Origin of the sequence: Pseudomonas sp. L13 (genome assembly GCF_009935965.1) — a bacterium.
GTDB lineage: Bacteria > Pseudomonadota > Gammaproteobacteria > Pseudomonadales > Pseudomonadaceae > Aquipseudomonas > Aquipseudomonas lactis.
On the sequence record NZ_QODJ01000006.1, the window covers coordinates 113,253 to 160,907 of the forward strand.

The 47,655-nt window shown below is 58.3% G+C and carries 28 protein-coding genes and 3 pseudogenes (1 of these 31 cut by a window edge); 18 read left to right on the top strand and 13 right to left on the bottom strand.

Going from position 1 to position 47,655, the window contains the following annotated elements; translation table 11 throughout:
* The 3 genes and pseudogenes from DK871_RS06100 to DK871_RS06110 form a co-directional block, all read left to right on the top strand.
* A pseudogene (locus DK871_RS06100) lies at nucleotides 1–670 on the top strand (amidase family protein) (it extends 724 nt beyond the left edge of the window).
* A 75-nt stretch (nucleotides 671–745) separates the two neighbouring features.
* A complete protein-coding gene (locus DK871_RS06105) occupies nucleotides 746–1,327 on the top strand; it encodes a HupE/UreJ family protein (RefSeq protein ID WP_161904358.1) in 582 nt (193 codons plus the stop codon).
* A 462-nt stretch (nucleotides 1,328–1,789) separates the two neighbouring features.
* A pseudogene (locus tag DK871_RS06110) lies at nucleotides 1,790–2,423 on the top strand (integrase family protein); the annotation flags it as partial.
* Nucleotides 2,424–2,769: 346 nt separating this feature from the next.
* Here DK871_RS06110 and speB read toward each other — a convergent pair.
* From speB to DK871_RS06130, 4 genes are all read right to left on the bottom strand, one after another.
* Nucleotides 2,770–3,726: an agmatinase gene (gene speB / locus DK871_RS06115; RefSeq protein ID WP_161904359.1), complete on the bottom strand. Its 957-nt coding sequence runs from the start codon at nucleotides 3,724–3,726 to the stop codon at nucleotides 2,770–2,772.
* 143 nt (nucleotides 3,727–3,869) lie between these two features.
* Nucleotides 3,870–5,579, bottom strand: coding sequence for an amidase (locus DK871_RS06120; RefSeq protein ID WP_161904360.1), 1,710 nt, complete (start codon nucleotides 5,577–5,579; stop codon nucleotides 3,870–3,872).
* A 118-nt stretch (nucleotides 5,580–5,697) separates the two neighbouring features.
* Nucleotides 5,698–6,984 carry a polyamine ABC transporter substrate-binding protein gene (locus tag DK871_RS06125; protein WP_256677386.1) on the bottom strand — a complete coding sequence of 429 codons (1,287 nt, stop codon included), beginning with the start codon at nucleotides 6,982–6,984 and terminating at the stop codon, nucleotides 5,698–5,700.
* Nucleotides 6,985–7,306: 322 nt separating this feature from the next.
* Nucleotides 7,307–8,506 carry an agmatine deiminase family protein gene (locus tag DK871_RS06130; protein ID WP_218581329.1) on the bottom strand — a complete coding sequence of 400 codons (1,200 nt, stop codon included), beginning with the start codon at nucleotides 8,504–8,506 and terminating at the stop codon, nucleotides 7,307–7,309.
* Between the two features lie 250 nt (nucleotides 8,507–8,756).
* Between DK871_RS06130 and DK871_RS06135 the strand changes: the two genes are divergently transcribed.
* Nucleotides 8,757–9,659 (top strand): LysR substrate-binding domain-containing protein, encoded by a 903-nt coding sequence (locus tag DK871_RS06135; RefSeq protein WP_161904361.1) that lies wholly within the window; start codon nucleotides 8,757–8,759, stop codon nucleotides 9,657–9,659.
* 359 nt (nucleotides 9,660–10,018) lie between these two features.
* Here DK871_RS06135 and DK871_RS06140 read toward each other — a convergent pair whose 3' ends face one another.
* The 4 genes from DK871_RS06140 to DK871_RS06155 form a co-directional block, all read right to left on the bottom strand.
* Nucleotides 10,019–10,240, bottom strand: a complete 222-nt coding sequence (locus DK871_RS06140) for a helix-turn-helix transcriptional regulator (protein WP_161904362.1) — start codon at nucleotides 10,238–10,240, stop codon at nucleotides 10,019–10,021.
* A gap of 10 nt (nucleotides 10,241–10,250) precedes the next feature.
* Entirely contained in the window at nucleotides 10,251–10,811 is a 561-nt protein-coding gene (locus tag DK871_RS06145; RefSeq protein ID WP_161904363.1) for a DUF2975 domain-containing protein, read from the bottom strand.
* 104 nt (nucleotides 10,812–10,915) lie between these two features.
* On the bottom strand, nucleotides 10,916–12,199 hold the full coding sequence (locus DK871_RS06150; RefSeq protein ID WP_218581330.1) for a tetratricopeptide repeat protein: 1,284 nt from the start codon (nucleotides 12,197–12,199) through the stop codon (nucleotides 10,916–10,918).
* A gap of 47 nt (nucleotides 12,200–12,246) precedes the next feature.
* Nucleotides 12,247–15,498: a transporter substrate-binding domain-containing protein gene (locus DK871_RS06155; RefSeq protein ID WP_161904364.1), complete on the bottom strand. Its 3,252-nt coding sequence runs from the start codon at nucleotides 15,496–15,498 to the stop codon at nucleotides 12,247–12,249.
* 304 nt (nucleotides 15,499–15,802) lie between these two features.
* Here DK871_RS06155 and DK871_RS06160 point away from each other — a divergent pair, with 304 nt between their 5' ends.
* Nucleotides 15,803–16,498: a response regulator transcription factor gene (locus tag DK871_RS06160; protein ID WP_124401028.1), complete on the top strand. Its 696-nt coding sequence runs from the start codon at nucleotides 15,803–15,805 to the stop codon at nucleotides 16,496–16,498.
* Here DK871_RS06160 and DK871_RS06165 read toward each other — a convergent pair.
* Nucleotides 16,495–17,088 (bottom strand): response regulator transcription factor, encoded by a 594-nt coding sequence (locus tag DK871_RS06165; protein WP_161904365.1) that lies wholly within the window; start codon nucleotides 17,086–17,088, stop codon nucleotides 16,495–16,497. The two genes, DK871_RS06160 and DK871_RS06165, sit on opposite strands and share 4 nt — an antisense overlap.
* A gap of 327 nt (nucleotides 17,089–17,415) precedes the next feature.
* On the opposite strand from DK871_RS06165, the gene DK871_RS06170 reads away from it, so the two are divergent.
* Nucleotides 17,416–17,832, top strand: coding sequence for a C40 family peptidase (locus DK871_RS06170; protein WP_218581335.1), 417 nt, complete (start codon nucleotides 17,416–17,418; stop codon nucleotides 17,830–17,832).
* Between the two features lie 14 nt (nucleotides 17,833–17,846).
* On the opposite strand, the gene DK871_RS06175 is transcribed toward DK871_RS06170, so the two are convergent.
* Nucleotides 17,847–18,260 carry a hypothetical protein gene (locus DK871_RS06175; protein WP_161904366.1) on the bottom strand — a complete coding sequence of 138 codons (414 nt, stop codon included), beginning with the start codon at nucleotides 18,258–18,260 and terminating at the stop codon, nucleotides 17,847–17,849.
* A gap of 58 nt (nucleotides 18,261–18,318) precedes the next feature.
* A pseudogene (locus tag DK871_RS06180) lies at nucleotides 18,319–19,776 on the bottom strand (catalase); the annotation flags it as partial.
* Between the two features lie 301 nt (nucleotides 19,777–20,077).
* On the opposite strand from DK871_RS06180, the gene DK871_RS06185 reads away from it, so the two are divergent.
* Complete coding sequence (locus DK871_RS06185) at nucleotides 20,078–20,731, top strand: response regulator transcription factor (protein ID WP_161904368.1); 654 nt, start codon at nucleotides 20,078–20,080, stop codon at nucleotides 20,729–20,731.
* Nucleotides 20,732–20,744: 13 nt separating this feature from the next.
* Here the strand turns inward: DK871_RS06185 and DK871_RS06190 are convergent, their stop codons facing one another.
* Nucleotides 20,745–21,119, bottom strand: coding sequence for a cell wall hydrolase (locus tag DK871_RS06190; protein ID WP_161904369.1), 375 nt, complete (start codon nucleotides 21,117–21,119; stop codon nucleotides 20,745–20,747).
* Nucleotides 21,120–21,626: 507 nt separating this feature from the next.
* Between DK871_RS06190 and DK871_RS06195 the strand changes: the two genes are divergently transcribed.
* The 7 genes from DK871_RS06195 to aqpZ all read left to right on the top strand — a co-directional run bounded on the left by DK871_RS06195 (nucleotide 21,627) and on the right by aqpZ (nucleotide 35,534).
* Nucleotides 21,627–26,900: an Ig-like domain-containing protein gene (locus DK871_RS06195; RefSeq protein WP_161904370.1), complete on the top strand. Its 5,274-nt coding sequence runs from the start codon at nucleotides 21,627–21,629 to the stop codon at nucleotides 26,898–26,900.
* 126 nt (nucleotides 26,901–27,026) lie between these two features.
* The gene (locus tag DK871_RS06200; protein WP_161904371.1) at nucleotides 27,027–27,959 is read left to right on the top strand and encodes an OmpA family protein; all 933 of its coding nucleotides are present in this window, start codon (nucleotides 27,027–27,029) and stop codon (nucleotides 27,957–27,959) included.
* 261 nt (nucleotides 27,960–28,220) lie between these two features.
* Nucleotides 28,221–29,150 carry an OmpA family protein gene (locus tag DK871_RS06205; RefSeq protein WP_161904372.1) on the top strand — a complete coding sequence of 310 codons (930 nt, stop codon included), beginning with the start codon at nucleotides 28,221–28,223 and terminating at the stop codon, nucleotides 29,148–29,150.
* 208 nt (nucleotides 29,151–29,358) lie between these two features.
* The gene (locus tag DK871_RS06210) at nucleotides 29,359–31,722 is read left to right on the top strand and encodes a type I secretion system permease/ATPase (RefSeq protein ID WP_161904373.1); all 2,364 of its coding nucleotides are present in this window, start codon (nucleotides 29,359–29,361) and stop codon (nucleotides 31,720–31,722) included.
* Nucleotides 31,719–32,960, top strand: coding sequence for an HlyD family type I secretion periplasmic adaptor subunit (locus DK871_RS06215; protein ID WP_161904374.1), 1,242 nt, complete (start codon nucleotides 31,719–31,721; stop codon nucleotides 32,958–32,960). The genes DK871_RS06210 and DK871_RS06215 overlap by 4 nt, the downstream gene beginning before the upstream one ends.
* Nucleotides 32,961–33,391: 431 nt before the next feature.
* Nucleotides 33,392–34,690 (top strand): TolC family protein, encoded by a 1,299-nt coding sequence (locus DK871_RS06220; protein ID WP_309137742.1) that lies wholly within the window; start codon nucleotides 33,392–33,394, stop codon nucleotides 34,688–34,690.
* A gap of 145 nt (nucleotides 34,691–34,835) precedes the next feature.
* Nucleotides 34,836–35,534 (top strand): aquaporin Z, encoded by a 699-nt coding sequence (gene aqpZ, locus DK871_RS06225; RefSeq protein WP_161904375.1) that lies wholly within the window; start codon nucleotides 34,836–34,838, stop codon nucleotides 35,532–35,534.
* Nucleotides 35,535–35,781: 247 nt separating this feature from the next.
* Here the strand turns inward: aqpZ and DK871_RS06230 are convergent, their stop codons facing one another.
* The gene (locus DK871_RS06230) at nucleotides 35,782–36,735 is read right to left on the bottom strand and encodes an AraC family transcriptional regulator (RefSeq protein ID WP_161904376.1); all 954 of its coding nucleotides are present in this window, start codon (nucleotides 36,733–36,735) and stop codon (nucleotides 35,782–35,784) included.
* Between the two features lie 102 nt (nucleotides 36,736–36,837).
* Between DK871_RS06230 and DK871_RS06235 the strand changes: the two genes are divergently transcribed.
* The 4 genes from DK871_RS06235 to DK871_RS06250 all read left to right on the top strand — a co-directional run bounded on the left by DK871_RS06235 (nucleotide 36,838) and on the right by DK871_RS06250 (nucleotide 47,411).
* The gene (locus DK871_RS06235; protein ID WP_161904377.1) at nucleotides 36,838–38,088 is read left to right on the top strand and encodes an MFS transporter; all 1,251 of its coding nucleotides are present in this window, start codon (nucleotides 36,838–36,840) and stop codon (nucleotides 38,086–38,088) included.
* A gap of 71 nt (nucleotides 38,089–38,159) precedes the next feature.
* Nucleotides 38,160–40,292, top strand: coding sequence for a M3 family metallopeptidase (locus DK871_RS06240; RefSeq protein WP_161904378.1), 2,133 nt, complete (start codon nucleotides 38,160–38,162; stop codon nucleotides 40,290–40,292).
* Nucleotides 40,293–40,377: 85 nt separating this feature from the next.
* Nucleotides 40,378–45,567 (top strand): dermonecrotic toxin domain-containing protein, encoded by a 5,190-nt coding sequence (locus tag DK871_RS06245; RefSeq protein ID WP_161904379.1) that lies wholly within the window; start codon nucleotides 40,378–40,380, stop codon nucleotides 45,565–45,567.
* A gap of 134 nt (nucleotides 45,568–45,701) precedes the next feature.
* Nucleotides 45,702–47,411 carry a polyurethanase gene (locus DK871_RS06250; RefSeq protein ID WP_161904380.1) on the top strand — a complete coding sequence of 570 codons (1,710 nt, stop codon included), beginning with the start codon at nucleotides 45,702–45,704 and terminating at the stop codon, nucleotides 47,409–47,411.
* Nucleotides 47,412–47,655: the final 244 nt, after the last annotated feature.

Consider the following 47,655-nt stretch of genomic DNA (forward strand, 5'->3'; position numbering starts at 1 on the left):
GGATGTCCGAGCCGCAGGTGGATGCGCTGGTCAAGGCGGCGGTCGCCCAGCTTGAAAGCCTGGGTGCCAGTGTCGGTGAAGCCAGTGCTCCGTGGCACGCGGGCGTGGCGCTGGATCTGTGGAACGTGATTGCCACCGACGGTGCGGCCTACCAGATGCTGCAGGGCAACGGTTATGGCATGAACGTGGACGGTTACTACGATCCGGACATCATGAGTTACTTCGGTGAGAAGCGCCGCGAACACGCCGATGCGTTGTCCAGCAGCGCCCGTGCAGTGGCGTTGACCGGTCACTACAGCCTGAAAAACCTGCACGGTGTTTATTACGCCAAGGCGCGGATGCTGGTACCGGAGCTGACCCGCCAGTACGACGAGGCATTTAAGGATTTGATGTATTGGTGATGCCCACCATGCCGTTCGTAGCCACGCTGTTGACCGCCCCGGATGCACCCATCGAGGAGTACGTGCACAGTGCACTGGACATGCTCGCCAATACCGCGCCGTTTGACCTGACGGGGCACCCCGCGACGTCAATCCCGGCGGGTCTTGCGGACGGCTTGTCGGTAGCCATGATGATCGTCGCCCCGCGTTTCCAGGACGCCCTCGCATTGCGCGTTGCCCAGGCCTACGAACACGCCCCTGGCGCATTCCCTAACCCCCCGGGGCTGTAAGCCTATTGTCTGCCCAGACGTTGACGAATACGTTCGCTGGCGACTGGGCTTCGTGACTGACCCAAGGAGCCTTTCATGCTGATAGCTCGATCTGCGCGGGTGATTTTTTGTATCGTTCTCTGTGGACTGCCGGCTTTGGCATTTGCCCATCCCGGCCATGATGAGTCAGGTCTGATGGCGGGTGTGGCTCATCCATTGACCGGGATCGACCACTTGTTGGCGATGTTTGCAGTGGGTTTGTGGGCTGCGCAACAGAAGGGTAGTGCCAGGTGGATGTTGCCGGTGGACTTTGTGGGCTGCATGTTATTGGGTGGTTTGTTGGGGTTTGACGGGTTTTCGGTGCCGTATCTGGAAAACGGTATTGCGGCCTCGGTACTTGCCTTGGGTTTGCTGGTTGCCGTAGCGGCGAGTCCTCCGATGCCAGTCAGTATCTTAATCACCGGGCTGGCCGGGCTGGTGCACGGCATTGCCCATGGTATTGAATTACCGCAGATGCCCAGCCCTGCGTGGTATGCCGTCGGGTTTGTCGCAGCAACATCTGCGCTGCACGCAACCGGCTATGGCTTGGCGCGATGGATGCCAGTCGGTGGCGCAATGCTCATTCGCACTGTCGGCCTGGTTTCGGCTGGCGCGGGTGTTCTGTTACTGGCGTGTTAAGTTCCTTTCTTAAGCTAGAGTACGCCAGCAGTACAACTCGCTAATGAGACCCGATTGGCTATGGGTAGAACCCGATAGCCTGGCTTGGAGTGTCCTTTTTTGTGCTCTTGATACCCATTAAAAATGAGTCCAGAATTGAGTCTTTTCCTGCTTCGGCAAGAAAAGAAACCCCTTAAATTTCAATGGGTCGGACGCCAGATGAGAGTCTCGTTTCCCGCTCCAAGCATTAAAGAAAAAGCCACTCTAACGAGTGGCTTTTTTTTGCCTGCGATTTAGGGGATAGACGCTTGGGAGTCCTTTTTTTGTTCTGCCGAGATCCATCGATAGCCACGGGTACATGGATTACTCCAGTCCAGAATCCAGTCCATTTACGGATGGCTTCGAAATCGGATTGTCGCGGGAGCCCTACGAGACATTCGCTGAGCATCTAGCCCTGAATTCAACCTTCAGGAGGCTAGGCCAATGGCTCTTTCAGACGCTGCCGTCCGGCATGCCAAGCCACCGGCAAAAAGTACACACTCGGCGATATTGGCGGCCTATCCGTGGCAGTGGGCGTCTCCGGCGGGCGTTCATGGCACTTTCATTATGTGTGGGCCGGCAAGCAAAAACGCATGTCCCTCGGCACCTATCCTGAAATCAGTTTGCGTGAGGCGCGTGCGCGTCGGGATGAAGCGCGCAAGTTATTGGCCCAAGGGGTCAACCCTCAAGCGCATCGACGGCATACCCCGTGAAGCCGATCGCATGGCGGAAGAAAACACCTTCAAAAGCACATTTGATAGCTGGGTGGCGCATCGTGCGTTGACCCTCAAGGAGGGCCGACAAAGCACGCTCTCTCAAATCCGCCGCATCTTTGACAAGGACGTGATGCCCACGCTGTCTACGGCGTTGCACGAGATTGGTTATCCAACGCCTTGGATTGATGCGCAGTTGTCTCACGCAGATCCGGACAAGACCAGTGCCACCTATAACCATGCTGAGTATGTCGAGCTGCTGTCGGCATATGATGCAAGATTGGGCCAATCGGCTGAATATGTTGGAGCAGGGCAATCTGGAGGCTGCCTGCACGCGTTTGACCGTTCGGTTGGAGGGAGTGCCGACGTTGGGTGAGGGGGTGGAGCTTGAGCTGCTGTAGCTCTTTCTGTGCCTGCCAGATAATTCGTTTACTTCGTGGCTGACTTGGCGTCGTCTTCGGCACCGGTAGGGACGGATTCGCACATTTTTCCTGCCGCTTATGTCTAGAGAATAATCAGGGAGAGCTATCGTACGCTGGCGTTTCAATCGATCTATAGCTGGCATCTCAAATGACGGATTTCGGCCAGAAGCGGTCGGTCATGATCGACTGCTATCGACCCTAAGCGGCCGGTGGGGACAGACAGAACCCGGCCAGTTGCTGTGATGAGAGCAACTGGTCGAAAAATGTCTGTAGTGTCCAGGCCACTGGTTTAGAGCTTATGCCGCGCGGCATACAGGCAGATCATCTCCATCGCCAATGCGGCCCCGGCAAGCGCAGTAATCTCGGCGTGGTCATAGGGCGGTGCTACCTCCACCACGTCCATGCCAATCAGGTTGATACCGCGCAGACCTCGCAGAATCGCCAAGGCCTGATGGCTCGATAGTCCACCGCAGACCGGCGTCCCCGTGCCCGGGGCAAATGCCGGGTCGAGGCAGTCGATATCGAAGGTGAGATAGACCGGATGGTCGCCAACGCGCGCCCGGATAATTTCCGCCAGTTCCTTGGTAGAGCGATCATGCACTTCACTGGCATTGAGCACCTGAAAGCCCATGACGTCGTCATTGGTCGTGCGCTGGCCAATCTGGATGGACCGTGCAGGATCAACCAGCCCTTCGCGGACGGCGTGATAGAACATCGAGCCGTGGTCGATGCGCTTGTCCTCGCCGTCGGACTCCAGGTCATGGTGCGCATCGAAATGGATCAAGGACAGCGGACCATACTTGGCCGCGTGAGCTTGCAGCAGCGGATAGCTGATGAAGTGATCGCCGCCCAGGGTCAGCATAGCGGTACCCGCCGCCAGGATACGCTCGGCATGGGTCCTGATCGCCGCAGGGGTCTGCTCCGGGGTGCCGTAATCGAAATAGCAATCGCCATAGTCGACACAAGCCAGCAGATCGAACGGGTCAAACTCCCAAGGCCAGTGACGCGCCCAGGCGGACTGTACCGATGCCTCGCGGATGGCCCGCGGTCCGAAGCGGCTGCCCGGCCGATTGCTGGTCGCGGTATCGAATGGTATGCCGCTGATGGCGATATCCACGCCACGCAAATCGCGGGTGTAGCGACGCCGCATAAAACTGGTGATACCCCCGTAGGTCGGTTCACCCTCGGTGCCATACAGGCTGTCACGCGTCATCGCCTGATCGATTATTGAATTGTCATTTAGCATAGGATTCTCAATGCGGGTTACTGAAGCTGACCCAGGCATGCATACGCTCACGCAGTGCTCGCTGGGGAAAGGTTGGTTTCTGTTACTCGGGCTTGCCGTGACTGGCAGAATTGGCGCTTTATCGCGCCAATCTCATTGCGGCTTCAGCCACCTGGCAAGGGTGGGGTTCGCACCGGGATCAAGCGTTTCGAACCGGTGGCTTCAAACGCCGACGCCAGGCGCAGCAGCGCTGAGTCGTCGTAGGCGCGACCGGCAAACGTCAGGCCGACGGGCATGCCGATGTCCGGCATCACGCCCATCGGCACGGTGACCGTTGGCACGCCGAGGTGACGGATGGCGAGATTGCCGTTGGCGACCCAGACGCCGTTGCTCCAGGCGATATCCGCTGATTGCGGATCGACATCGGCATTCGCCGGGCCCACGTCGGCGACCGCCGGGAAGATCACCGCGTCGAGCCCCAGCCGATCCATCCACTCTTCAAGATCGATACGCCGAGTCTGCTCCAGCCCGCGCAAGCCATCGGGCAGTGTGGTGATCTGATCCCATGGGGTGATGCCACGCTCGGCCATGCGCACGTATTCGTCCATGCCGATGGCCGGGCCATCTTCGCGGTCAGGCAGAGTGCCTGGGTCGTGCGGGAAAATTTGCGGGCCGTCGACGTCAGCCAGACGGTTCAGTCTGGGATTGTCGTTGGCCTGCAGGAAGTCATCGAATGCCCAGGCTGACAGGTCCCACAGTTCGTGATGGAGGAACTCTCTGGACACCAGGCCGCGGGTTAACACCGTCGGCGCCCCAGGTCGATCGCCCTCGCAATTGGAGATCAGTGGGAAGTCCGTCTCGACCACTTCGGCGCCGGCCGCTTCCAGAGTCTTTCGCGCGTTTTCCCAGAGGGCGATCACCGAGGCACGGGTATTGATCCGCTGGCCTGTCGCCCACCCGATACCCGGCGCTTCGCTGGTGCCCGCGTCGGGGTCGGCATTGATGTACATGCGCGGTACGCCCAAGCGCTTGCCAGCGAGTGCGGCGGGCCTTGCAATCAGTTCCAGGTAGGAGGCGGGACGCACCGAAGCGACGCTGGGGATCGGTACCCAAGGCTGCAAGCGCCACAAGTCGCCACGTTTGTCGGCGTCTTCGGCCACCACCACGTCGAGTACTTCGAGCAGGTCGGCCATGGTTCTGGCATAGGGCACGACCACATCCATGGTTGGCGTCAGTGGCCAGTTGCCGCGCACCGAGATCACTCCGCGCGACGGTGTATAGGCGCACAGACCGTTGTTTGAGGCCGGCCCGCGACCGCTCGACCAGGTTTCCTCAGCGAGGCCGAAGGCGGCGAAACTGGCAGCGGTGGCCGTGCCTGCGCCATTGGAGGAACCCGACGCGAAGGGTGCAGTGAGGTAGTCAGCGTTGTACGGGCTCTCGGCACGGCCATACACGCCGCGCTGCATGCCGCCATTGGCCATGGGCGGCATATTGGTCTTGCCCAGGCAGACCGCACCGGCGCCGCGCAAGCGCTCGATGGTGAACGCATCGCGATGGGCAACCAAGTTCTTGAAGGCCGGGCTGCCGGACGCCGCGGTCAGCCCTTTGATCAAGTAGCTGTCCTTGGCTGTGTAGGGAATACCATCGAGCGGGCCGAGGGTCTCACCACGGGCACGACGGGCGTCGGAGGCCTGCGCTTCTTCAAGCGCATTCGGGTTGCGCACAACCACTGCGTTGAGGGCGGTGGGTGTGTTGGGGCCGTCGTAGGCATCGATCCGTGAGAGATAGGCCTGGACCAGCTCAACTGCCGTGGTTCGGCCAGCTTCGAGGGCTGCGCGCAGCTCGGCAATGGAAACTTCGGTTACTTCAATCATGCTTTTACCAATGGCTACTGGGTCTGCAAGGTGACCAGATTGGCGCTGCGTGCCAGCGAAACCGCATCGGCCTTGTGCCTGGTTCCGTTGAGTTTCACTGGCGCAGCGCAATTTACTGTCAGGTTCCCGACTTGAGCTTGGTCCATGCACGGGTGCGAGCGCGTTCTGCACTGGACGGCAGAGGCACCAGCGCGAATAGCGAAGTCTGGATGTCGGCGGCGGGGTAGAGATTGGGGTTGTTGCGGATTTCCGGGCTGACCAGGGCAGTGGCGTCCTTGTTCGGGTTGGGATAACCGACGAAGTCGCTGATCGGAGCAATCACCTGGGGTTGCAGCAGGTAGTTGATCAAGGCATGGGCATCATCCGGGTTCTTCGCATCCTTGGGGATGGCCAGCACGTCGAACCAGACCGGTGCGCCTTCCTTGGGCAAGCGCATGTCCACCACCACGCCGTTACCGGCCTCCTTGGCGCGATTGGCCGCCTGGGAGAAACTGCCGGAGTAACCCACGGCCACGCAGATGTCACCATTGGCGATATCGGTCATGTATTTTGAGGAGTGGAAGTAGGCGACGTTGGGGCGGATCTTTTTCAGCAGTTCTTCCGCCTTCGTGTAGTCCTTGGCCTGAGTGCTATTGGGCGGCAGGCCCAGGTAGTGGAGGGCGATGGGGATCATATCCGTCGGCGAATCGAGAAGGGCCACGCCGCACTGCTTGAGCTTGGCAATGTTCTCTTCCTTGAAGATCAGATCCCAGCTGTCCACCGGCGCGTTTTCGCCGAGCGCAGCCTTGACCTTGGCCGGGTTGAAACCGATCAGTACGGTTCCGTACAAATAAGGCACGGCGAAACGGTTACCCGGATCGTTGGCTTCTATCAGCTTCATCAGTTGCGGGTCCAGATGCTTCCAGTTGGGTAGCTTGCTGCGGTCAAGTGGCTGGAAAGCGTCGGCCTGAATCTGCTTGGCCAGGAAACTGTCGGACGGCACCACCACGTCATAGCCGGAGTTTCCGGTGAGCAGTTTGGCCTCCAGGGTTTCGTTGCTGTCGAAGATGTCGTAGACCAGTTTTGCGCCATTCTCCTTCTTGAAGTTGTCCAAGGTCTGCGGCGCGACGTAGTCGAACCAGTTGTAGACACGCAGGGTGCGCTCTTCCGCATTAGCGTTAGCGCTTAGCAGGCCTAGGCTGCAGATCGTAGCGAGGAGCGTACGGGGGAGTTGATGCTTGATCAATTTCTCACGGCCTTGGGTGATGGTGCCCACTCGTTTGGCTGCCAGCGCCGGGCCAGCAAGCATTGTCAGCGCTTTCAGCAGGGCACGCAGGCTGCCGACTCGAACGCGGGCGGTGCGCCAGGACACCGAGTCCGCTTCCTTTTCGATTGTTTGCCACGGCTGTTGCTGCTTGTACTTCATAGGACCACCTTTTGAATTATTGTTTTTGGCCTAGCTCCGGATGAATTGTCGCGGCTGCTCTAACCACAATCAATCTATATAAATTGCGATAAATTAAAGCAATAAAACTAAATGATAGGATCTCACACGCATGTCTCCTACGCTTTGTGCAAGCGCTGACGGGGATGCGCCATGCAGCGGCATGCACAAACGCGGGCACGTCATCTTTTGGAGTTGGGCGGTGATTCCCCGCGCAGGGCTGGATCAGCCGAACTGGCCCAACCCTGCGAGGGAAAGCAGTCTGGCTATTGCTTGCGTCTCATAGGCGGCAATACTTTCAGCGCTAACCGACACTAGGAATGTGTTGGGTGATGCAATGCACACCACCGCCATTGTTGGCAAGGATGGTGCCATCGACACCCACGACTGGCCGTCCCGGAAAAATCTCCCGGAAGAGATTCAAGGCAATCTCATCTGAAGGAGTGCTCGAAGTAGGAACCACAATGCCGACGTTGGATTTGTAGAAGTTGATGTAGCTGAAGTTCTCCACCGTCAGGCCTGATACCTTGAATGTTGGCTGAACGGGCATCTTGGTAATCTTGAAGGGGCGGCCCCTTGCATCGGTGCTTTGTTGCAGCACTGCCAGGTTTGCCGCCATCCTGGGCACGTTGGGGTTGCTTGGGTCCGACGGGTAATTCAATAACAAATGGGCTGGCTCGATGTAGGCAGTAACCAGGTCGACATGCCCATCGGTAGCGGCAGCGCCGTCGTCGCCGTACACCCCATACGGCAGCCAGATCATCTTGGTCGCGTTATAGGCACGCAGCAGCGCGGTCTCGATCTGTGCCTTGGTCATGCTCGGGTTACGATTGGGATTGAGCAGGCACTGTTCGGTGGTAATGAGCGTGCCCTGCCCATCGGTAATCACCGCGCCACCTTCAAACACCATATTGACTGGTGATTTAGGCACATTAAGGGTGGCGCACACGCCGACGGGCAATTGATCATCCAGAGTGGCCGACCATCTGTTACCCCAGCCATTGAAAATGAAATCGCGTCCCAGCATGTCGTGCCCTGATGGGCTTAGCGCGAATACTGGCGCGGTATCACGGGTCCAACAATCGTTGTATGGATACTTGATGACAGTAACGTTAGGGCCGCAGCGCTTGCGTACAACCTCGGTATTGCCGGTCATCGCCATCATCAAGACCGGCTCAAACTGCGCAATGGCGTTCGCTACGTTGATGACAGAATCCTGCATGGGTTTCAGCTGGTCCTTGTAGCTCTTGTCATAGGGGTACGCCATCAACACGCTCTGGTGTGGCTCCCACTCTGCGGGCACCCGATAGCCATCGGAGGTAGGCTTGGACTCCGTTGCCTGGGCCAGGCGTCCAAGCCCTGATGTGCCGATGGCAGTTGCAGCAACCGCCACCAAAGCGCCCATATTGAACCGGCGCCTTCCCGGATTCGAGGGCCCCTCCATCGCGGCTTGATCTGCCATCAACTGCTCTGTTGCCAACTGCATATCTTGTTCTTTATCCATGTAACGAGTCCCCAGGTTATCCAGCCAGCTATCTCATTTACCAAGGCACACGAGCGAAATAGGTAGAGGTGCACCGAGCCCATCCCTCATCGCTTATTTGCCACGCCTGTTGTTGCCTGCGCTTCGTAGGGCCACCTATTGAATGGTTGTCTTTAGCCTCCCTCCGCTGAATCTTTGCGGTTGCTGAAGGCGCAATCAACCTATATAAATTGCCAACGAAATAGGCAGAAAAACTAAATGGTAGACCCGTATGCCCTTGCCTCCGCTCCATGCGTTTCGCGTATTTGAATGTGTTGCAAGGCTGGGGCATGTCGGCGCTGCCGCCGCTGAACTGCATGTAACTGCGGGTGCCGTCAGCCAGCAAATCAGAGCCTTGCAAGGTTCACTTGGCATCAAACTGTTCTATAAGCAGGGGCGCCACCTGGTGCTGACGGAGCGTGGTTTGGCACTCCAACGTTCGGTAGCGCGAGGCATCGGCGAAATCACTGAAGGGGTGAGACAGATCTGCGAGGCGGATTTCCAAGAGCCGACGGCGAAAGTCTTGACCATTTCGACAGAGCCGGTTTTTGGCGCGGCCTGGCTGATGCCGAAGTTGTTCACCTTTCGTGCAGAACATCCGCATATTCATCTGCGTGTCATTACTGCCGACGACATCAGCGAGGTGGACTGGCGCAGGGCTGATGTTGCCGTGCTCTATGACGCCCCGATCTGGGAAGGTTTCTGGTGGCGACCATTGCAGAACCTGCACATGTTTCCGGTTTGCTGTCCGCAATTGCTGCGCGGCCCCCACGCGCTCAAGCTACCCTCTGACCTGATTCACCATCGTCTTTTGCATGAAGATGACGGCACTCAATGGCGGCGCTGGTTGCTTGAGGCTCGCCTGCCCTATCCGGGCGATGCCGATGTCCATCTGGAAGACCTCGGCATCGCCTTGCAGGCCGCTCGCGATGGCTATGGTGTTGCACTCAGCGATGAGATCAACTCGTCACGCGACCTAGATGAGGGACGCCTGGTGCAACCCTTTGCACTGAAGGTGCCGACAGGGATGGATTATTTCTGCATCTGCAACGAGGAGAGTCGCGATATCCCTGAGATAGCTTTGCTCATCGATTGGCTGATCGAGCAGGCAAAGATAGTCCCGGCCTACCCGTAAGCGTTGTTGGGGGGATTTAACGCTCACGTGACTCAGCGACGGATGTAGATACCAGCACTCCATTACAAACTGCCCGCGATTGCGGTGGAGCAATCAATGCATTAGCTGACTGGTCCACCGTAATCGCGGGCAAGCCCGCTTCCACATTGGAAGTGATGTCTGGAGAGGCGGTGGTTACTGCAGGTTCACGAACAACCCGCCATCCACCAGCAACGAAGCGCCGGTTCCAACCCATTCATTACTCTATTGGTAATCTGAGTTCGTAGGGAAACTCTTATATGGACGCCTTCCGGAGCTAAATAGGCTTGGAATGCCGAGATTTAATAAATGCGGGATATCGGCATTTAACTCAATGATTATTAGATAGGTACATCTGGTTCCGGTTGATACACCAATAAATCACCAGGCTGGCAGCTCAGGTATTTGCAAATCGCCTCAAGCGTACCTAAGCGCACCCCCTTCACCTTTCCCTGTTTCAACAAAGATAGATTTTGTTCGGTGATGCCAATCGCCGCCGCGAGGTCTTTCGACTTCACCTTGCGCTTGGCCAGCATCACATCCAATTCAATAATGATCGGCATGGTCGTGGCCTTACACAAACGTTTTGATTTCAGAGTCGATCTCACTCGCGCGGGCCAGGATCCGAGCGATCACCGCGATGCAGCCGGCAAGAAAGAGCGCGACGAAGTCTGCCGAGGTGAAGCTGATGGTGAAAAGGCGCTGACCGGGTGGAGCGTGCAATGTTGCCAAGACACTCAGTATCGGCATGCATATGAAACTTGAAATCACCCAAAGGACAACGCTACGTCCGACTTTCCCCAAGTGAGCCGCAGCAAGGCTGGAGAAATACTCCTCTCGCGCATACGCCTGGAAAAGCCGGCGTAAGTGATTCAGCCCGCAGGCCAAGGCGATCAAAGGCACGCTTGAAACCACAATGGCGCCCAGCGTTTGCCACCAGGCGAGCATTTCGATTTTGATCGACAGCTGGGTAATCATCACGCCACTCAGGGAAAACCCGGCGCCTAGCCCATCGCTGGACCCCAGCACAGGAAAAATCCACAAGGCGGCGTTGAAGACGAGCATTCCTGCGATGAGCATCAGTGTTACGACAGCCATCCGTTGGCTGAATCGTACAAGGTGGGTGAGGGGCATGGTTTGAGCCTCTGTGTGGGTGAGGCTCGAAAATTACAGGATAAATTATCGTAAAACAATAATTATTTGCTGTAATTTATTTATAGGCTGCCTGAAGGGGGCGCTCAGCTCACCAACTCAACCCGCCATTGCCCGTTGGCAATCGGCTCCACAATAAAAAACGGCAGGTCAGCCACCCATGTTCCGTCCTTCACCAGGGCACTGTAAGCGCATCTCTGCACGCCATGCTGGTCCACCACACGCCAACCCTGACGCTCGTCGTCGCCTTTTGCACTGCTGCCCCGTATACCCTGAAAGCTGGCATTGCTGCCGACATGAAAACTCTGCGTGCGCCAGCGGATCGCTTCATGCGCGGGGAAGGGGACCGCGCCGTGGAAGTCAAACCAATCGTCATGGCTCATTACGCTGCGATGCAGCGTCGGCCACACGATCTCACGCAGGAAAATCTGGTCGGCGAAACGCGTCACGTCGGTCTGCCGGGCCAGCCAGGTTTGCATGAGCGGCTTCAATGTCATCAAACCGCCCCGGCAGCCTCCCCACAAACCCGCCAGGACGAGCTCGGTGTGGGTGAAGTAATCGCGCATATGATGAAACCAATACTCGCTGGCGACCCACTGCGCGACAGCCGCTTGCTCGCGCTCTGACAGCAGCGAGTCGGCATCTCGAATCAGATAACGATCAACGTCCGGATCGTCCACCACCAGGAAACGCCACATCAGCGGATGTACGCCGTCTTGGGCTGCGCCGCTCATGTCGATGATCTGTGCGCCAGCTTCATGCAGGCGCTGATGGATGGGGCGGGGGACGGAATCGTCGAGGTAAATGCGGCAGCGCCAGTGGGGGAACAGCTCCTTGGCGACATGGACGTTGGCAACCGCTGATTCACAATACCGTGGGCTGTCACCGAACAAGGTGAACGCGATGATATTGCGCTGCGGCTGATCAGGCTGGAACGCGGGTGGGTTGCCCGTCAATGGGTGACTGGGGCCATGGCTGTGACGCACGGCGGAGCGCTCCAGGGACTGCTTGCCATAACGTTGCGTGTCCTCGCGCAGGCCCAGCCACCCGCAGACTTCGGCAAGGCCGTCGAGCCAGGTCTGGCCGGCCTGCGCCTGGAGCGCCGCCGGGGCATCGTAAATGCGCATATACAGCGCATGGGCCTGGGTGTATTGCTGCTGGCGCATCAGGCACAAGGCGTAGTCGGATATCACGCCCATATGCTGCGGCATAATCTTCAGCGCACCTTGCGCTGCGACACAGGCGGCGCCGAAGTCGTGATGGGCCATGGCGGTCTTGAAGGTGTGTGCCAGTTGTTCGAACTGCTTGGCCTGTGAGGGCTGCTGCTTGATGGGGCGGGTTCGTGCGCCGCCGGATTTTCGATTGCTCATGACTTACCTGAGGATTGGCCTGTCCGCAGGCGGATGGGCATGGATGTTCAAGGGGTTGCCAGCAGGTGTTGCTCCAGCGACTGCATGATCTGGATAACCGTTTTGACCTGCTCTTCGCAGGCCCCGGTATCGTTCATATGCACCAGCGACTCCAACTGCGCACAGGCCTCGATCAGTTCGCGCGCGTCGGCCAGTTGAGCACCGCCCTTGATCTTATGGGCGAGGCCGCTGATTTTTTTCAGCTCCTTATCGAGCATCAATTGTTCCAGGCGACTAGCGTCCTGGCGGTTGGTATTGATCAACTCTTCTACCAGTGGCCCATAAGCCTCTGGGCACAGGATGCGCAGTTTTTCCAGTTCGCCACCGGTGGTACGGGCGGCTTTGACCTGGCGTTCAATCTGGGCGGTGACCGCGTGAATCTGCTCGGTGAGGATTTCAATGCCGATGGGTTTGAACAGGCATTGAGTCATACCGGCATCCAGGCAATCCTGGACAATGTGCGACTGGGCATTGGCGGTGAGACCAAAGATCGGGTGCATGCCCAGGCCGCGCGATTGCTCGAGGGTGCGGATACGGCGGGTCAGTTCATAGCCGTCCATGCGCGGCATATTGCAGTCGGTGATGGTCAAGTCGAATGGCGGGTCTGCCGCTTCCCATTGCGCGAATGCGGTTTCGCCGTCGTCGCAAGGCACCGCACGATGGCCCAGGTATTCAAGCTGTTGACACAGCAGCAAGCGGTTGGCGGCATGATCTTCGGCCACCAGGATATTGAGGCTAAGACCTTCTGGGGCCACGGGGTGAACAGAGGCTGGTTCGTCCACCATGAGCGTGCGCTCGGCCTCGAACGCCAGCCGGAAGCATGAGCCGTTGCCGGGTTCGCTGGTCACGCTCAACTGCGCGCCGAGCAATGTCGTAAGGCGCGTGCAGATGCTCAGGCCCAGGCCGGTTCCGCGCACAGTCGTCGGGGCAGACGCGACCTGGACAAACGGTTCGAAGATGGCTTTTTTCTGCTGCTCATCCAAGCCCGTGCCGGAGTCCCGTACCTCGATGACGTAGCGGGCCAGGTTCGATTCGGGGTTGTCGGGCAATTGCTGGAGCGACAGTTGGACGAAGCCTTGGTCGGTAAACTTGATGGCGTTGCTGATCAGGTTGGCAATGATCTGGTTGAGCATCAGTGCATCGATGATCACGTGTGGGTCTTGGATGTCGATCATCACGCTAAACGTGAGCTGCTTGTTCTTGGCATTGATTTCGAACAGCTTGTGAACCGAGTGGAGCAATTCGCCGAGCCGGGTAGGGCGGGGTGACAACACCATGGCTCCAGCCTCGATTTTCGACAGGTCAAGAATGTCGCCGATCAAGGACAACAACGACTGCGCCGACTCATGGGCCACTGCCAGATTGTCATTGATCTGCTGCGGCGTGCCGCCCCGCACACGCAGCATTTCGATCAGCCCGATCAAGGCGCTGATCGGTGTGCGGATTTCATGGCTCATGCTCGCCAGGAAAGTCGATTTGGATTCGTTGGCTTCATCGGCAGCTTGCTTGGCCACCCGCAGTTGTTCCACCAACTGCTCGCGTTCACTTTCGGCTTTCTTGCGCTGCTTGATTTGCGCCTGCAAATAGTAGTTCCAGACCAGGAACGCCAACACGAACAACAACGCCACGCCGATGACTTTATACACACTGCTCTTGTAAGTGCTCCAGGAACTGGCCACGGCCGGGGCGGCATGGTTGCGCCAGCGGTCACTCAGGGTCTTGAACTCTTCGGGAGGAATCTCCAACAGCACCTTGTTGATGATGCTTTTGAGCGGCATGTCTTCATGGGCAACGACCATACCGATGCGTGCAGGATTGGGCCCCACCATGCCGGAGATAACCAGATCGTTTCGAAAATGGTGCTTGATGAAATAATTGGCGCCCAGCTGGGTATGAACGCTGGCGCTGACATCACCATTGGAAACCAGCTCGACGCCGCGCGCCGCGGTTTCAACCGGCACTAGCGTAACCGCCGGGTATTGCTGCTGGAGCCATTTGGAGAGAGGGTTGCCAATGGGGATAGCCAGGCGTTTACCCTTGAGTTCGTTGATGTCTCGAACGGGGGACTGACGTTTGGTGACCACCACGAAAGGGCTGATCGTATACGGGCGTGTGTACTGCAAGGGGTCAAGCCGCAGATCACCGATACTCAAGGCGGCGATCAGGTCGGCTTGATTGTTCTGCAGCTGCTTGATCATGTCCGAAACGCTGTCGCTGCGCAGGATCTCGATTTCCAGCCCGGTGCGTTGCGCAAGGATGGTCAGCAAATCCGCAGTCAGCCCTTGCAGTTTGTTGTTTTGATCATAAAACGAGAGCGGCGCGTAAGAGGCGGCCAGCACCACTTTGATTTTTTTGTGCTGCTCAATCCAGGTCAGCTCCTCCTGGCTCAGTTCAAGCGGTGTTCTATCCGCGACGAAATGGTCAGCCAACCCCCAGCGACTGGTCATTCGCTTCATATCGTTCTGAGGCAGCGCATCGAGGGTGTCGTTGATGGCCGCCAGAAGCTGGGGTTTTCGATCGCTCACGGCAAAATTGATGTCAGCCGAGGTCTCTGTCGCCTCGCTGGCGATATAAATATCGTTGTTGTAGAGCATTCGAATCAGGTATTCGGCAACGATGGCGTCGGTCCAGAACGCATCGGACTGGTCATAAATCAACGACGTCAGGCCGTTCAAATGGTTGGGGTACTGGATGAGTGTGGCGTGCGGGTATTGCTGTTTCAGCAGTGCGCCAGTGGCATCGTCACCGACATAGGCCAGGCGTTGGCCGGCGAGGTCGGCAGAGGGCTGACGCGTTTCGCCGATACGCCTTGCAATCACCTTATTGTTGAGCAAGTAGGGCCTGGATTGGGTGATCGCACCTTCTTGGCCCTCGCTCACATCGTGCAGCGCCAGCATATCGACGCGACCTTGCAGCAACGCCTGCCGGGCTTCGGCACGGGTGGCAAAACGCAGCACTTTAAGGCGGATACCGGTGGCCGCCTGGATAACACCCAGGTAATCCGCCGCCACGCCTTCGAACTGGCTCTGCTCAAAGCCCATGTGCAAGGGCGGCCATGCGCCCCTCCAGATTGCTGCGGTTACCTCGGGGCGAGTGCTCAGCCATGCGCGGGTCTGGGGACTGAATATGACCTTAGGCGTGGTAACCGGTGCATGAATCTGCAGCTCTGTCAGCTCCGGTTCCTGCGCATACAGCGTGGTTGCCGTCAGGCAGGTAAGCAAGCCCAGGGACCACAGACACAACAAGCGAAGGGTTTTCAAGGCGTTTCATTTCCATTGAGAGCGCGAATGACCAGGCAGTTCCTGGGGAGGGCGAAAGGGGTATACGTAAACGATTCAGACAAGCCTATACCCTCGCGTCCTACACTGCTCTGTTAGGACAATTCTTACAAACACGGCAGGGTTAGTTAAACGAGATTTGTCTCAAACACAGCGTGCTGTGATGGGGTACGTAAGGCGCATGCGCTGATGTTTATTTCCCACAACGATTGAGCTATGGTGCAGCTGCGACGCCGCCTGTAGGAATAGTTCGCTACCATCGTAAGAGTAATGGAGTTCTGAAAAAATGCAGTGGTCGGTCGTGTCACCTCTTCGGATTATGTTGCTCGATGACCATGCGTTGATTCGTGAGGCGCTCAAAGTTCGACTGAGCAACGAAGCGGACTTCAGGGTGGTCGGCGTCTATTCTGGCAGCCCAGACTTGCTCGCGGCGTTACGCACAGAAAAAGCTGACCTTCTGGTACTCGACTATCAATTGACCGACGGCGAGCTGGACGGCCTGCGCTTGATCCAATTATTGCGCAGCCATCATCCGGATCTACGCATCCTGATTTTTTCCTCTGTGGAGCGGCCGGCCACCGTCAACATGGCGATTCGCGCCGGGGCTAACGGCTTCTTCGGCAAGTCCCAGGCCACTGAAGAGCTGGTTAAAGCGATCCGCATGGTGGCGTTGGACCGGTTATACCTGTCGCCGGCCATGTCGGCAGAATTGGACTCGACACCGGTCACCTCGGCAGCCACGTCAGACGAACAAGCCGGTGCGGATGGCTCTGGAGCGCTGGTCAATTACCCCGCCCTGTCGCCCAAGGAGCGTGAAGTGCTGCGCTGTTGCCTGGAGGGTATGTCGGTGTCGCAGATCGCCGATAAATTCCTGCGTAGCCGTAAAACCATCAGCGGTCAGAAGCAGGCAGCGATGCGTAAATTGAACGTACGAACCGACTCCGAACTGTTCAAACTGCACTTGGATTTGGGCGATATCTAAGTCTGCAGGCTCGCGTTGAGTTTGATCAGTAATCGCGCCTTACATGCCCTGATGGTCCTGCTGCTCAAGCCCATGCGTTCGGCGATCTGTTCGTTGGACAGGCCTTGCGAGAGTTGTTGCAGCACATCGATTTCGCGAATAGACAGCGTTTTGAACAAAGCCTCTTGTTCCTGTTGCAGCAGGTCGATACAGGCCAGGGGCAAGGCGCGCTGAGCGAAGTAGCCGAGCCCGTCGTTGACGGCATGAACGGCGTTGACCAGTTCACACAGATCCTGATGTTTATTCACAAACCCATGAGCCCCGGCACGCATGCAACGGATGGCTATGTGATTGGACTCTTTCGCCGTCAGTACAACGATCTTGACGGGAGCGTGCAGGGCGATCAGTTGATCGATGATGGACAGGCCATCAACGTCCGGCAAACCGATGTCGAGCACTACGGTGTCCGGGTGCAGCGTGTGAGTCAGCCGCAGGGCGTCGGCGCCAGTGCCGGTTTCGCCGACAATAACGCCTCCCTCTTTTTCCAATAAATGCCGGACTGTCATGCGCACTGCCGGATGGTCGTCGACGATTAAAACTTGATTGTTCATGGGCTGAGCCGCTGGGAGAATTTAATCCAACGGATTTTGACCTATATTGAAATGTACGCAATGCTTGTGAGGGTTTTTGAGACAAGTCTTGAAACTTGCAAGTCATTCAGTGTCCGCCCGTCGCTCGCCAACCTGGCCGGTTAATGAACTGAGACAAATCCTATTCGCCGTGCTCCGTGCGCTAAATAGTATGCGTTGATTCTAATGCAAGTTATTTAGTGGATATCTATCGTGTCGAAATTTAAAGTGGTGGTCGCTTTATGCTGCCTATTCTCGAGTGCTGTGTTCGCGTCGAAAAAACATGACGGTTCAATCAATACAGCCTATCTGAAGCTGGATTCACGCAGCACCGTCAGCACTTCCAGGCATGCTGGCAAGGTCGTCGGCCGCGCTCACGAACTGATTGGAACCCCCTACCGCTGGGGAGGTGCGTCCGTCAGTCAGGGCTTTGATTGCAGTGGCTTACTCGTTTATCTGTTCCGCAGCGAGGCGGGTATTCATATCCCGCGTACGACTTCGTTGATGCTCAAGTCAGCCTCTAAAGTGGTCAAGCGCGCGCATTTGAAGTCCGGTGATGTGGTGTTCTTCAAGCACAATGGCGGTCAGCGCATGAAACATGCCGGCATTTATATCGGCGACAATAAGTTTATTCACGCGCCCAGAACCGGTAAGCATGTTCGTATCGACTCCCTGAGTAATAAATACTGGAATAAAAGCTATTTAACGGCCAAGCGATTTCATTGATAAGCCATCAAGGCTCAGGCGCAAAAAATCTTGGAGTTGCAACGATTCCTGGATTCATCCTTGAACTTTATCCACGTCACGTCTTTCAAGCATTCCCATGGCGAAGCGGGGTCAACCCTGGTCATCAGCCTGCGGATGCTGTCCTCACCGAGCGTGGTTTTCTGCTCGTCATATAGCATTACGTAATCAATTTTTCGGCTGGTTTGCCTGAATAAGCTCAGGTTGGTTTCAGTCCTGCACACTAATTCTTCGTTGGCGATCATGACGTCGAACGGTTCGATCAGGTCGTGGTCCAGTGCCCGCAAATCATCGAAGTGCTGGATGGGCAGTATCCTGAAGTAGCCGAGGCTGTTAAGCGACTTTTCGGTCTGGATCAGGCTGGGTAGGCGGCTGTCGACGATCACGATTCTGAGTTTTTTATTGGGCATGGTGCTTGCTCTGGCGATGGGATGAGGCGCTGGTCAGCCAGCGCAACGAGTGGCCGGTTCAGTCAGTCAAAAGCGCAGCCAGTGACTGAACACGCAGCAAATCGCCTTTAGCGGCTTTGGTGACGCCGGCTCCGTATTCAGGGTCTGCCTTGTAAAGAAAAGACAGCACGTGGTGCTTGCTCACGTCATCGGCGCCCATCAGCGAACGGCCGAAGCTTTCGATCAGGTCTTGTCGCTCTTTCCGGCTGAACGAGCGATACAGGTCGCCCGCTTGTTTGAAGTTTTGCTCCCGCTGGACCTGCGCCTGCCGGGTACTGCCCGACAAAACCTGTGGGCTATAGCGAGCGCTGGGTGATTCGTGCTGCATAAACAACCGGCTCGGCTGGTAATTGATACCCGCTGATGTAGTGGCCGAGTTCATCGCGCCATCCTGGTTGCCATTGTTGACCGCCGTTTTGGGCGCGTTGATCGGCAGTTGCATGGCATTGGCGCCCAGGCGATACATCTGGGTGTCGGCGTATGCAAACAGGCGCCCCTGCAATAGCCGGTCTTCCGAAGGCTCGATACCCGCAATCAGGTTGGACGGCGCCATGGCGACCTGCTCGGTTTCCTGGAAGACGTTTGCCGGGTTGCGGTTCAGCACCAGTTGCCCCGCTTTGCGAAACGGTACGTCAGGCCAGACTTTGGTGGCGTCCAGCGGGTCGAAGTCGTAGTGCTTGAAGGCCTGGGGCGGCAGCACCTGCACATACAAATCCCACTTCGGAAACTGACCCTTGTCGATATGCGTCACCAGGTCCTGGGTCATATGGCTGTAATCGGCGCCTTGTTGCTTGGCGGCCTCGCTCGGCGACAGGTTTCGAACACCCTGCAGGCTTTTCCAGTGAAACTTCACGTAGTGAATCTGGTTTTGGGCATTCACGAGTTTGTAGGCATGCACGCTATTGCCATTCATCTCCCGATAGCTGGCCGGAATGCCCGCGTTCGAGTACAGCTCGGTCAGGGTGCGCGTGGCTTCGGGCACATGGGAAAAGAAGTCGAACCTCCGCGCATCGTTGGCCAGGTTGGTTCGTGGGTCGGGTTTGAATGCATGGACCATGTCCGCGAACTTGATGGCATCGCGGATGAAAAACGTCGGGAAGTTATTGCCCACCAGGTCCCAATTGCCCTCAGCGGTATAGAACTTGGTCGCAAAACCACGCGGGTCCCGTAGGGTTTCTGGCGAGTGGCTGCCATGGATCACCGAAGAGAAGCGCACGAATACCGGGGTCACGGTGCCCAATTTGAAGACGCTGGCCTTGGTCAGGTCTTCGAGACTGTGGCTGGCGGTAAACACCCCGTGGGCGCCAGTGCCGCGGGCATGCACCACGCGTTCGGGGATGCGTTCACGGTCAAAACGCTGCAGCTTCTGGAGCAACTGCACGTCTTGAAGCAATACCGGCCCGTCAGTACCGGCGGTCTGAGAATGCTGGTTGTCGCCGACCGCCGCGCCATTGTCACGGGTCAGGCTGATTGCCTGAGCGCAAAAGGTGGGGGCGCTGATACCGATCAGCCACACAAGCCTGAAAGGCATAGATAAACCAGGGCGGGAAAGAGCTGGCATTGAGAGTTCCGCAATAATTAAGAAGACTGTTTTATAAGGTTCTCCCGAAGCGCTAACGGATAAATGTAAGACTTGTCTCATAAACTAACCGGGTAAATTAATTTGCCGAAATTGGGACAATTCTCAAAGCCGGTTGCAGGTGTGCTGCTTACACTCTGGCGAGCTAATGTGCTTGGAAAAAACAGGCGATTATTTCTATGGAGTGGAGAGACACTTAATGTCCAGCCTGATCAGAGTTGGCGTACTCGATGAGCAAGAAGTTGTTCATTTTGGGTTGCGTGCCTGCTTTTCCGAGTTGCCCGATATAGTCGCCACTGGGGTGTACTTTCGGCCCGACAGTGCGTTGCAGGCCATCGAGCGGGGCGGTATTGACCTTTTACTGATGGACCCGCTGATCAACTACCCAGGCAGCCTTGATTTTATTCGCAACATGCATTGCCACTATCCCCAGCTTCGAATCCTGGTGTTCCTGGCCGATCCCTGTGCGATGGCTGTGAGTCAAATGCTGGGCGCCGGGGTACATGGCGTGATCGATAAGCGCCAGCGTTTGGATGACTGTGTACAGGCCATTCGGTTATTGGCTCAGGGGCAGCAGTATTTCGGCCCGGATATGAGCCGCGTTGAATCGCCGTCGCCCGTTACAACGGCTGATCACGATGCCGAAGCCATGCTCCTTTCCCTGCCCACGCTGACCCTGCGAGAGCGGGAAGTGCTACGGCTATGCATTGGCGGGCTGACTGTCACCTGTATTGCCGAGCGTTTCGGGCGCAGCTCGAAGACGGTGAGCACCCAGAAGCAAGCGGCGTACCGCAAGCTGGGATTGAAAAGTGACATGGAGCTGTTTCGAAGGCTGGCGCGCTATGAGGTTTGAGTGACGCGGGGCGTTACCGTTGCACATAAAACACATGGGCGCCAATGGTCTTGACCTTCTTCAGTGAGTGGCGCCAAACGGGCCGTACCGAGCGGGTATGAAAATGCGTGGCGCCATCGGTAATGTCATCGTGATGCCCTTCGATGACTCGCTGTGCCACCCGCCTGGCCACTGCCCAGGCTGCCGGCTCCTGCGGGGTGAAGTCATCGAGGCGATGGGTCCAGGAAAACTGTTTTGCCTCGTAGACCACCTCGCACACGCTGGCTGTGTCCCAACTGGCGCGGTTCATCGTCACCATCGCTATGGCGATCTGGCCCTCAAGGGGCTCGCCGCGTCCTTCGTGATAAATATTCAGTGCCAGGCACATTAACGCATTCTGAATCATCATTCGGTAAGTGCTCGAGTAAACGGGCTGGTGTGAGAGCGGATAGCAGGCATCGTTGTGTAGATGCCTGTGCCCACGCAGGCCAGTTTGTTCACCACACACGCGCGCGAATATGGGATCTGTCTCAAAAGCCGGGTAATTAGTTTTGAGACAAATCCCAAAGACCAGAGGCGGCTAACAGTAGAGAGTGATGTCACCCCACGGATGGGGTACCTACTGAGTTATTGCTACTTACTTGAGCGGGAATGTTGCTGATTTAAAGCAGCATTCCCTTTTTTTATTAATGTGTGTTTTGTCTGCCCGCCTTGTGCGGGTTTTTTTATATCCAATGAAACGGAACCTTCAAACAATAAAAAGTGCTTTGAGACAGTTCTTATATTTCCGCCCATCCGATCCTCCCAGAATGACTCCATCCCAAGGCCTCCTCAACGATGAGCAGCCGGGTTGATTGACCTGCATGCCGGCCTGGCCGGTACGAAGACCACCCTGACTAATTAAAGGCAGAAGAACTTGAACGCTAACGTAGTCAACGTTGCCGTCGTAGACGGCAAGACCATTACCCAGACGGTGGAACTCTCCTCCGTTAAAAACGGCCAGCCTGTACGCATCAAAGCGGTACAGGGCGGCAAGTACATTCTGGCCGAAGGCGCCAACGGCGTTGCCCCGGAAAACATCACCATCAAGCGCGTTGGCAAAGACTTGCACATCGCCCTGGAAGGCAGCGATCCAGACCAGCCGCAACTGATCATCGAAGACTTCGAAGGCAGCGGTGGCCAACTGGTCGGTGTGGCCGAAGACGGCTCGTACCACGAATACATTTCTTCCGATGCCGAACAGGACCGCTCCGCTGCGTTCCTGATCGAAGGCGTTGAAGCTCCGCAGGTGTTGGGCGCGCAACCGCTGCCCGGTTTTGGCGATGGTTTGGCGGCGGCTGCCGGTATTGGTTGGTTCTGGCCTGCTTTGCTGGGCTTGGCGGCCTTGGGTGTGCTGGGTGGCGTGTATGCCGCCAATCGTGATGATGGCGGCAACGACGATGTACCGGGCAGTGGCAATACCGACAAGGGTTCCATCGGCGGCGTTGACGACAACGTGGGCGACAAGCAAGGCCTGATCGAAAACGGCGGCTCCACCGACGACCGTACCCCAACGTTCACTGGCGAAGGTAAGCCAGGCACCAGCGTTGAAATCATCGACAACGGCAAAACCATTGGCACCGCTATCGTCGGCGAAGACGGCAAGTGGGAATACACCCCGCCAGTGCCGGGCCTGGACGATGGCAAGCATGAAATCATCATCGTGCCGGTCGACAAGGACGGCAACAAAGGCGAGCCTTCTCCTGGTTACGAAATCATCGTAGACACCGTGGCGCCTTCTCAGCCACTGATCGACGGCCTCTTTGATGACGTGGCGCCGCAGGAAGGCCAGATTGGCATCGGTGGCCACACCAACGACACAACACCGACTCTGAGCGGTACCGGTGAAGCCGGTTCGACTATTCATATCTACGACAATGGCGTGGAAATCGGCACCGCGTTGGCGGACGCTGACGGTAAGTGGAGCTTCACCCCGGACCCAGCCCTGACGGAAGGCCCGCACGAATTCACCGTTACCGCTGAAGACGCGGCGGGCAACATCAGCACGCCTTCGTTGCCGTTCCCCATCATTGTTGACATCACGGGCCCTGGTAAACCGGGTACGGGTACTGGCGGTATTGATGACATTCTGGACAACGTTGGCACGGACCAAGGCAGCATCGGTGATGGCGACTCTACCGACGACACCACCCCAACCCTGATCGGCAGCGGCGGTGAGCCGGGCGATATCGTGACCATCATCGACAACGGTACCGCAATCGGTACTGCCGTAGTTGGCGAAGACGGCAAGTGGGAGTTCACTCCGGACCCAGAATTGACCGAAGGCTCCCACGAACTCGTGGTGGTGATCACCGACCCGGCCGGTAACGAAAGCGAACCCTCAGACCCACAGACCATCATCGTGGACATCACCCCTCCGGGCAAACCGGGCGTAGGCACCGGTGGTATCGAAGATGTGTTGGACAACGTGGGCACGGAGCAGGGCAGTATCGACGATGGCGAAACCACCGACGACACCACCCCAACCCTGATTGGCAGCGGCGGTGAGCCGGGCGATATCGTCACTATCATCGACAACGGCACCGAAATCGGCACCGCCGTAGTCGGCGAAGACGGCAAGTGGGAATTCACCCCGGACCCCGAATTGAGTGAAGGCTCCCACGAACTCGTGGTGGTGATCACCGACCCGGCCGGCAACGAAAGCGAGCCATCGGACCCGCACACCATCATCGTGGACATCACCCCACCGGGTAAGCCGGGCGTGGGTACCGGTGGCATTGAAGACATTCTCGACGATGTGGGCCCGATCCAGGGCAGCATTGATGACGGCGACTCCACCGACGACACCACCCCGACCTTGGTCGGCAGCGGAGCTGAACCGGGCGACACCGTGACCATCATCGACAACGGCACCGAAATCGGCACCGCAATCGTCGGCTCGGACGGCAAGTGGGAGTTCACCCCGAACCCTGCGCTGACCGAAGGCCCCCATGAGTTCGTGGTGGTGATCTCCGATCCGGCCGGCAACCAAAGCGAGCCATCGGATCCGCATACCATCATCGTTGATATCACCGCCCCGGGTGTACCTACCCTGGACCGGGTTGTCGATGACCAAGGCGCCTGGACCGGCGATCTTGCGTCTACTGACACCACCGATGACGCAAGTCCGGATCTTTCCGGTACGGCAGTGGCCGGTAGCCTGGTCACCATCTATGACAACGGTGTGCCGATTGGCAGCGTGATTGCCACCAATGGCACCTGGACGTTCACACCGACCGTGCCATTGACCAACGGCCCGCACACCTTGACCGTCACCGCGAGCGACGCGGCGGGCAACGAGAGTGCGCCGACACAAGACTTCATTCTTGACATTATGGCCGGTGGCGTGCCGCCTGCACCTGCCATCATCTCTGTCATGGACGATCAGGGTTCATACCAAGGCCCGCTTTCGCAAAACGATTTTACCGATGATGCCCAGCCAACGATCAACGGCACCGGCGCCAATGGCACCGTCGTTACGCTGTTCGCCAACGGCCTTCCAGTCGGTTCGGCCACTGTCGTGAACGGCCAATGGAGCATCACGCCAACCACAGCGCTGGCCCAGGGCCTGAACAACCTGTCGGCTGTGGCCACCGATGCGGCGGGCAACCCGAGCCCATCTACCGGCGACTACCCGATCAACGTTGATACCCTGGCGCCGGGAACCCCCACAGGCCAAACTCTGTATGACGACGTGGGCGTACCGGGCTTCATCCTCAGCGGCGACAGCACCGATGATGCCAACCCGACCTTTTCCGGCATGGCTGAAGCCGGTTCGGTAGTGGTGATCTACGACAACGGCAACCCGATCGGCAGCACCACGGCCGACCCAACCACCGGTGCCTGGAGCTACACCCCTGCCACCGCGCTGGTAGACGGTGCGCATTCGTTCGCTGCCCAGGCAGTGGACAGCGCCGGCAACGCCAGCCCGATGGGCCCGTCGATTCCGTTTACCGTCGATACTTCCGCTGTGGTTATTTCCATCACATCGGTGATGGACGACGTAGGCACTTTCACCGGTGCTCTGAACAGTGGCCAGGCCACCGACGACACCACCCCAACCCTGAACGGCCAAGCGACACCGGGCGGCATCGTCACCATTTATGATGGCATCAACCCGATCGGCACCGCGATAGCCGACGCAATCACGGGGCAGTGGAGTTTCACCACGCCGGTATTGAGCCAAGGCCCGCACAACCTGACGGCCACGGTCACCACCCAGGCCGCCGGCGAAAGTGCACCGACCTCGATATTTGTCGCCAACATCGACACCACCGCTCCGTTGGTTCCAACGATTGACGACGTAACTGACGATGTGGGGGCCATCCAAGGCCCGGTGGATGATGGTGACCCTACTGACGACAGCACGCCGACTCTTAGCGGCAGTGGCCTGCAGGCTGGCGACGTGGTCATGGTGTATGACAACGGTCAGTTGATCGGCAGTGCGCCGGTGGACGCCAACGGTGACTGGAGCTACACACCGACTACGCCGCTGAATGATGGCTCGCATGCGTTCACGGTTGTAGCGGTTGATCCGGCGGGTAACGCCAGTGCTCCATCCGCGCCGTGGACTGTTGAGATTGATACCGCTGTGCCGTTGGCTTCTGCGGTCGTTGATAGCATGGGCAAGGACAGTGGCGCTGACAGCGGGGACTTTGTAACTAATGATGGTAGTGCTGGGCGTTTGATTCAGGGTTCGCTGACTGCGACTTTGGGCGCCGGTGAAAAAGTGCAGATTTCCAACGATGGTGGGTCGACCTGGGTCGATGTCATCGTGAATGGCCGCAACTGGACTTTTATTGATCAGGATAGTCATTCCAGTGATTGGACTATCCAGACCCGTGTAGTTGATGCGGCGGGCAACGCGAACTTGGCAAGTCAATCGATCAGCCTAGACGACTCGGCGCCAGATGCTCCAGACAGTTTTGCGATTAACGGAACTACGGTTACCGTGGCATTTGACGGTAGCAGTCTGGTCGCGGGAGACACCATTCTGCTGGTGGTAGGCAGCGAGCGCTTTGAGCAAACGTTGACCCAGGCGCAGATCGATGCCGGTTCGGTTGATGTAGTGACCACTGCTGGCGTGTCGATGGCAAATACATCTGCCACATTCATTGATCAGTCGGGTAATAGTTCTCAGGTTCTGACATTCCATATTACCTCGGTTGATTTTGAAAACTCCACGCCGGTCGTGGTCGGCAGTTTGGGTTCCATAGATTTTGGTGTATTCACATTCAGATGGAATGATAGCAATGGACACACATCAGTCTTTCCCCAGGGCATTGTTGCCGCCGGGTTCGCTTTAGGGGAGGGATTAGTAACTCCGTCCATAGGTCTGGGAGCGTGGGGGGGGGTGTCAGGGCAGAATGCCCGTCTCACTTTGAACGGTGGAGAAACAGCCACCGAAGTTACATTCCGGATCGGTGATTTGACTAGCGTTATGACGTTGCGGTTCTTCAACGCTCAGGGGGGCGAGATCCATACTGTTAGCGTGCCCAGTGCCCCTGGCAATACTATCCAAGACATCAGCGCAACGTTGCCTGCAGGATTAGAATTCAGTTATATGGAATTTGATACCTCTTGGGGGCAACACTTCTGGTTGGATGACTTTGTACTGCAGGGCTCGTCTCGGGACGGTTTCGAAAAAAACGATCCTACTGCTGCCCAAACGATTGACGGAGCTGGCGCATACTATGGAGGGGATGCCGAGAACGTATTCTCCCTGAGCGACGTCGCGAACTTGGATAATGTCAACACTGTCGTCAATGGCGGTGCAGGTACCGATACCTTGAGCTTGACAGGCACTAATCAGGTCCTCGACTTGGTTGCTATCACCGGAAAGCTTGAGTCGATCGAAATCATCGACATCACCGGCACCGGCAACAACACCCTGAACCTATCCCTGGGCGACGTACTGGAACAAGGCGAAACCTCGCTCTTCACCGCCGACGAAACCACCCAGATGATGGTCAAGGGCAACGCCGGCGACGTCGTCAACCTCGACGACCTGCTCCCCGACGGCACCGACCCGGGCGACTGGGCCGCTTCGGGCACTGCCACCGTAGCCGGCGTGACCTACAACGTGTTCCAACACTCAACCCTCGACGCACAGTTGCTGGTTCAGGACGGAGTCACCACCAACCTGGTGTAAACGCGCGCACCGTGCGCAGGCCTAGGCCTGTGCACGGCCCGCAGCGCCAACAGGTTGGTTCGCTCCGGCCTTAATCTCATTTAATAGCTGCGTGCACCTCGAGGTGTGCGCAGTGGAGTCATCATCATGTTCAAACACCTTACGGTCTTTAACGTCGCCGTCCTGAGTGTGGCCCTGTATGCCGCTCAGTTCGCCACCGCCGAAGAAATGCAACCTGGCACGGTCGCCAACCAAGTCTTCGGGACTACTTACAGCCCTGTAGCTCCGGTCTCCGATGGCCAGGCGCAGGTGGTCTACTACCGCACCAGCGGCATGGGCCAGCAGAAAGGCGCCGCTCACGTTTATGTGGACAGCGAGTTCCACACCGGCCTGTTGCCGGGTGGCTTCAGTACGTTCTGCGTGGTACCGGGTAGTCGCACCCTGGGGGCTTACCTCAATGATGCGCCGGGCTACAAAGGCAAAACCACAGACCTGTACTCGGCCAACCTGGAAGGCGGCAAAACCTACTTCCTGCGCGTTCAGGAAAACGGCAACGGCGCACCACAAGCCGTGACCCGTGAAGTAGCCGAGCGCGAACTGGTCGGCAGCCGCTCCCAGGTGCAGGCACTGTCCCGTGCCTCCAAAGTGCAGGCGTGCAACAACCTGCCACAACCTGCGGCGCAAGCGGTGCAGTTCAAGGACTACGCCTTGTCCGGCGACGTGTTGTTCGCGTTCGGCAAGTCCGGTCAGCAGGACATCAGCCACAAGGGCCGCACCGCGATCCGTGAGTTGATCACCCAGTTGCACCGCGAGCACGCCAAGCTTGACCGTATCGAAGTGGTTGGCCACACCGACCCGATTGGTTCTTACGCGGCCAATGAAGCGTTGGGCCTCAAGCGTGCGCAAACCGTGCGTCGTTTGCTGATCGATGGTGGCCTGTCGGCTTCCGCGATCAGCGCCAGCAGCGCTGGCAGCAGTGAGCCGGTGACCGACGAATGCTACGGCAGCAAGGCTGAGCAAGTGGCGTGCAATGCGCCGAATCGTCGCGTTGTGGTGCGTGTGGATGTCAGCGGCCAGTAAGGCTTCTGTTCAACATTCGCTGAGGGCCTGATACCGGCCACTGTAGGAGCGAGCTTGCTCGCGAAAAACGTCAGCCTGATGCGTACGTTCAGGTGAGACGTGGCGGGCTCAGGTTCTTCGCGAGCAAGCTCGCTCCTACAGACAGGCGGTTTCTTGGGTCTTCGGGGTTGTTTTTTAGCCGCAGTCGTCAAAGCGCTGCGGTTTCTTTCTGAATGAATTTATCGGCATTGCGGTTGTGATGCCCACGGCGGAGTCACGCCCATGTTTTTGCAATGCAGGAAAAAAGCCGCCGTGCTGTTGAGCGCGACCGTATTCGCCAGCCCCGTGGTAGCCGACTCGGTCCCCAGCGTGGCGGGCAAAGTTTTTGATCACACTTATGTCAGCGTCCCGCCGATCGGCGAAGACCAGACGCAAGTGGTGTATTACCGCATGGAAGAGGGCGTGCAGCGCAAAGGCGCCGCCCATGTTTACGTCGACCGTGAGTTTCATACCGGCCTGTTGCCGGGGGGCTATTCGGTGTTCTGCCTGGCACCCGGTGCCCATACCTTGGGTGCCTACCTGGACGACACGCCCGAGTACAAAGGCAAACGCAGCGACTTGTACCAAGCCACCTTGCAGGGCGGCAAAACCTATTACCTGCGTGTGCGCGAGGATGGCAACACCTTCCCGCAACCGGTCGCCCGTGAGGAGGCTGAACGTGAACTGGTGACTTCGCGCAACCAGGTGCATGCGATATCGCGGGCATCCGGCGTGGAGGCCTGTCGGCATTACGAGTACCTGGTGGATGAGTCGCGCTTCAAGCGTTACGAGCTGTCCAGCGATGTGCTGTTTGCCTCGGGCGCATCCGCTCGCCAGGACATTCCCGAAGCAGGGCTCAAGGCCGTGCGCAGTCTGATCGACGAGCTGCGTGAAGATCACGCACAGGTGCGCCATGTCCAGGTGGTGGGGCATACCGACCCGATGGGCGATGAGGGCAAAAACCAACTGCTTGGGCAGGCTCGGGCTGACACGCTAAGGGACTTGCTGATTGCAGGTGGGATTCCCGATTCGCTCATCACCGCGGTCAGCGCCGGCAATCGTGAACCGGTGGTGTTCACCTGTTATGGCAACCGCGCACAGCAAACGGCCTGTTACGCACCCAACCGGCGCGTGGTGATCAAGGTGGAGCTGGGTAAACCGGTGGAACTGTAAGCCGAGCAAGCCAGGCGCTCACCGCCGCGCTTTCGTGCCGGGCCGCCGCGTGCGCGCTTTTTGGGACAGGTCTCATTCAGTCGAGTGCCGCCTCTAGTCAGAATTGTCCTACTGGTTTCCAAGGCCCACTCCGCACTTATCGGGCGGCCTATGAAGCCCCCATTCCATCGTGATCGCCCCTTGGCGTTCCGACTTCAGGATACTTGTGATGACGACTGACGCGCCTGTTGGCTCAAGCGTGGAGGCTGCCGTTTTGCCTGCACCCCAGACGACCATCCAGGACACGCTGCTGCAAAGCGTGTCCTGGATCTGCGATCACTACGCGGTGGGCAAATCCGCCGAAGCGTTGACGGCCGGCTTGCCCAAGGGCGGTTTGCTCGCACCTTCACTGGCTCTCAAGGCACTGGCGGCCGCCAACCTGTCGGCTGGCCTGGTCAAGCGCAGCGCACAGGCCTTGCCCAAGCAACTGGTGCCAATGGTGCTGCTGCGCAAGGAGCAGGGCGGTTGCATCTTGCTCGGGCGGGCGGTGGTCAAGGATGACGAGGGCAAGAAGGCCTTTCGTTATCAGGTGATTCTGCCGGAAATCGGCGATGAGCCGGTAGAGCTGGACCAGGCCAGCATGGACGCGATGTACGCCGGCCACGCGATCCTGGTCAAGCCCCGCGCCAAAGTCGACCTGCGCGCCGCTGACGAATCCCCGCAGCCGGCTGGGCATTGGTTGCTCAGCACACTGTGGCGTTATCGCAGCTACTACCGCAGTGCGGCCATTGCAGCGGTGTTGATCAACGTGCTGGGGCTGGCGAGTATTTTCTTCACCATGAACGTGTATGACCGCGTGGTGCCGAACCAGGCGTTTGTCACCTTGTGGTCGCTGGGCATTGGCGTTGCGTTGGCCATGGTATTCGAAGCGGTGTCGCGCTATGTGCGCGCTCATCTGTTGGACATGGCCGGCAAGAAGGCTGACCTGGTCTTGGGCACGCTGCTGTTTCGCCAGGCGCTGTCGATCCAGATGGAGCACAAACCGGCTTCGTCCGGTTCGTTCGCCAACCAGTTACGCGAGTTCGAATCGGTGCGCGACTTTGCCACCTCGGCCACCCTGGCCACGCTGTCTGATCTGCCGTTCGTGTTGATGTTCGTCGGGGTGATCTTCGTGATCGGCGGCCCGCTGGGTTGGGTGCCGATGCTGTTGATCCCGCTGATTCTGATCATCAGCATCATCATCCAGTGGCCGCTGGCGCGCACCATGCAAGAAAACATGCGCGAAGCGTCGCTCAAGCAAGGTGTGCTGGTGGAATCGGTCGAGGGCCTGGAGACCTTGAAGGCGGTCGGTGGCGAATCCTATATGCAACGCCGTTGGGAAAACTTCAGTGCCTTGTCGGCGGCGACGTCGATGAAGTCGCGTTCACTGTCCAGCGTGGCCACGGGTGTGGTGGCGTTTCTCCAGCAGCTGCAAACCGTGGTGTTGATCATCATCGGCGTGTACTTGATTGATGCCGGTGACCTGACTATGGGCGCCCTGATTGCCACGGTGATGCTGGCCGGCCGCGCCACCGCGCCGCTGGGGCAAGTGATCGGGTTGGCCGTGCGCTTCCAGCAGGCCAAGGCCGCGCTGAATTCCTTGAATGGCTTGATGGCCATGCCAGTGGACCGCGACGCCACCCGCGAGTACCTGCCCAAGCCGTCATTGTCGGGGCAGATCACCGTCAAGAACGTGGGTTTTTCTTACCCCGCGCCGCCGATGCAACCTAACCCTGTGGTGCTGCAAGGCGTCAACCTGACGGTGGCAGCGGGGGAGCGCGTGGCAATCCTGGGCCGCATCGGCAGCGGCAAATCCACCTTGTTGCGCGTGATGGCGCGGCTGTATTCGCCTACCCAAGGGCAGATGTTTACCGATGGGCTGGATGTGAACCAGATCGACCCGGCCGATTGGCGCAAAGCGGTGGGTTATGTGGGCCAAGATGCTCGACTGTTCTACGGCTCGCTGCGTGAGAACGTGATGATCGGTCGCCCGGAGTCCACCGCTGATGAGTTTCTGCGCGTGCTGCGCCTGACCGGGCTGGACCAGGTGGCGGCCAAACATCCCAAGGGCATCAACCTGCCGATTGGTGAGTCTGGCGAAGGCTTGTCGGGTGGGCAGCGCCAGTTGGTGTCCCTGGCTCGCAGCTTGTTGGCGCGACCAAAACTCTTGCTGCTGGATGAACCGACCAGCGCCATGGATACGCAGACCGAAGCGCTGTTTCTGGAGCATCTCAAGCGCGCCACCGAAGGCCAGGCCCTGGTGGTGGTGACTCACCGCCCATCGCTGTTGGCCCTGGTGGACCGCATCGTGGTGGTGGACGACGGCAAGGTCGTGGCCGATGGCCCCAAGGCCGACATTCTCGCGAAGCTGTCCGGTGCAGCCGAAGCGCCCGCCGCCCAACCGGTTCGTCGCCGCGCAGCACCCGCTGCTTCCCAGGGCACGGTTGCACCATCCAAACCAGCGCCAACCTTCGCGGTGGGTAAAAGCCCCCAGGTTGGCGACAAGCCTTTAGCAACGCCTGCACCCGCAGCCGTGCAGGAGATAGCATCGTGATTGGTAAATTTTGGGGCACCCATGCCCAGGCGCGTCTGGAACCCGGCGACGCGGCGTTCATGAATGACGTGCAGGAATCGCTGCTGTCACAAACTACGCCAGGTTCCAAGCTGGTGATCTACCTGATCGCCGTGGTGCTGATCATTGGCGTGGCGTGGGCCAGTTTTGCGCGGGTCGAAGAGATTACCCTGGGCGAAGCCAAGATCATCTCATTGAGCCGCGAACAGGTGATTCAAAGCCTGGAAGGCGGGATTCTCTCCGAGATGAACGTGCGCGAAGGCGCGATTGTGGAGAAGGGCGAAGTGCTGCTGAAGATCGACGCCACTCGCGCTGAATCCAGCTACCGCGAGGCGCTGTCCAAGGTCATCGGCCTCAAAGCCGCCATTACCCGCTTGCGTTCCGAGGCCTACCAGCAACCGCTGGAGTTCGAGGAAATGGTCAAGCAGGACCCGGTGGTCATGGCCCAGGAAGTGCGCGCCTATGAATCACGCAAGCGTTCGCTCAATGACAGCGTCAGCGCGCTGGAACGCAGCTACGCATTGTCCTCGCGCGAGATCCGCCTGGCTGAGCCGTTGGCGGCAAAGGGGCTGATGTCGGAAGTCGAACTGCTGCGCATCAAGCGTTCGGCCAATGACATCAAGTCGCAGATTGTCGAGCGCATCAACAAATTCAAGGCAGATGCCAGCTCTGAACTGGCGAAGTTGGAGTTGGAGCTTTCTCAGGTCAGTGAAAACCTGGTGGGCCGTGCCGACATTCGTGACCGCACGACTATCACTGCCCCGGTGCGCGGCACGGTGAAAAACGTGCGGGTCAGCACCATCGGCGGGGTTATTCAACCGGGGGAGCACATCCTTGAGATCGTGCCTCTGGAGGAACAACTGTTGGTGGAGGGCAAGATTCGCCCCTCGGACGTTGCGTTCCTGCGGCCCGGCCTGCCGGCAACCGTGAAGATCACTGCCTATGACTACGCCATTTACGGTGGCCTCAAAGGCACGGTTGAACACATCAGCCCAGACACTCTGAAGGATGATCAGAAAGCCGCAGCAGGACGTCCCGATGACACCTATTACCGTGTACTGGTACTGACCGATAGCAGCGAGCTGACGGCCGGCGGGAAATCCCTGCCGATCATTCCGGGGATGGTTGCATCGGTTGAAATCCGTACCGGTGAAAAGACCATCCTGGATTACCTACTCAAGCCCGTGCTCAAGGCGCGCGAAGCGTTTCGGGAGCGCTGATCATGACGACCACAAATTACCTGCAGCGTGAGTTGCGGGCTCAGGAACTGTTTGCCCCGCGTAACCGCTTGCCGCTGTTGAGCGCGCTGTTTTTGTGCCTGTCGGTGTGTGCTTCGTCGAATGTGATGGCTGACGAATTAGCAGATTTCGTTGCGCTTTCAAAACCTCAGCCGCAGCAGCCAGTGCGAACTAGCGTGATCAGGCCGGTAGAAAGGCCCCAGCCTTCGGCGCCGGCCAAAACGCAGCCGCTCCCGGTGGTGACCTATGCCAGGGCGCCGAAGCCAGTTAACAACGCGCTGGAATTTACCAAAGTGGCTGAACCGGCCACCGTGAGTTTCGCGCCTGTACGTCCAAGGCCAGCAGCGGCAGTGGCTAGCCCTGTGCCGAGCAGCGCGGTGGTTGAGTCCAGGCCTGTCAAAGCGTCGGTTCCCGTGGCTCGTTCAACAGCGGTGCCTGGTGTCTCGGCGCTGGAATTCAATGGTCGACTGGCCAGCCGCCAAGTCACCGCTGCCGGCCCTTCGGAACGCGAACTCAAGGAGATATTCTACCGTGCCGTCCAGGCGGCAGCCGAGCGCAGCCCCAAGGTACAGCGTGCCCACGCGGAGTTGGCGGCTGCCGATGCTGATATCGACGAAGCCAAGGGCCAGCGCTACCCGCAGGTCGACCTGGGCACCACGGCCGGCTCGAAAAAATTCGGTTCTGGTTCGGAAAACAGCGAAGGCACCAGCGCTGGTATCAACCTCAACGTGGTCACACCCGTGTATGACTGGGGGCGTATCCGCAACACCATCGAGAGCCGCGGTCACCTCTCCAAGGCAGCGACGGCGGCCATCGATGCCGAGCTGGAAAACTCGGCCTTCGAAGTGACCAACACCCTGGTGGAGCTGGGCAAGCAACGCATCATTGTCGACATCAGCCAGCAGTACGTAGACCGCATGGACGAACTGGTGAAAATGCTCGCGGGGATCGTCGCGGTAGACAAAGGGCGTTCCAGTGAATTGACCCAGGCCAAGGCGCGCCTGCTGCAAGCTCAGGCCGCGCGCGATTCGGCGGGCACCCGTGCCAGGGACGCAGAAATCAACCTGCGCAAATTGGTGGGTGAGCGGCCCATCATGATCCCACGCACCAAGGAGTGGAACATCCGCCTGGCCAACCTCGACCATCTGTTATCGATGACCGAAGACCACCCGGTGATCAACCAGGCCAAGGCGCAGACCGAGTCTGCCGAATCCCAGGCCAAAGTGGTGCGCTCATCCTCGTTGCCGCAGTTGAATTGGGTGATCAGCAAGTCCACGGCCGAAGATTCGCTGGGGCGCGAACAGCCCTGGGAAACCCACTTGGCCGTGACCTGGGGCGCCTTCCGCGGGGGCTCTACACGGGCGTCGGAGCGCGCGGCGCTGCAGCGCGCCGAAGCAAGCCGACAGGAAGTGGAACAGCAACGCCTGGACCTGGAATACCGGATCCGCACCGCCAACCACGAAGCTAAAACCTTTCTGGAGCGCGCTGAGCTGTATCGCGACCTTACCGGGGAGTCCGACGGTATTCGCGTGGCGTTTTATGAGCAGTGGTACCACCTGGGCAAGCGCACGTTGCTCGATGTGCTGTCTGCCGAGAGTGACCACTACGGCAACCGGGTGAGTGAAATCACCAATCGCTTTGATGGTTACCAGGCGGTCTTGCGGCAGTACGCCGGGGCGGGGGCTTTGGCAGCGTGGTTGCGGGGAGCCTAAACGCGCGGTGTTAAAGGGTTGGATGTTGTCGCTGACATCCATCACCGATGTATCTGAGTGCGCTTCTCTGGACGGTAAGTGAACAGGCACACCACTTACATAAGTCTCAAAAAAACTGTGCCCACCTTCAAAGGGATACTTACTTATGTCGCTATTTAAACGATCAACGGCTGAACTGATAGGCACATTCTGGTTGGTGTTCGGTGGCTGCGGTAGCGCCGTGCTGGCGGCCTCCTTCCCGGCGTTGGGGATCGGCTTCCTGGGGGTTGCCCTGGCATTTGGCTTGACGGTGCTGACCATGGCTTTTGCCATTGGCCACCTTTCAGGCTGCCATCTCAACCCCGCGGTATCGGTCGGCCTTGTGGTGGGTGGACGATTCCCGGCCAGGGAGTTACCCGCCTACATCCTCGCTCAAGTGTTAGGAGGGGTGATTGCCGCAGCCCTGTTGTATTTCGTGGCCAGTGGCAAACCGGGTTTCGAATTGGCGAACGGCCTCGCAGCCAATGGGTACGGTGAACACTCACCAGGCGGCTACTCAATGGCCTCAGGGTTTGTCACTGAGTTGATGATGACCGCCATGTTCGTTCTGATCATTCTTGGCGCTACCGATAAGCGTGCCCCGGCCAACCTGGCGCCCATCGCCATTGGCCTGACACTGACCCTGATCCACCTGATCTCGATCCCCATCACCAACACCTCGGTCAACCCGGCTCGCAGCACCGGCCCGGCGCTGATCGTGGGCGGTTGGGCGGTTGAACAATTGTGGCTGTTCTGGCTGGCACCCTTGCTAGGGGCCGTGGTCGGTGGCGTAACCTACCGTTGGTTGGGGAAAGCGGATACGTGATGGGAGGGGGAAGTAGGGCGCGTTTCAGCCAGGGCCAGGTCAGCAGCACGGGCTTGTCACCCTGAAAAAACAAGTCCAGAATCTGGTCCGCTGAGGTGCAAAATTTTATTGAAACGCCACCATTTTCAAAGGGCTGGATGGCTGGTAAGTCTCTCGTTTCCCGCTCCAAGCATTTAAGAAAAAGCCACTCAATCGAGTGGTTTTTTTTGCCTGTGATTTACGGCATAGGCGCTTAGGCGTCTTTGGGCTACCTCACCTTGCGACTTAACCCCGGTGTCTTGCCCGTAATGCGTTTGAATGCGCGACTGAAAGCGGCCTGGGATGTATAGCCCAAGCGTTGTGCGACCTCTTCGATCGGCAGCCTTTCGAGGGTCAGCCACTGGCTTGCAAGCCGCATGCGCAGTTCGGTGACATAGCGCAGCGGCGTCATGCCAATCGTCACCTGGAAGCGATCCGCGAAGGCCGAGCGTGAGGTATTGCACTGCTCTGCCAACTGGGCAACGGTCCAGTCGCGGCCCGGGTGTTGATGGAGCGCTAGCAGTGCACCGGCCAAGCGGGGGTCGCGCAAGGCGGCGACCAGGCCAGAGGCATTCCCGCAGGCGCACTCCACCCAGCCGCGAACGATCATGGCGGCCACCACGTCGGCCAACCGTGCGAGGATACCGGCGAAGCCCACACGTGCGGCGCTGACCTCGCGCTCCATGGTGGTCAGGATAGGCACCAGTCCGGGGTAGCGCTGGCCGTCGGCATCAATCAACATCAGGCCCGGCATCAGTTTGCCAAGGCCATGGATGCTGCCCAGTTCAAACTCCATGCAACCACTGAACAAAAGAGTGCTCGGCGTTGGGCTGGCATCGGTTGCGGTGTGCACCGCGCTCACGGTGTCACCGAGGGGGACGCCGTCTAGGCGGTCGATGTCCTGAACGGGTACGTCCGCATGGGAATACAGTTGATGGGCCGCGCCATGGGATATGAACACGGCGTTGCCGGCAGACAGCGCGTAGGTGGTGCCGTCCTCCATTCGCAGGACCGCATTGCCGACAGCCATGAAGTGGAACCAGGCATGCCCAGGTTTTTCAGCGAAGCCCAAACCGAAACTCGGACTGGCTTGTATACGCCGGTATTCGACGCCACGCAGGCGCATGCCGCGCAACAGCTCGTTGATGAGATCCGAGGCAAGAGCAAACGGTTCTGCAGACATTGTTCAGGTGTTTTAGTCAAAAAGTAGAGGTTTTGGATCATAGATCATCCAGAATCCGGCGCCTAGACTGCGACTCGCAATGAAAATTGGGAGATCCCTGTAATGACTGACTGTGTGTGTAATGCCGTATCCAACCGCCATCCCGACGCCTTCTCGGATACAGAGCCTGCGGCCCCCGCGTGGATGGCCGTCTTCTCGCTGGCAATGGGGGTGTTCGGATTACTGACCGCTGAGTACCTTCCGGCCAGTTTGTTAACACTGATGGCGACTGATCTGGGCGTGTCCGAAGCACTGGCTGGCCAGGCGGTAACGGTGACAGCAGTGGTAGCGTTGTTTGCCGGTTTGCTGGTGCCAGGCCTGACCCGCGGCATCGACCGACGTTGGGTGTTGTTGGGGTTTTCCACGTTGATGGTTGCCTCCAATCTGTTGGTCGCCGTTTCTTCCAGCTTCGCGGTGCTGCTGTTGATGCGCATCTTGCTGGGGGTTGCCCTTGGCGGGTTCTGGAGCATGGCTGCGGCGGTGGCGATGCGCTTGGTGCCGAGTGCGCTGTTGCCTCGGGCGCTTTCGATTATTTTCAGCGGCATTGCCGTCGGGACGGTCGTTGCAGTGCCGCTGGGCAGCTATCTGGGCGGGCTGTACGGCTGGCGCAGTGCGTTCTTTGCAGCGGCGGCGGTAGGCATGGTGACCCTGGCGTTTCAGTCATTGACGTTGCCGCGCCTTGCGCCGCGCCGGCCGGCACGTCTGCGCACGGTTTTCGACGTGTTGCAGCGCCCGGGCATCGCCATGGGGATGTTCGGTTGTGTGCTGGTGCATAGCGGCCACTTCGCGATGTTCACTTATGTTCGGCCATTCCTTGAAGGTACTACCGGCATCGGCTCGCAAGGCCTGTCGCTCATGTTGCTGGGCTTCGGTGTGGCGAACTTTGTCGGCACACTGTTGGCCGGCAAGCTGCTGGAGCGTCACCCGCTGGCCACTCTGGTGTTGATGCCTGCGCTGGTCGGCGTTGCAGCACTGGCGTTGGTGCTGTTGCCGCCCTCGTTGCCGGGGCAGGCGGTACTGCTAGCACTCTGGGGCTTGGTCTTTGGCGGTGTGCCGGTGGCGTGGTCGAACTGGGTCGCCAGCGCGGTGCCTGATCAGGCGGAAAGCGCCGGTGGCATGGTGGTGGCCTCTGTGCAGTCGGCCATCGCCACGGGCGCCGCCGCTGGCGGTGCAGTGTTCAGCCTCGGTGGCAGCGCGGGCGTATTTGTAGCGGCAGCCGTGCTGATGCTGCTGGCTGCGTTGCTGATTGCGCTGCGTGTCCGGGTTCCTTCTGTCCATGGCGTTCGCGAGTCCAGGCCCGCGTTGCACCTTTGATTTGTTTTTTATAACCACCTCGGCCTTCTCTAGAGCCCCCGCAAAGGCGGGGGGTCAAGGTCTGATGTTGGTTGAGTTATCCTGCCGACCAGACTATTACCCATACCTATCTATCCCATCCAACGATGATTCACTCCCTAGGGTGGCTGCTTCGACAGCTACCTTTGAAGAGTGACTTCATGTCTGAAAGCAACCCACTGCTGCAGCCCTACGACTTGCCACCGTTCTCAGCCATCCGGGCAGAACACTTGGTGCCCGCCGTTGAACAGATCATCGTTGAAAGTCGCAACGCCACCGCCGCGATCATTGCCAGCCAGGCACCATTCCCCACCTGGGATGACCTGGTGCAAGCAGTGGAGGCGTTGGAGGCTCGCCTGGATGGCGTTCTCAACATTATCGAGCTGCTTGACTCCCGCCCCCAAGGGCCTGCATGGGCGTCGGCATCACACCGCAGTTATGAGCTGGCCATGCAGTACAGGGTTGAGTTGGCCGGGAACAACGACCTGTATCAACTGCACCGACAACTTGCCGACAGCCCGATCGCGACCCTTTTCAATGAACAACGCCACAGCGTGTTGCGTAAAATATTGCGCAAGTACCACTTGGCTGGCCTTGATCTTTCTCCTGAGAAGCAGCGACGGCTGAAAGCGTTGAACCTGCAAATCGATGAATTCAGTCAGGAGTTCCTGCGCCGTGTGAGAGATTCCAGTGATGCATGGCGTAAGCACATTCAAGACAAGGCGCTGCTGAGCGGACTGCCTGACGCGGCCATGGCGCGCATGGAAGTCGCGGCTCGGGACGCAGGCCTGGATGGATGGTTATTAACCCTTTCGAAGCAATCCTTTCAGGATGTGATGAGCCACGCCGACCATAGAGCCTTGCGTCAGGAAATGATGCTGGCTTACTACAACCGTGCCGTGGGCACGGGGCCTGACGCCATTGCCACTGACAATGAACTGGTTTTGACAGTACTGCTCGAAAGTCGTCACCAGAAAGCACAGTTGCTGGGCTATGCCAACTTCGCCGAACTGGCGCTGGTGGAACAAATGGCGGAGACGACCGATGAGGTCACTGCCTGTGTGCATCAACAGATTGATCAGGCACGCACGACATTTGCCCATGATGCACAACAACTGCAACGCTATGCCGCGCAACGGGGAGTCGATGCTCTGGAACCCTGGGATTACGACTTTTTCGCGGAAAGAATTCGCCAGGCCGTGGCGGGTGTCTCCCAGGACGCAGTGCGCCACTACTTCCCGTTGGAGACGGTGCTGCAACGCTTGTGCACGTTCACCCAAACGCTGTTCGGCGTTGAGCTGATTGAACAAGCCACGGTCGATACCTGGCACCCGGATGTGCGGGTATTTGAACTCAGGGAGTACGCGCAGCCGATTGGACATTTTTTTATTGACCCTTATCGCCGCGTGGCGGGCGGCGAGATTGGCGCCGCCATGGGCTTGCGCAATCACCGAATGACTGCCGAGGGGCGCCCACAACGGCCCATCGCCGTACTGCGCAGCCAGTTGCCACGACCTACGGCGGCCCAGCCGTGCTTGCTGGATCACTTGCAATTGCGGGTCTTATTGCATGAGTTCGGCCACTGCTTGCAGCATCTGTTGTCCGCCGCCCCCTACCGGGCGATTTCGGGCATGGGCCAATTAAGCCACGATACGACGGAGTTCTTCGGCCAAGTGCTGGAGCAGTTCTGCTTTACGCCGGCGTTCCTGATCTATCTATCCGGGCATGTGCAGACGGGAGCACCCTTGCCTGACAAAATGGCGACGCAAATGAGCCGATTTGTTCACACCCAGACCAGTCAGGAAACCGCCAGTATTTTGCTCACGGGCCTCGTTGACTTCGAGTTGCACCGTACCTATGGCGACGGGCGCACACCGCATGAAGTATTCACCGACGCCAACGTTGAAATCGGGCATTTGCAGTGGCCTGATGGCGCTCGTCCGCTCAACAGCTTCGAACAACCGATGGGGCGCTATGGCGCCAGACTGTATTCCTACACGTGGTGCGGTGTTCTGGCCCGCCAGGCGTTTGAGCGGTTTGAGCGTGATGGCCTGTTTAACCCGCAGACCGGGAAAGCCTTCCGGGACGCGTTCATCACTGAGGGCGATACCGGTACTCTGTTGAACGCACTTGCACTTTTCCGGGGGGACGGCGCCGGATGTGTCGGGCATTCCACCGGGGCATGAAGCGCTGGTGCATATGTAGCCCCTCGGCTGAAACTTGAAACGCCAGAGTGATCTTCAGTGGCCAATCCGGCATGGAGAGCACTCAATGAGCACTGACACCCCACCGTATTTTTTCAGCGAAACCCAAACCGATCGCACGCAGCTAAGCGAGCGCCAACGCACCCGCAACTTTACCCTCAAGGACCTTGACTGGTTCGACTCGGTCTATCTGGCCACCGATGCTTTGCGCCAGGCACAAAAAGCACCGATGCACGTCCAGACCCTGCAACTGAACGTGCTCGGTCAACCGGCTATTGAACTTGCAGGTGCATTCGTCATGAGCCCCGCCCCGGAAGGTGGGGTTATTCTCTATACGCCAGCTCGTGGTCTGGAAAAGCTGCAAAGCCATGAAGCACTCAAGACGCAACTGGCGTCGTGGCTCAAAGACGCGTCGAAGCGCCAAGCGTTGCTTGATTACCTTTCCATTTCCCAGCAAGCAACCCTAACGCCCACTGCGCCCCTGACGATTACCGCACACACCGTGGCCGGCGCTGTCTTCGAAGCACAACATGCGACCCTCTCCAACAACCTGCTCGACAATGCCCGTTTGATGCGTGAGGAGCTGCTCAAACTGCCCAGTTTCACTTCGCTGCTGGATGAATACATTGGCACTGAATTGGCGCAGTCTTTTACGGGGGGCGATCAGCACCACATCCAAGTGCAGAGTTATGTCATCGATGCATCCCGCCAATCAGGTAACTCTGATACGCCAACGCCGCGACATACGACCACCCGCTCCTTGAGCGAAACCGTGCTCAGGTATTTCGTCGCCAATGGCTGGCCTGACGGGGAGACCCGGCGCTATTACAACCCACAGCAGCCTACTCAGGAAGCTGATGATCAGTTGCGTTGGGACGTATCAGTCCAAGGATTGGCCGGGGGCTTGAAAGCCTATATGAAGCAACAGCCCAAGACATTTTGGGCGCTGCCGGCCGCCGCAGGGTTCTCACGGCTACAACTGTTTACCCATGCCATGGCCAATGCCTTTTTCACGGTGGCGCTGGAGCAACAACAGCAAACTACGATGACGGTTGAGCAGCGTCTGCAACTACAGGCCTTGCCGCTCAAGGCTGCGCTGCCCGAGACAACGCTTGCTCCTGCGATCGATGTTGAAAAGGCACTGCTGAGTGAGCCTGAACAGGCCCCCGCCGAGCTGGCAGGCACCCTCATTATCAGCAGTAACAAAAGCGACGATGGCTCGCCCTGGCTGCTCTATACCCCCCACCAGGGCCTGCAATCGTTTACCGAGCTGGGAGCACTCAAAACCCACCTTCTTGAGGGGCTCAACCCCCGGCAGCATGCGGATGCCTGGAGAGCGCATCTATCCAGGCCGGAACGCTATGACGAAGTAGACCTGCTGGCTTGCGACGTCACCAAAGGCCCCATCACCGGGGTTATTTTCCAAAGCATCATGGAGGGCATCATTGAAAAACAAGGTCGCAACCTTGAATACGCCCTTGATCAGTATCGCCTTAGCCAGGGCACGATGGACCTCGATGCCCTGGTTGATCATGTGCTGGATGTGCGTGGCATGATTGACCCAACCTTACTGACCTTCGAACCCATGGGGCGTTGGAGTACCCAGTTGGCAGAGACCTGGACGGCAACGGTGACTGAACCCAGGGTTCCACCAACGCTGGCTGCAATGCGCACAACTGTGCATCTACTCGAAAATGTCAGCGCCGAAATCGAACAACACCTATCGTTTCGCCCCTCGCTGGAGCGTTCCGTTATCACCTATCTCAATACCAAACTGTACGCCATCAAGCAGCAACACTTGCAGGCAGCGTGCCTCTCGGTGCGCCAATACAGCAACCCCTCGAGTAACACTGGCAAGCCTGAACTGCTGTCATCGAGCAGTATGGTCGACTATTTTCTGGCGCGATTATGTGGCGAAGCCGGTCCACTCATCGATCCGCTTGACACGCACGTCTACTCAACCGCTCCTGGCAAAGCCGCCACCAAGGTCTCAGGTATGGACGCCGCTACCTTCAATACGCTGATCAACAGCGCAGTCGGTGGGTTTAAACAGTACCTGTGTAGAACCCACAGCGTGTCCCCCAACATGCAGCCCTTGCTGAGAAAGGCGATGGAGATGGGCTTGACAGGGGAAGTGCAAGTCAGGCTTTGGAACAACGCTGTATTGCCCCTCGACTACGAAGTGCTTTTGACCGTGTTAGGTATTTACGCCAGAGACTTACGCCCTGGCGTCAATGGGTTTCGCCCTGATGCGTTTTCTTTGCAGGTCGTACCGACTGGGCAGAATACCCCGCTGGTACTCAATAACTGTTTCGTGCTGACCGAGCGCGGCGGGCTTGACCCTCAATATTGCGGCCGCACGCTGCTATGGACACCCGCGTTGGGCCTGGAAAGTTTCCACTCATTGGGTCACTTCAAAGCAGAGGTGGACCGACGCCTGGCAATCCCGAACGAACGACAGGCTTTGCTGGCGAACCTGGCACAACCGGATTGGGATTCACATCCGCGCTATGCACTCAGTTCCCTTGAACTGATCGAGGACAACCTCGTCGAGCACTTGCAACGAACCTATGCTCAACAAAAAGACCGAGAGCTGACGCACCTCCTGCCCATGAAACTGTCGGTCGAACAGTTGCGTAACCTGTGGCAGGTTCAAGCCACACAAAACCTGGCGCCCACCAACGTGCAGCGTGCCATGGACATGGTCCAGGCCATGATCCTGCAACAGGGTTTGCAATGGTTGGGCAAAGCCAGTGCTGTCGATCAACAGCTCTATGTCGAATTGTTGGAGCAGTATCGAAACAGTGTCACCGACAATCAGGATTACCTGCACGGGATTGACTCCCTGGCTCAGTTCACGCGCAAGAAACTCAACACTTTACTGAAGGCACTTGACGTTCAGGACAGCGTCACACCTGATGACGTCGAAGTCGGATTGCCGGCGCAGGGCAGCGCACCTGCCCGTAACCAGTCGCTGCTGGACTATGCCTTGAGTCATCAATCGTACTGGAAGGATGAGGTGCCGCTCTTCGCCAGCACCGGGACAACGCCGCTGCCTGACACCCTGGATGGGCAGACGCTGAAAACGCGAATACAGGCGCTGAACATCAACGCGGCTTATCAAACTTACATCCAATCCGTATTGGGCTCTGCCAGCTCGGACTTTGCGCAACGCTCTACGCGATTCGCCAAGCAACTGCCGTGGCAACTGATGCAATACGCGCATTGCATGAGGTTGCAAGGCCAGCTTTCAGCGGCGGCCTTCGGGCTCATTCAACAGATCATGGACATGCCCGATGCGATCGCCCGTGCGACAGTGGTGGATGCCAACGCCACGATCCGCCCTCTGGAACTGTTGGTTGATGACGGGAAGAAAACCATCAAGATTCCCGGGGCTTATTTGATCGGCTCTGCCTCCGGTGACGAGGGGCCCCAAGTCCTTTATGCCCCCTATAGCCCAGGCTACACCCTCAAGGAATACACGGTTGAGGCCGCACTGCGGGCTGAGCTGACAGCCTCTGGTGCCTTACAGCGTTGGGTTCGGCTGGTGGTCCCGGCCGTTGACCAGGCGGCACTGACCAGCGCACTGGAGCAACCCCAGGCCAGCACCACCCTGCAACTGGCATCCAACCCCATCACCGCGCCGTTGTTCAAACAGTTGTATACCGACAATGTCGAGCTGCTGACAACGCTGCTGGGCTGCCAAAAAACCGCTGATGCAGGCACCGTCTGGGAGACGGCCAAGGCCGTGTTCTCTGAGGGCGTGCAGGCGGCCACTGTATTTTTTGCCGGCAAACTGGCCTACCCCCTGGTGGTCTGGCAGAGCTATAAACTGTTCAAGGCTTCTGCCGAAGGGCTGCAAAGCCAGCAATGGCATGAGGCACTGGGGCATTTCATCGGGGGTGTCGCCTTGCTGGCCGGTTTGAGCGATTCCATGCCTCACGTATCCGAGGGCGGCATGCCTCCGGCACCCGAGCCGATCCCGCCGCCTTCCACACCTGCGACCTCTGTGGTGTCCTGGCCCGCGCTGGACATTACCGCTGCTTCCCGCACCCGGCTCCAGCGTTTCGAAGTCCTTGAGCCGAGCTTGGGCAACCTGATCAAAGACACCTCACTCAACCTTTACCGATCAACCTCCAACCATTATTACGCGGCGGTGGCAGGGAAAGTGTTCCAAGTCATCAAGCATGGCCAGGGTTGGCGCATCATCGGTGACGGCGAAGTCGGTCCTGAGGTACAGCGCAACCCTCGACAACAGTGGATGCTCGGTAGCGCTGGCCCAGTGCTGACGGGGCGACGGACACTTGCACGATTACTCAATCGCTTCTACTCCGAACCCTTTGCGCGCTCCAGTATGAATGTATTGGCCAGCGGGATGCGCGAGATACGAGCGCTTTACGCTCGGGAATCCTGGGTTATCACCGATGCACTTGCCTTGGCGACGTTTTATGCAAAGAACGCCCAGGAAAATTTGCACCTGATCGCACAAACACCCCTTGCTGCACCTGAGCTCGTCAAACAGATCAAAGCGTTTTTCGGCTTGCAGACGCTCGAGGTCGAACACCTTGAAGAAATTCAGGCGATCGTCGATACGGTCTGCACTGCGTTAATGGAGCCCTCACTGACCTCCTCGGACTCAACGCGATTTGTCATTGGCCGTTCGCGGTTGCCGGCTCTTCAGGGCGGACACACGTTGATGGCCTTTACGATTGTCCCTGACCCCCTTCAACTGGTGTACTTGACCGAGGTGTTTTTCAATCCGGGCCTGAAATACAGTCATTTGTTGATAAAACCGTTCTACGTCAGCGTCCATGCCCGTGCCACTACCCTCATTCACGAAATCACTCATCATGTATGTGAGACGTTGGACTTGGCTTACGTGCATTCAACCCATCCCTTTGATGACCTGATTGATCCCCAGACCCCTGAGGGCCGTAACACCAAAGTAACCCTGGAAAACCGCCATCTTTCAAGGCTGTCGCTCAATACCCCGACCCATGAGTTGTTCCAAATTGTCGATATTGCAACCGGTCTCAAAACAGACCCTACACACGGCACGGCAACACAGCATGTGCTCGACAGGCTGCTCACCGTTACCGGCACCCAAACCCTCGCCGATGCCCGACGAGTTTTCCGTACCGATCCGCTTAAACGCATCCTGACGGTACTTAACAACGCCGACTCCGTCGCCTACCTGGTTGCACAGCTGGGACGTCGAAAAGAGAGACCTGTTGGCCTGACCAGCGATTCGCCCTGATTTGCAATGCCCGGCTTGCTGAGCGCTATTCAATTTTTAGGTAACCATTGACAGTCCCCTGCGTCCCGCCCTCAATCGATCACCGGCTGTGAGTTGATGGCCATCTGACAGTCATCTGAAAAGGGACAAAGGACATGGGCGTTTTCGACTACAAGGGCATGAAGGGCGAGCAGGCCAAGGTGCTGCTGAACAACGCCTTGGCTTTATCCGAGTACGCTTATGACTCCACTGGCAAACCCCTCGCTACCGGTGGCTGGGCGCCCGTTGGTGCGCAAGCGTTGGGCGTGACGCAGAACGTGGACAAGCAAGGCACCTTTTGGGGCGAGACCGCCTTGGCCCCTTCGGCCAACGTCGAGGTTTTGGGGCAATATGACGGTGCTGGCAGGCTGATCGCCATGGGCATCGCTTTTCGTGGTACGTCGTTCGGCTTGACCTGGGATGGCATGGGCGACGTGGCCAGCGACCTGGCGGCCGCAGCACTGCCTGGATACGCCGCCAATTATGCCAAGTTCGCCTTCAGCGCCTTGCTCGAAAGCGTCGCTCGCTATGCCGCGAGCCAGGGCCTGACCGGTAAGGATATATTGGTCACCGGCCATAGCCTCGGCGCACTGGGCGCCAACAGCCTGGCGACCTTGAGCCACGATCACTGGGGCGGCTTTTATCAGGACGCCAACTACGTAACCTTTGCCTCACCCACTCAACGTTCGGGTGACGCCCAGGTGTTGAATATCGGCTACGAGAACGACCCAGTGTTCAAAGCCATTGAGGGCAAAGGCATCAATACCTCGGCACTCTTCTGGGGTAACGACCGGGGCTGGGATTCGGCCGCCAACAACCTCGTCAGCTTTACCGATAATTACGCGTCGTTCTCGGCACATTTACCCAATAGTCTGAATTGGGGCGTCGCCAAGGCGCACTCCCTGGACGGTTACATCCAAGGCCTGGGGCGCGTCGCGTCCTCGCAGTTCTACGACTTGACTGACAAGGATTCCACCATCGTGGTCTCCAGCCTCACAGAGGCTGCGCGTGAAACCACCTGGGTAGAAGACCTGAACCGCTACGCTGAAAAACACACCGGCAACACTTTCATCCTCGGCACCGAGGGCAATGACCTGCTCAAGGGCGGGGCGGGCAATGACTTTCTGGAAGGCGGCGCGGGCAATGATCGTTTTCGCGATGACGGCGGCTACAACATCCTGCTGGGCGGGCAGGGCGATAACGTCTTCGAACTGCACAAGCCACTGGCCAGCTTCGGCTTTGCCAACGATGGCGATGGCACGCTCTACATCAACGACGCCTATGGCGGCATCAGTATGACCCGCGATATCGGTGCGCTGGTGAGCCAAGAGCAGTCTTACATACTGTGGAATTCAATCCCCTGGGGCACCTACGACGTCACCTATAACGTAACCGGCCAAGGCCTGCTGGCCGGCACAGCCTTGACGCCCTACACGGCCTCTGCCAACGGCGATGGACAGGACAATGTCCTCACCGCTCATGCTGCGGGGGAATGGTTGTTTGGGTTGGGTGGCGACGATCATTTGATCGGGGGGCAGGGCAATAACGTGTTTGTCGGCGGGGCGGGCAATGACCTGATGGTGTCGGGCGGTGGCAGCAACACTTTCCTGTTCAACGGCCTCTTTGGCAATGACCGGATCGAGGGCTACCAGGGCAGCGATAAACTGGTGTTCATGGGGATTGCTGACCTGGGCCAGCAATACGATTACCGCTCCCATGTCTCGATGTTCGAGGACAATGCGCTGCTGTCGTTTGGCGACAACTCGGTGACCTTGGTTGGCGTGAACATGACTCAACTCAATGGTGCAGGCATTTATATTTCCTGAATATTTACACAATGGGCTGTTGAACCTGTGGCGAGGGAGCTTGCTCCCGTGACGGCCTGCCAACCGACACATACCTCCCTGACGCCCCGCGGTCCAAAATGTGGGAGCTGGCTTGCCTGCGATGGCCATAGGTATCTACACAACTTTTTAGGTTGTAGCCGTCAACAGTAACCACGATGCGAAGCGAGCCGCTCTTGATCTTGATCTGCTTTTGATCTTAGGCGCCCCGTCAAACCACGCTGGC

Excerpts from the sequence above, each read along its gene's own strand:
- DK871_RS06105 (WP_161904358.1), top strand. The coding sequence starts at position 746 with ATGCTGATAGCTCGATCTGCGCGGGTGATTTTTTGTATCGTTCTCTGT.
- speB (WP_161904359.1), bottom strand. The coding sequence starts at position 3,726 with ATGCTAAATGACAATTCAATAATCGATCAGGCGATGACGCGTGACAGC.
- DK871_RS06120 (WP_161904360.1), bottom strand. The coding sequence starts at position 5,579 with ATGATTGAAGTAACCGAAGTTTCCATTGCCGAGCTGCGCGCAGCCCTC.
- DK871_RS06125 (WP_256677386.1), bottom strand. The coding sequence starts at position 6,984 with ATGAAGTACAAGCAGCAACAGCCGTGGCAAACAATCGAAAAGGAAGCG.
- DK871_RS06130 (WP_218581329.1), bottom strand. The coding sequence starts at position 8,506 with ATGGATAAAGAACAAGATATGCAGTTGGCAACAGAGCAGTTGATGGCA.
- DK871_RS06135 (WP_161904361.1), top strand. The coding sequence starts at position 8,757 with ATGCCCTTGCCTCCGCTCCATGCGTTTCGCGTATTTGAATGTGTTGCA.
- DK871_RS06140 (WP_161904362.1), bottom strand. The coding sequence starts at position 10,240 with ATGCCGATCATTATTGAATTGGATGTGATGCTGGCCAAGCGCAAGGTG.
- DK871_RS06145 (WP_161904363.1), bottom strand. The coding sequence starts at position 10,811 with ATGCCCCTCACCCACCTTGTACGATTCAGCCAACGGATGGCTGTCGTA.
- DK871_RS06150 (WP_218581330.1), bottom strand. The coding sequence starts at position 12,199 with ATGAGCAATCGAAAATCCGGCGGCGCACGAACCCGCCCCATCAAGCAG.
- DK871_RS06160 (WP_124401028.1), top strand. The coding sequence starts at position 15,803 with ATGCAGTGGTCGGTCGTGTCACCTCTTCGGATTATGTTGCTCGATGAC.
- DK871_RS06165 (WP_161904365.1), bottom strand. The coding sequence starts at position 17,088 with ATGAACAATCAAGTTTTAATCGTCGACGACCATCCGGCAGTGCGCATG.
- DK871_RS06175 (WP_161904366.1), bottom strand. The coding sequence starts at position 18,260 with ATGCCCAATAAAAAACTCAGAATCGTGATCGTCGACAGCCGCCTACCC.
- DK871_RS06185 (WP_161904368.1), top strand. The coding sequence starts at position 20,078 with ATGTCCAGCCTGATCAGAGTTGGCGTACTCGATGAGCAAGAAGTTGTT.
- DK871_RS06190 (WP_161904369.1), bottom strand. The coding sequence starts at position 21,119 with ATGATGATTCAGAATGCGTTAATGTGCCTGGCACTGAATATTTATCAC.
- DK871_RS06200 (WP_161904371.1), top strand. The coding sequence starts at position 27,027 with ATGTTCAAACACCTTACGGTCTTTAACGTCGCCGTCCTGAGTGTGGCC.
- DK871_RS06205 (WP_161904372.1), top strand. The coding sequence starts at position 28,221 with ATGTTTTTGCAATGCAGGAAAAAAGCCGCCGTGCTGTTGAGCGCGACC.
- DK871_RS06210 (WP_161904373.1), top strand. The coding sequence starts at position 29,359 with ATGACGACTGACGCGCCTGTTGGCTCAAGCGTGGAGGCTGCCGTTTTG.
- aqpZ (WP_161904375.1), top strand. The coding sequence starts at position 34,836 with ATGTCGCTATTTAAACGATCAACGGCTGAACTGATAGGCACATTCTGG.
- DK871_RS06230 (WP_161904376.1), bottom strand. The coding sequence starts at position 36,735 with ATGTCTGCAGAACCGTTTGCTCTTGCCTCGGATCTCATCAACGAGCTG.
- DK871_RS06235 (WP_161904377.1), top strand. The coding sequence starts at position 36,838 with ATGACTGACTGTGTGTGTAATGCCGTATCCAACCGCCATCCCGACGCC.
- DK871_RS06245 (WP_161904379.1), top strand. The coding sequence starts at position 40,378 with ATGAGCACTGACACCCCACCGTATTTTTTCAGCGAAACCCAAACCGAT.
- DK871_RS06250 (WP_161904380.1), top strand. The coding sequence starts at position 45,702 with ATGGGCGTTTTCGACTACAAGGGCATGAAGGGCGAGCAGGCCAAGGTG.